The sequence below is a fragment of the Flavobacterium sp. GW823-FHT06G12 genome (assembly GCF_058794775.1).
The window spans coordinates 57,672-115,342 of sequence record NZ_JBXAHE010000007.1; the positions used below are offsets into that span (position 1 = coordinate 57,672).

Here is a 57,671-nt window from a genome sequence, read left to right on the forward strand (position 1 = left end):
GGACGAAGCGACGATGATGAAAGACATTAAAATGATGAAACAGCTGAATATTAATTCAGTTCGCTGCAGTCATTATCCGAACAATATTTTATGGGTAAAACTATGTAATAAATACGGTTTGTTTTTGGTGGATGAAGCTAATATCGAAAGTCATGGAATGGGAGTAGAGGGACAGCCTCTAATTTGGATGAATCCAAAAACGAATCCAGGTTATCTTCCAGAATGGAGAGAAGCGCATCTAGACAGAATTTACAGCCTTGTTGAAAGAGATAAAAATATGCCGTCTGTAATTATCTGGTCATTAGGAAATGAAAGCGCCAATGGACCTGTTTTTCACGAAGCATACAAATGGATCAAAAAAAGAGATAATTCTCGTTTGGTTCAGTTTGAACAAGCAAAAGAAAACGAAAATACTGATATCGTTTGTCCGATGTACCCAACAATTGAATACATGAAGGAATATGCGGCACGTAAAGAAGTTACACGCCCTTATATCATGTGTGAGTATTCGCATGCAATGGGAAATAGCAGCGGAAATTTTCAGGAGTATTGGGATATCATTCGCGGAAGCAAAAACATGCAAGGCGGATTTATTTGGGATTGGGTAGATCAGGGATTTTATGGAATTGATGAAGCAGGCCGTAAATACTGGACTTACGGTGGCGATATGGGAAGCCAGAATTACTTAAATGATGAAAACTTCTGTCACAACGGGTTGGTTTATGCTGATAGAACACCGCATCCTGGAGCTTTTGAAGTAAAAAAAGTATATCAGAATATCTTGTTTAAAGCTGTAGATATAAAGAACGGAATTATTGAAATCAATAATGATTTTGGGTTTACCAATCTGAACAAATACAATTTTAGATATGAAGTTTTAGAAAACGGAAAAGTAATTAAAGAAGGAATTTTGAATGTTGCTTTAGATCCGAAATCAAAAAAGCAATTTAAAATTGATTTACCAAAATTAGAGTCAAAAGAAGGAACAGAATATTTATTGAATGTTTTTGCTAGTACGAAAACTGGCTCAGAAATATTGCCTCAAAACTTTGAAATCGCAAAAGAACAATTTGTAATTGAAGACGGGAAGTATTTCGCAAAATCTGAAAATGGAAGTGCTGCAAAAGTACAAGATGAAAAAGATCAGTTTGTTTTGACTTCTGATAATGTAACCGTTAAAATCAGCAAATCGACTGGATTGATTTCGTATTACAGTTTAAAAGGCGAAGAATATTTCAAACAATATCCCGAACCTAATTTTTGGAGAGCTCCAACTGATAATGATATTGGAAACAAAATGCAGATTAGAACAAATGTGTGGAGAACTGCTGGAAAAAACACTTCGTTAGAAAGTATTCAGCAAAGTGAAGAAAATGGCAAAAAATATATCATTGCAAAATTAAAATTGAACGATGTTGCTTCCGATTATACGATCAAATATGCATTAGGAAATGATGGTGCTTTAGAAATTCAGGCTTCTTATAAAAAAGGAAATAATCCGGTTCCAGAATTACCGCGTTTCGGAATGATTTTCAGTTTAAAAAACAAACTAGAAAATCTGGATTATTACGGAAGAGGACCTTTAGAAAATTATCCTGACAGAAAAACATCGTCTCTAAAAGGAATTTATACTAGTAAAGTTGCAGACCAATATGTGCCTTATACACGCCCACAAGAAAATGGATACAAGACCGATATACGCTGGTTTAAATTATCAAGCAATTCAGGAAATGGCTTGGAAATAAAAGGTCTGCAACCTTTAGGAATAAGTACTTTAAATAATTATCCGAGTGATTTTGACGGAGGAATTTCTAAAAAGAATGTTCATTCCAGCGATATTACTCCTAGAAATGAAGTTGTAGTTTGTGTCGATTTAACTCAACGTGGATTAGGAGGTGACAACAGTTGGGGCGCACCGCCACACGAACAATATACTTTAACCCAAAGCGAATACAGCTACGGATTTGTCATTAAACCACTTTAAATAATTTTAGTTTTCAGTTTCAGTTTTCGGTCACAGTTAGGACTGAAAACTGAGACTGCGACTGAAGACTAATCAAATAAAAAAATGAGTAACACTACAAGTGGAAGATTAATTTCTTTAGATGCACTGCGCGGATTTGTGATGTTTTGGATCATGAGTGGCGAACATATTATTCATGCTCTGGCCAAAGTAGCTCCAATTCCTGTTTTTGTCTGGATGTCATCGCAACTGCATCATGCAGAATGGAATGGTATTACCTTCTATGATATGATTTTTCCTGTGTTTCTATTTGTTGCCGGCGTTTCGATGCCTTATTCTTTCGAAAAGAAAATGCAACTGGCTGGTGTTAAATCTCCAAATGATTTGCCTCCAACCGAAAAGCGAAAAATATATTTATCGATGTTGAAAAGAACCTTCATTTTATTGGTTTTAGGATTTGTAGTAAACGGATTATTACGATTTGATGGTTTTGACCAAACGCGTTTTGCAAGTGTTTTAGGAAGAATTGGACTGGCTTGGTTTTTTGCCGGAATCATCTTTTTAAATTTTGACTTTAAAAAACAATTAATCTGGTTCTTCGGAATCTTAATCGGCTATTATGCCGCAATGAAATGGATTCCAGTCCCAGATTTTGGAGCTGGAGTTTTAACCAAAGAAGGTTCATTAGAAGGCTACATTGATCGTCTGTTTTTACCAGGAAGATTGCACAGTACAGTTTACGATCCTGAAGGAATATTTTCAACTCTTCCCGCTATCGCAACTGCTTTATTAGGCGTTTTTATAGGAACATTTTTAAAAGCAAAATGCCCATTCTCTATAAATGTAAAATTGCTTTTAATGACCTTAACGGCAGTAGTTTTAATTAGTATAGGTTTGATTTGGGATATCAGTTTTCCAATCAACAAACATTTATGGACCAGTTCTTTTGTCTGTTTTGTTGGCGGATTTAGTATTTTGTTTTTTGTCTTTTTTTATGTGATAATCGATTTGTTTGGTTTTCATAAATGGGCATTTCCATTAATCTTAATTGGTTCCAATTCTATTTTAATTTATATCGCCGCAGAAGGTTTAGTCGATTTTAAACATACAGCAGATTATCTTTTTGGCGGACTTATACAATATACCTCGCTTAATTGGCAGCCTTTTTTTGTCGCATTATCCGTCACCATTGTGCAGCTTATTTTACTGTACTTTTTATATAAAAAGAAATGGTTTCTCAAGATTTGATAGCAATCAAATTTTAAAATACATTTTACTATCTAACCACACAATAACCACACAATTATGAATGTATTACAAACCGCAGATTACATTGTTTTCTTTATCTACTTTGTCATAGTTATTGCCTATGGAATGTATATTTACAGAAGCAAAAAAACTGCTGCAACGAGTTCTAACGAATATTTTTTAGCCGAAGGATCACTTACTTGGTGGGCAATTGGGGCTTCTTTAATTGCTTCTAATATTTCAGCAGAACATTTTATTGGTATGAGCGGTTCAGGTTTCGCCATCGGACTTGCTATTGCTTCTTATGAATGGATGTCGGCTGCTACATTAATTATTGTAGCAATGTTTATCTTACCCATTTATTTGAAGAATAAAATATTTACCATGCCTCAGTTTTTAGCCAAAAGATATAGCGGAACAGTGAGTACAATTATGGCTATTATTTGGTTGTTAATCTATGTCTTTGTTAACCTTACTTCAATAATTTATTTAGGTGCTTTAGCTATTTCTTCTATTGCTCCAATTAGCTTTCAGTTTTGTGTCATCGGTTTGAGTTTATTCTCGGTAATCGTAACATTGGGCGGTATGAAAGTAATTGGATACACAGATATGTTTCAGGTTATCGTTTTAATTCTCGGCGGATTAGTAACAACTTATTTGGCCTTAACATTGCTTTCAGATCAGTTTGGTTTTGGAAAAGATATTCTAAAAGCACTTTCGATTATTGCTGATGAAGCTCCAGGACATTTGCACATGATTCTAGAAGAATCAAATCCGCATTATAATGAATTGCCAGGAATGTCAGTTCTAGTTGGCGGAATGTTAATCAATAATCTGGCATATTGGGGATGTAACCAATATATTGTTCAAAGAGCTTTAGGAGCCGATTTAAAAACTGCGCGCAAAGGAATCTTATTTGCCGCTTTTCTAAAACTTTTAGTTCCAATTATTGCTGTTTTACCAGGAATCGCCATGTTTGTAATGCACGAAAACGGAATGTTTCAACAAGAAATGGTAGATGCAGCTGGAGTTTTAAAACCAGATCACGCATATCCAACATTAATGAATTTACTTCCGGCAGGATTAAAAGGAGTAGCCTTAGCCGCTTTAACTGCTGCCATTGTAGCTTCTTTGGCAGGAAAAGCCAATAGTATTTCGACTATTTTTTCTTTAGATATTTATAAAAAATATTTCAACTCGCAGGCATCAGAAAAGAAATTAGTTCGTACAGGAAGATGGTGCGTTGTTGTATGTATGATTATAGCAGCTTTTGTTGCTCCTGCATTAAAATCATTAGATCAAGCGTATCAATTTATTCAAGAATACGTTGGATTCTTTTCGCCAGGAGTGTTAGCGATTTTCTTGTTGGGAATGTTCTGGAAAAAAACAACTCCAGCAGCAGGACTTGCAGGAGCATTATTAACCGTACCTTTTGCTGCAGTTTTGAAATTTTTACCCATGTGGACAGATGGCGTTTTTCCAGATTATCCTTTCTTAGACAGAATGACTATTGTTTTCTTCATAATTGTTTTAATAATGGTGGGAATAAGTGTGGTAAACCCCGTTTCTGAAGAAGAAGTAGAAAATCACGCTATAGAAGTTGATAATGCTATGTTTAAAGTATCGTCAGAGTTTATAATTGGGTCTTTTATTATCTGTGGAATATTGGTGGCTTTGTATACTGTCTTCTGGTAATTTATGTTTTGCCACGAAGACACAAAGGCTCAAAATTTTATTGCCACAGATTATTAAGATTAAAAAGGATTTTTTTTCACGCAGATTCTGCGAAATCTGCTTAAATCTTTCTAAATCTGCGTGAAAAAAATTAGAAATACTATCGCGAATAAAAATTTAAATAATAACTAATGAAAAGAAATTTTGTAATTGTACTTTTTATTTTTTGTGTTTCCTTAACCGTTTCAGCACAGAAAGTATTTGAAATTAAAAAATACGGCGCTGTTGGAGATGGAAAAACGTTGAATACAAAAGCAATCCAAAAAGCAATTGATGCTGCTAATAAAAACAAGGGCGGAAAGGTTGTTTTTTCTAAAGGAACTTTCTTGTCTGGAAGTATTGTTTTGAAAAATGATGTCGAATTGTTTTTTGAAGATGGAGCGATTTTGCTAGGAAGCACCAATCCAGACGATTATCCAAAATATGAAGGAATTAGAGCTTTTATTATTGCTAATCAATCCAAAAATATTGCGGTAAATGGAAAGGGAATTATCGATGGACAAGGAAGAGAATTGGCTTTAGCAATAGACAGTCTGCATCATACAGGAGTTCGAATTGATCCGAAATACAATTACAGAAGAATGCGTCCTGAAGATGGGAGAGGAAAACTGATTTCGTTTGTAAAATGCGATTCGATTACCATGACGCAAATTACATTAAAAAATAGCCCAGGCTGGACAATGTGTTTTAGAGAATGTAAAAACATTGCAATTGATTTTATGAAAGTGGAAAGCCGAGCGTATTGGAACAATGACGGAATTGACCTTGACGGCTGCGAGAATGCCCGAATTACCAATTGTAATGTAAACGCTGCAGATGACGGTATTTGTTTAAAATCTGAAGTTCCGGGATTGCACAATAACAATATTTACATCGGAAATTGTACGATAAGATCTAGTGCAAATGCAGTGAAATTTGGGACAGGTTCTTACGGAAGTTTCAAAAATGTGACCATTGAAAACATTAAAGTTTTTGATACTTTCAGATCAGCAGTTGCGATTGAATCTGTTGATGGTGCTGAGATTGAAAATATCAAAGTTTCTGATATTACAGCCCTAAATACTGGAAACGCAATATTGATTCGTTTAGGTCACAGAAATGGAGATAAACCAGGTTATATTAAAAATGTATCGGTTAAAAATGTAAAAGTACAAGTTCCCTTTGGCCGTCCAGACATTGATTACGATATGCGCGGACCAGAAGTCGATTATTTCCATAATCCGTTTCCTTCTTCTATTGCAGGAATTCCAGGGCATTTGATAGAAAATGTGACTTTAGAAAATATCGAAATCATTTATCCAGGAAGAGCTTCAAAAGGAATGGCATATCATCCGTTAAGCAGGCTAAAAGATGTAAAAGAAAACATTAATGGATATCCTGAATTTACCATGTTTGGTGAATTGCCTTCTTGGGGATTTTATGTGCGTCACGTAAACGGAATCGAAATGAAGAATATAAAACTGATTTTAGATAAGGAAGATTTTCGTCCAGCCTTTGTTTTTGATGATGTAAAAAATCTGACAATGAAAGCTATTGATGTTCCTTCGGATAAAATCAATCAGATTGTTTTTAAAGATGTTTTATCAAGCAATCTGGACAGCGAATCTTTAAAACGAAAAATCGAACCAGAACAAAATAAATTTGAATTACCAGCACATTAGTGGTTTGCCACGAAGGCACAAAGGCACAAAGTTTTTTTGCCACAGATTATAAAATCTGCGTGAAATAAAAATTTAAAGAAAAAAACTTAGTGCCTTTGAGTCTTTGTGGCATTAAAAAAAATAAAAAACATGAAAAAGAAATCTATAATCGCGATCCTAATTTTCTGTATTTCCTTAACAATTTCTGCGCAGAAAATCTACGACGTTAAAAAATACGGAGCAAAAGGAGACGGTAAAACCAACGACGCGGCAGCTATTCAAAAAGCAATTGATGCTTGTAGTAAAACAGGCGGAAGAGTTTTAATTCCAGCACCATTTACCTTTTTGGCGGGACCAATTGATGTAAAATCAAAAGTAGATTTGCATATCGAAGCCGGAGCAAAATTATTAGCAAGTCCAGATGAGAAACTGTACACCAAAAGTGCTTTTAGAACCAATCCAGGCGAAGGAACGATTTGGATCGGAGGAGAAAATATAGAAGATTTTACCATTAGCGGAAGCGGCAAAATAGACGGAAACGGAATTTCTTTTATGGGAGCAGAGGAAGATGATGCCTATGTTTTAAAACCGTTTAATGTATTAGATCCAAGACCGCACGTTTTAACAATTATTGGAGGAAAAAATATCAGAATCAAAGATGTTCATATCGGAAATTCAGCTTATTGGACTGTGCATTTAATTGGCTGTAATGATGTTGTAATCAGCGGAATTACTTTATTGAACAGCTTAAAAGTCCGTAACAGTGATGGAATTGATTTAGACCATTCTAAAAATGTTAGAATCAGTGATTGTTATATCGAAAGCGGTGATGATTGCATTTGTTTAAAAAACAGAAGAGAATTTGAAGAATTTGGTGCTTGCGAAAATATTACAGTAACCAATTGTACCATGACAAGCAGCAGTTGTGCTATTAAAATAGGTTCAGAAAATATGGATGCTATCAGACAAGTGGTTATTAATAATTGCATCATTAAAAATAGTAATCGCGCTTTAGGTATTCAAAATCGTGATGAAGGTACGGTAAGCGACGTTATTTTTTCTAATATTATTATCGAAAGTAAATTAAACACTGATACTTGGTGGGGAAAAGCAGAACCGATTTATGTAACAGCTTTTAGCAGAGCAAAAGGAAACCATAAAGACGCAAATTGGCGTTTTCCAAAAGGGTCGACAGAAGGTAAGGTGGGAGAAATTAAGAATATCTATTTCTCGAATATTCAGTGTACAGGAGAAAATGGTGTGTTTGTAAGCGGAGAATCAAAAGATAAAATCAAGAACATTGTTTTTGATAATGTTAGCGTTTACATGGATAAAACGACTTCTTTCCCTGGCGGATTATATGACAGACGTCCTGCAAATGTGGAAGGTTTTGTAAAAGGAAGCACTTCGGGTTTTTATTTTGATACTGCCGAAAGTATAAAAGTTCAGAATTGCACGGTTCAATGGGGAAAAAACAAACCAGATTATTATAAATATGCTGTAGAAAGTAAAAATGTTGATATTTTAAAAGTGGTTAATTTAGATGGAGAATCAGCTTTTCCAAATAAATATGAGGCCGTTAAAAAGTGACGTAATCTTGTAGAAAAATTATAAGTGTAAAATTCACAATAAATTTTTGTAAAGTGATACTTTTCAAACTTTCAGCATAGCGTTTAGAATGATTAATTAATATATTGCAAGTATATTCTCAATATAAAAACAGTACAATGAAAAGAAATGTAATTTCAACATTATTCATAAGTGGTTTACTATTTAGTAGTATTTATGGAAATGCCCAAAAAGCGACTTTAGAAGTTGATGCTTCAAAAACGATTACTAAAATTCAGCCAACAATGTTCGGTTTGTTTTTTGAAGACATCAATTTTGCCGCAGATGGTGGACTTTATGCCGAAATGATTAAAAACAGATCCTTTGAATTTGAAAAACCTTTAATGGGATGGGAGCAACCTAAATCGAACAGGTCTTCTATGAATAAGGAATCTGGAATGGCCGTACCTGTAAACATAGCTTCAAATAATACTAATTTTTGCAGAGTTGAGATTAATAATGATAAAGGCTACGCTTTAATAAACGAAGGTTTCAGAGGAATGGGAGTGAAGAAAGATGCTAAATACAATCTTTCTTTAAAAGCTGCGAATCATAATGGAGCAATAAAAAAAATTATTGTTCAATTAATAGATAAAGATCAAAAGGTAATTGGAGAAACGAGCATTGTTCCAAAATCAGATCAATGGACGAATTATACAGCACAGCTTATTGGTACTCAAACAGAAGCAAAAGCAAAATTAAAACTAACTTTTGAAGGAACGGGAATTATTGATTTAGACATGATTTCGCTTTTTCCTGAAGATACTTGGAAAGGCAGAAAAAACGGACTTAGAAAAGATCTTGTACAGCTTTTGTATGATGTAAAACCTGGATTTTTGCGTTTTCCAGGAGGTTGTATTGTAGAAGGTAGAACACTTTCAGATCGTTACCAATGGAAAAAATCGGTTGGGAATGTGGAAGAAAGAAAAACGATGATGAATCGTTGGAATGTCGAATTCAACCACAAGCAAACTCCAGATTATTTTCAAAGTTTTGGATTAGGGTTTTACGAGTACTTTCAGCTTTCAGAAGATATTGGTGCAGAACCGCTACCTATTTTAAGTTGCGGAATGGCTTGTCAATACAATACAGGAGAATTAGCTCAAATGGATGAATTAGATCCATACGTTCAAGATGCTTTAGATTTGATCGAATTTGCTAATGGTGCAGTTACTACAAATTGGGGAAAAATCCGTTCAGACATGGGACATCCAAAACCATTTAATTTAAAATATATCGGAGTTGGCAATGAACAATGGGGACCTGCTTACATTGAAAGATATAAAGTTTTTGAACAAGCCATAAAAGCAAAATATCCTAACATTATTATTGTGTCTGGAAGCGGACCTTCTCCAAAAGGCGAACATTTTGATTATGCAATGCAAGAACTTAAAAAACTTAACGCAGAACTGATAGACGAACATTATTACGAAAGTCCGAAATGGTTTAGAGAAAATGCAGGACGTTACGATAATTATGATAGAAAAGGGCCAAAAATATTTGCAGGAGAATATGCTGCACAAAGTGTTTCTGGAGCAAACCCAAATAATAGAAATAATTGGGAATGTGCTTTCTCTGAAGCTGCTTTTATGACAGGTTTAGAAAGAAATGCAGAAGTTGTTCAGTTAACTTCTTACGCACCTTTGATGGCGCATGAAGATGCTTGGCAATGGACACCAGATATGATTTGGTTTAATAATCTGCAATCTTACGGATCAGCCAATTATTATGTACAGCAATTGTTTTCGACCAATAAAGGAACAGATTTATTAAGCATTACAAAAGACGGAAAAGCGTTAATTGGTCAGAATGATTTGTACGCATCGGCGGTAAAAGACGCAAACAGCAAAGAAATTATTATAAAATTGGTCAATACTGCAGCATCAAGCCAAGAAGTGAATATTGATTTAAAAGGTGCAAAATTAAGTACGAAAGGAACAATAATAAGATTGGCAAGTGCAAGTACACAAGATGAAAATACTTTTGCAGAACCTAAAAAAATTACACCAAAAGAGAGTGAATACAAAGTGATAAAAGGAAAACAAGATTTAAATCTTCCTGCTTATTCGGTAACGGTTTTAAAATTGAAAATGAACTAATTAATTGTAAATTATCGATTGCAAATTATTAATAAAAATACCATGAGATATCACTTTTTAAAAAAGGGTTTTATATTTATTTCTGCCATTACTGGATTTTTTGGTTATTCACAGGATTTAAAATTACAATATAATCAGCCTGCTGTTGAGTGGACAGAAGCTTTGCCAATAGGAAATGGTACGCTTGGGGCAATGGTTTTTGGAAGGGTCGATTCTGAATTAATTCAACTCAATGAAGCTACTTTGTGGAGCGGCGGACCTGTACAGAAAAATATGAATCCAGATGCATTTAAAAACTTGGCATTAATTAGAGAAGCATTAAAAAATGAAGATTTTGAAAAGGCAAATGAATTGACTAAAAACATGCAGGGAGCTTATAGCGAAAGCTTTATGCCTTTAGGAGATCTGATTCTAAAACAGGATTTTGGCGGGAAGAAGACAGATTCTTATAACAGAAGTCTTGACATTCAAACAGGATTAGCTGTAACCAATTTTAAAGTTGACGGTGTATATTACAAAAGAGAAATCTTCGCATCAGCGCCTGCACAATGTATTGTGATAAAACTTTCTGCAGATCAGTTAAAAAAACTTTCTATTGCAATTGATGCTTCAAGTCTTTTAAAAAATCAGAAAGTAGTTCAAAATCAATCTTTGGTTTTAAAAGGTAAAGCACCTTCTCATTCAGATCCAAGTTATATTGATTATAATAAAGAGCCTGTTGTTTATGAAGACGCATCGGGATGTAGAGGAATGCGTTTTGAATTGATTATTAAACCAATTGTAAAAGATGGAGAAATAACTTCTGAAGGAAATAGATTAGTTATAAAAAATGCATCTGAAATACTGCTTTTTGTTTCGGCAGCGACAAGCTTTAATGGATTTGATAAATGTCCAGACAGTCAAGGAAAAGATGAACATCAATTTGCTGAAACTCCAATTAAAAAAGCTAGTGCTAAGAAATATGATGTTTTATTTAAAGAACATAAAGCCGATTTTCAAAAATTCTTTAACCGAATTTCATTGCAATTAAATGTAAACGAAACCAATAAATCTAATTTGCCAACCGATATACGATTAGAACAATATGCAAAAGGTGAAAAAGATGCTGGACTGGAAGCTTTATTTTTTCAATACGGCCGTTATTTATTAATTTCTTCTTCGCGTACACACAACGCACCAGCAAACTTACAAGGAATTTGGAATAATAAACTTCGTGCGCCTTGGAGCAGCAATTATACGACCAACATTAATCTACAGATGAATTATTGGCCAGTAGAATCAGGAAATCTGTCTGAAATGTTTTTTCCGTTAGACGAATTCATTAATAATGTTTCTATAACAGGAGCAGAAACAGCCAAAAGTTATTACCATGAAAATGGCTGGGTTTTGCATCATAACTCAGATATCTGGGCAATGACAAATCCGGTAGGCGATTTTGGAAAAGGAGATCCAATGTGGGCAAATTGGTATATGGGTGCCAATTGGTTGAGCAGACATTTGTGGGAACATTATCAATATACGGGCGATTTAACGTATCTTAAAAAAGTATATCCAATAATGAAAGGAGCTGCAGAGTTTAGTTTAGAATGGCTTCAAAAAGATAAAAATGGTTATTTGGTAACGATGCCTTCTACTTCTCCAGAAAATATATTTTATTATGATGGAAAAAAGAAAGGAACTGTAACAACAGCTTCTACAATGGACATTGGAATTATAAAAGATTTATTCGAAAATACAATTGAGGCTTCTAAAATTTTAAATACAGATGTTGATTTCAGAAAAACTGTAAGTAAAGCAGAAGAGCAATTATTGCCATTTCAAATAGGAAGCAAAGGACAACTGTTAGAATGGTATAAAGATTTTGAAGAAGAAGATCCACATCATAGGCATACTTCTCATTTGTATGCTTTGCATCCTGCTAATTTGATTTCTCCATTAAAAACCCCTGAGTTAGCAAACGCTGCAAAGAAAACGCTAGAACTTCGCGGAGACGACGGAACAGGCTGGAGCTTGGCTTGGAAAGTAAATATGTGGGCAAGACTTTTAGATGGAAATCATGCTTATCAATTATTCAAAAATCAGTTGCGATTAACAAAGGAAAATAACACAGAATATAATAGACACGGAGGTTGTTATCCGAATCTTTTTGATGCGCATCCGCCATTTCAAATTGATGGAAATTTTGCAGGAACAGCTGGTGTAATCGAAATGTTAATGCAGAGTCAGAATCAAGAAATTCATTTGCTTCCTGCTTTGCCAGATGCTTGGACAGATGGCGAAATTAAAGGTATTAAAGCAAAAGGAAATTTCTCTGTAGATATAAATTGGAAAGATGGGAAAATGAGTAAGACGAAAATTGTATCTAATAACGGAGGAACTTGCACTGTAAGAGCTGCAGAACCATTTGTGATAGATAAGCTGAATATTAAAAGCAAAAAATCAACTATTGGTTACACTGCCGTATTTGCTACTAAAAAAGGAATCTCTTACAGTATTACACCAGAAAAACAGTAATATTTTTATTTGGTTTGTTTAAAAAGCTGCTCTCTTTTGTGAGAGTGGCTTTTTGTTTTATAATTTTAAAAGGAAAATCTCCCAGTTTCTTAAAGGGGAAACGGGGAGATAATCAAAAATAAAAAAAAACACAATTTTTAGAACGAGTATCTCAAGCCAAGCTGACCTTGGAATCTTGAAGCTAATTGATCTACAGTATAAGGTGAAGTAGTCGGTTTTTGGAAAGTGTAAGTTGGATCGCCTGTAGCAACTCCGCCTAAGTTTCCTGATTTTGTTAAACCAAGACTTGCTGTTGAATTATAAGTGTTAGGAACAAAATAACTTCTTCCCCAATCTTTGTTGATAAGGTTTCCGATATTTGCCATGCTGAAAGAAATTTGGAAAGTTCCTACTTTAGTAACCTTAATTTCATCCATTAATTTTAAATCAGCTTGAATGTTCCAAGGAGTTGTATCTCCATTTCTTTGTGTAAATGTTCCTCTACGGCTTTTTAAATAATCATTTCCGTTGATGAAAGCTTCATAATCTGCAACTTGTTGCGCTGCTGTTGCAGATGGAACTCCTGCAGAATTTACTCCAATATATTTTGCTGCTTCTGCTGCATCTTTAAAGATATAAGCTAAACCTGCTGCTTGTCCTGTTCCAGCAATTGTTGAGTTAACAAATCCCCAAGAAAACGGATTTCCAGATTGTGCATTGAAATACACGTTAGCAGATAAAGTATTGTTTGGAGCAACTTTTACGCCGTAACCTACATTAGAAACGATTCTGTGCTTAATATTAAAGTTAGAAGTCGCTAACTGTGGATTATTTGGAGTTAAAGATTGGTTCATTTGGAAGTTACTTTCCATAGAGTTACGAATTCCGTTTGTGATATCACGTGAATCTCCGTAAGTATAAGCCACCATAAAGTTGAAACCGAAATCGTAAGTTTTAGAAATCATTTCAGTAATGCTGTAACGGTATCCTTTATTTGTGTTTGATAACAAATATGCATTTGAAAAAGCTGAGTTTATGTTTGCAGCATAAATTGGCATTTCGTGTTTTGTATCGTAAGAGAAATAAGTAGGATTATCTGTTTTATTTACTTGTTGAAACTCTAAGTCACGAATTACTTTTGTGTACATACCTTCAAGAGTAAATTTGTATCCGTCAATCGTTTTATCAAAAGCCAATGAGTTTCTTAAAACAGCAGGCATTTTAAATTTATTGTCAATTAAATCGGCTTGTACTTTTGGTGTAGCATCATGGTAACCGTTAAGTCCGCCAGTTGCTAAAGGATCTCCAGCAGCTGCAACCTGAGCAGCAGTTAAATTGTTTTTGTCATAACTTCCGTATCCAACACCATCATTGTAATAAGCATATCCTAACCATGCAAACGGAATTCTTCCTGTAAATACACCAGAACCACCTCTAATAACAAATGTTTTATCATCGTCTACATTATAAGTAAATCCAATTCTAGGAGAAACTAATGCTGAACTAAAGAAGTTGTTTTTAATTTGATTCAACGGAGTATAAGTATATGTGGTTCCGTAGTTTGGATCTTCAGGAGAGTTTTGTACTTGCTCGCTTAATTTTGGTTTGTTTGGCAAATCTGTATAATCAATACGAATACCTGGAACTACTTTTAATTTGTCTCCAACTCTAATTTCGTCTTGAACGTAAGCGCTATACATGTTTATTTTGAATTTAGCATACGGATTATTGAAGATTTCGTCTCTTGTAGAACCATCAAAAGGATAAGTTCCACGAACACGAGTAGGAAGTTTATTGAAGAAATCTGCAAGAGATTTGTATGAAACTCTTCCGTTAAGTGCATTTACGAAACCATAGTTGATATCGTAAAACTCATTGTGAGTACCAAATAAGAAAGTGTGATTTCCTGTTTTATAAGTAAGGTTGTCTGTAATCTCAGCAGTATTTTGCTTCATATTGAAAACAGTTGCTTCACGATCGTTTCCTAAGAAAATAGTTCCTCCATTATAACCAATTTCTGTTTGAGGAAACATGATATTATTAGATTTTGGATCACGATAATCTTTTATTGCCGAATAACTTGCAATAAATGAGTTAGACCATTGGCTATTGAAATGCGTCTTTAATTCTAAAACCGTACTGATAGCTTGGTTTTTCTGAGTAAAGTCCATACTTGCAAATCTAAAGTTTGCAGCATCGCGCTCTAAGTTTGTAGCCTGAGAAATTACAGTATTGTTTCTTAACGAAAGGGAGTTTTTCTCATTGATTTTCCAATCAATCTTATTGAAGAATTTTTGGCTTTTAGAGAAGTTATTGTAAGAACCGTAAGTTCCTGGATCAAACCCATAGTTTGATTTTACGAATTGTGAAATTTGCTCTGCAGTAGCATTATCTACTAATGAAGTTAATTTTCCGTTAGAATCTGTTGAACCAGCATTATAAAAAACAGGATCTGTTCTTTCTGCATATTCCATATTAGTAAAGAAGAACAATTTATCTTTAATAATTGGCAATCCTAATCTAAAACCTACTTGGTAATCTCCAAAAGAACTTGGCATTTTAGAACCGTCACCAGCATTGTTAGGACCAGTTATAGCAGCACTTCTTCCGTAACTGTAAATAGATCCGCTCACAGTATTTGTTCCGCTTCTTGTTACAGCATTTACACTTCCTCCTAAAAAGTTTCCTAATTTAATATCGTAAGGAGCAATATAAACCTGAATATCTTGAATTGCATCTAAACTGATAGAATTTGAACGTGTACTGCTTCCTGGCATTCCAGAAGTTCCAGATTGACCACCCAAAGAAGGGCTAAATCCGATGGCATCATTATTTATAGAACCGTCAATTGTAACGTTGTTGTATCTAAAGTTGGTACCGGCAAAAGAGTTGTTAGAACTTTGAGGAACAAGTTTTGTAACATCCTGAATTCCTCTATTAATTAAAGGAAGCGAGTTTACTTGTTTTTCATTAATGCTTGTACCATTGTTTTTAGAAGAAGGTTTAGAACTTGTAATAACCACTTCTTCTAATACATTGTTATCTGCTTTTCCAACTACTATTGTTGGTAAATCATTTTCGCCAAGAGCTAGATAAATATTTGCATTTGAGTAATCTTTGGTGTCGTTACCTTTTATTTCTAATTCGTAAGGGCCACCAGCATTTAAGTTTTCGAAGCTAAAACGACCAGATTTGTCTGTTGTCGCTCTGTAAACTGCATTTGTAGGTAAATGTGTTAAAGTAACTTCTGCACCTATAACTGCAGTAGTTCCATCATTGACTTTTGCAGACAACGATGAAGTTGTAATCTGTGCAAAAATACTTCCTGCGGTAAGGAGCATTAAAGCCGAAAAAAAGAGTTTTAGTTTTGTCATGTTATTTATTAGTTTTTATCCACGACAAATAAACTCTCTTTACTTTGATTCGATTTAAGGCTTATGTTAACGAAAAATCAAAAAACAATTCTTTGTTAATTTAAGATAACGAAGATGTTATTTAATAAAAAAACGGCTATCGCTTTAAAATCAAGCAGTTTCTCTCACATCCCATAAAACAAGGTATTAGAGATAGATTTAAACAAGATTAGAGATAGATTAGAGTATTATGTAAATGTTACGAAGAGCAGAAAAGCTATTTTTAAGACCAAGAAAAATCTTTGATTTTTATTTCAAATACTACGGAAATTGGAGAGAGAAAACAGTGCCTTTTTCAAGTTCAGAATCGACAGTTAAACCAATGTTATGGCGTTTTAGTATTTGCATCGTAATAAAGAGTCCTAATCCTTGTCCTTGAATGTGTCTGGTGCGATCGCTTCTGAAGAATAAATCGAAAATAGATTTGAGGTCTTTTTCTTCAATTCCAGAACCTTGATCTATTATTTTTAGAAGCAGTTTTCCTTGCTCTTCATAAGCTACAATATTAACCTGTAAAGGAAAAGAAAACTTAATTGCATTGTCTATAATATTATACAGAGCAATAAAAAGCATGTGTCGGTTGGCATTTACAAATAATAAATCTTCATTATTGGCAACGGCATCCAGATTAAGTACAACTTTTACTTCAGGATATTCGATATTTTTCTTTTCGAGTATATTCCATAAAATTTCATCTATTCTAACCATTTCCATCTGGTCAGGCTCTGAAAGTTCTAATCCAGACAGAATAAGCAATCCGTCTAATGTTGACTTTAAGTGAAAAGTATCTCTTCGAAGTGATTTTAAAACTTCTTCATATTGCTCATTGGTTCTCGGATGCTGTAAAGAAACGTCGATATCTCCAATAATAAAAGTAAGCGGAGTTTTTAATTCATGAGAAGCATTCTTAAGAAAGTTTTTCTGTATTGCAACACCATTTTCCAGTCTTTCTAAAAGATAATTAAAAGTTGTAATCAATTCTTTTATTTCGTCTTTTCCGCTTGCGGTTGGCATTTCAAGTCTAGAATGGAGATTTTCTGTTGTAATGGTATTTACTTTAGAAATAACATCGGCAAAAGGTCTGAAAGTTTGTTTTGCCAAAAATCTTCCTAAAAGATAATTAAGTGCAATTCCTGCCAGATAAAAAGTAAAGAAAACAATGGCAAGCATTTCTAACTGCCTAATTCCAACATCGTCTATTCCAGAAACAACAATAATAAAATCTCCTTGGTTGTCTTTGTAGTATAAACCGCTAAATTGTCTTTCGTCTATTGTAAAATGCAGAATTCGGTCTCGCGAAATAGCTTTTAATTCTCGATCATTTAATACAACAGGAACATCATCGCGCAAATACAATTTCTTTGTTTTTGCATTGTAAATTCGAATAGACTGATTCGCAATTTTATTAAATTGAGTTTCAATGTCTTTATAACTGACACTGTCCATTTTTCTAATTTCATCTTTCTCAAAATAGAAGAAAGCAGTAATTAAGGCGTTGTCTTCGAGTTTTTCATAATACAAATCTTTTCGATGGCTTTTAAAAAGCAAAAAAGATCCAATAAGGACAAGGCCTAAGATAAAGGCAAACAGCAGAGTCGAATTTCTGGCAAGTTTACTTTTAAGATTCATTAGATTTATCTTTAAGCATATATCCTGTACCTTTTATGGTATGTATAAGCGGAAAAGGAAAATTCTTGTCGATTTTATTTCTTAAATAATTAATATAAACATCAACAGTATTAATGCTCATATCAAGATCCATGTGCCAAACAGCTTCTGCAATGGCAATTCTAGACAAAGCAGTTTCTCTGTTTTTCATAAAAAAAATCAGAAGCTTTAATTCTCTCGAAGAAAGATTAAGTTCTTTACCATCTCTGCTGGCACTTTGTTCTTTCATATTAATTTTGATTCCGGCATACGACTGAAAATCTAAAACGCCAGTGCTAAATTCTGTGCGACGAAGTTGTGCATTGATTCGCGCTAGAAGTTCTTCAAACAAAAAGGGCTTTGCTAAATAATCATCGGCTCCGGCTTTCAATCCTCTAACTTTTTCTTGCGGAGTATCGAGCGCACTTAAAATAAGAATAGGAACGATTATTTTTCGATTTCTTAAAACTTCGCAGACTTCAAAACCAGAAATATCAGAAAGCATAATATCAAGAATGATAATATCATAAGTATTTTCCATTACTTCGTTAATGGCGTCAAAACCTTTGCTGACATTTTTTACCTGATACAATTGCTCTTCAAGTCCTCTTGTAATAAAAGAAGCAACTCTCGGATCGTCTTCGACTAATAAAACTTTGTTCATCGTTTTTGAAGTAAATTAGGTAATATAATACTGGTTAGGCGTTTTCTTTTCAATCGTCTTTTGATCGTTTAATTCTAAAAGTGTATTTTCAATCATAAGAGACATTGCATCTAAAGCTAGATCATTTGGCTGAACGCCAAATGGTTCTTCTAATTCGTCGGCAATAGCTTCTAAGGCTACAAAAGTATAAGCAATAAAAACAATTGCAAAAGGCGTGATCCATCCTAATGTTTCTACAAATCCAAACGGAAGTATAAAACAATAGATATAAACAGTTCTATGTAATAATACGCTGTAAGTGTATGGAATAGGAGTACTGGCAATTCTTTCGCATCCGCCAACAATATCCGAAAGTTTATTTAAGTTTTCCTCGAATGCCAATTGTGCCATTCCGTCAATTTTGCCCTCTTCTTTTGCTTTTTTTACCCATAAACCTAATTCTCTTAAAATAATAATTGGCTTAAAATGAACATCTTTCAATTGTTCTTTGAAGTCTGAAGGAAGCAAACGATTAAAATCTTCTGTAGAATTGGTATTTCGTAATTGATGTTTTAAAGCATAAACAAATGCAATTAAAAGATTAATAAACTTCTGGCTTTCTAATTTGTTTTCTTTTGTATTTAAAAGTGTAATGCTTTGTCTGGCAAGCGATCTGGTATCGTTTAAAAGAGCGCCCCAAAGTTTTCTTCCTTCCCAAAAACGATCATAACTTACATTATTTCTAAAACCAAGAAATATGGCAAGCGCAATTCCGAACAAAGTAAAAATTGCTGGATTAATGTGAAGATTATATTCGAGAAGAAAAGATTTATAATAAACAATAAGGAAGGAAAACAAAAAGAGTAGAAACAATCGTGGAAGCAATTGGGGTAAAACAGAACCCTTCCATTCAAAGAGCATTTTAAACCAGTTGTCTTTTTTCTTAATAATCATTATGCAGAATAAAATTGATGCATTAAAAGTAATTAAAAGTATTTATTTCCTTAGTATTTTTCAAAAGATAAATAGTCATAATTTCTTTTTTGAGATATTAAACATTCCGTAGGAATGTCTGATTGGTAGATTTTTTTTTAATTGTAAACAAAGATACGTTCCGTAGGAACGTTTGATTGGTTTTTGAAAAAATTATTTCGTAAAAACAGGTGTCCCTACAGGGCACTATGCAAATGCGTTATCTTTTTTTTCTACCGATCAGATATTCCTAACGGAATATTTTTTAATGCAATATCGTTTCGTCCAATTTTTCTAATCAGATATTTCTAGCGGAATATTTTTTAATGAAATATGGTTTCGTCCAATTTTTCTAATCAGATATTCCTAACGGAATATTTTTTAATACAATATCGTTTCTGCCAATTTGATGAGCTCATTCTGTGTTTTCATATCAGAGTCGTTTGCAAAGAGAATAATTCCCGAATTAGATTCTGGAGAAAAGACAACATAAGAGCTAAAACCTAAACTTCCTCCAGTATGCGAAATTCTTACTGGACCATTTTCTGGTTTGGTTATTTTCCAGTTTAGGCCAATTGCACCATTCTTAAGATCTCCAAAAGTTGGCTGATGTGTTAATTTTGCATCTGCATTTTTTTCATTCAAATGATATTTAATGTATTGCAGCATATCTGATGTTGAAGAAGCTATTGATGCCGCAACCTGCATATCTTCCCAATCTATAAAAGGCATTTTTCTTCCTTTTGCATCATATCCAAATGCCATTGAAGCAGGAAGTTTAACATTACCTAATAAAACGGTATTTTTCATTTTAAGCGGAGTTGTAAATTCTTTCTTTATAAGTGTGCCAAACTTTTCTCCATAAACTGTTTCCATAATATGACCTAATAATTGCGCTGCTGTGTTGCAATGTCTAGAAATTGCTCCAGGAACTGTATCTAATTTCACATCATGCAAATCGGTATAAAATTGTTGTCTGCTATATTTTCGATGCACAGCGTCTAATATATAAGCAATAGAATCGGGGTTGGCTTTTGCAAAAATCTCTTTGCTGTCTGGCATCCAGTTTGGAAGGGCAGAAGTTAGGTTAGCAAGATTTAGTAGCGTGATTGGCGTTCCTTTATATTGAAGATTTGGATAATCTCCTTTCAAATATTTTCTAATATCATCTGTAAGATTTACTTTTTTGTTGAGAATAGCTCTTGCTAGTAATGTCGAAGAGAATGTTTTACTGTTTGAAGCCAGTTCGTAAAGTGTATTTGAAGTAGGAAGAACTTGTTTTTCTTTTTGAGTAGAACCGTAGTTGTAGAAATATTCTTTTCCATCTTTTATAATTCCGATGGAAAGACCAACTCTCGAACTTTCTGACATAAACGGAAGAGCAGATTTGTTGACCAGAGAGTCCAATTTGGTTTTAAGCAGATTGTCGGCAGGAATTGTGCCTTTTTGAGAATAAGCCATTATATTACATAGTATTAGGCTTAATGTGATTAGAAAATTTTTCATTTTAAAAAAGCTGTTTTTATGTTAGTGGTAATTCAATTTTCTGGATTAAAGCTTCGGCGGAACCAAATTGTCTAAATCGGAAAGTTTATAAAACTTAAGATCATTCAATTTCATGTATTTGCAGATGAATTCTAAAGTTTCAATTTTAACCTGATAATTTTCAGTGATTTCTTTTACAGGTTTATGGCCGCAAAGAAGTAGAATTTTATTGTTTCTTTTGGCATAATCTAATAATTCTAATACATAAGGAATGCTGAAATGAATGTGGCTATTGTCAATATCAAAAGCAAAAACAATTTTAGAATTATTAAAATAGCTGTCTTGTTTTTCTGGAGCTTCACCACCAAATGCTCTTCCTCTAATAATTTTAAATAAAGGAGATAATGCTTGATCTAATGAATCTGACCTTTCTCCGTAAGGATAAGCAAAAGATGTAACGTTGAATCCCTTTTTCTTCATAGAAACAATCATCGGATCTATTTCTTGTTTTAAATATTCTTTGACGCTATATTTTTTGGTAAACTTAACAGCATTGTAATGATGATAGCCGTGTCCAGCGATCTCATGACCATATTTTTGCATCTCTAACAGTGTTTTTATTTCGGGAGCTCCAATAGAATCAATTCTACAGACGTTAAAAGTGGCTTTCCAAGAATATTTTCTTAAAACTTGATCTGCTTCAGACCATTCGTCGACATAAGCATCATCAAAAGATAAAATTACTCCAGCTTTATATGCTGGTTTAGATTCGGTTTGAGTTTTTTTGCCTTCGCAAGAAAGTAAGGTTAAGAATAGTAAAAATAATACAGATTTTGTCAAAAATATCCTCATAGATTTTGGCTCGTTAATGAATTAAAATTAGAACATAATTCAATTCAAATATAGAGAATCTTCTTAATAATTGGTTCTCTGGCTACTTAAAAAAGATTTGTGTAAAGTTATAAGTGATAGATAATTATTGTAAATTTATACGACACAAGATATTTATTTTCATTGCTAAAATTATTCTATAATAGAAATATGAAAGTACAATCCATTTCTAACCGATTTCTTGTTTTTTTTAAAGAAAAAAAAGGAATCTCTTTTATACGCGAAAATGATAAAATTATTAGGCAAGCAATCTTTACCATTTTCTTTCTCGGAATCGGAATATGGTTTATCAAACATGAAAATTCAGAATTAAAAGAAGTCAAAAATGTTATTGCAGATGCAAGCATTTTTTGGGTATTATGCGGTGTTATTCTGGCCACTATTTATATCACATTGCAAGCTTTAATGTATTACGCCTCTTTTCTGGCCGTACAAAGCAAAATTACATTTAAAGATGCCGTTGTTCTCTTTCTAAAACGAAACTTTGTTAGTGTTTTCCTGCCTGCTGGCGGAATTTCTTCTTTAGCTTTTTTCACTAAACCAATCGAAAAGAAAGGTGTAAAAGCAACTCAAATTCATTTTGCATCAATTGTTTATGGTTTTGTCGGTATACTTTCTGTTATTATAGTTGCTATTCCTGCTTTAATTTATTCTTTTTTTCAAGGCACGACAGGTTCTGGTGAATGGTATGCGTTTGCGGCAGTTGCTGGATTAAGCATTATGCTGTATTATGTTTATGTTTCGGTTATAAAAAAAGGATTTATTTATACTATTATTATTCGATTTTTTCCTTCTGCCGAGGTCTTTATGGAGGATTTAAGAAACAACAGAATCATAAAAAATAAGTTTCTGCTTGTAGTTGTTTATTCCACTATTATTGAGTTTGTCGGAATTGGGCATTTATATGTCGCCATGATCGCTTTAGGATTTGCGCCATCTTTAACCGCAGCGATAATGGGGTACATTATTTCGGTTATATTTTTGATTGTTTCGCCTTTTCTTCGTGGACTTGGAGCTATCGAAATATCAATGAGTTTTATATTGATACAATTTGGTTTTCAGAATGTTAATGCAATAGCAATTACCTTTCTCTATCGTTTCTTCGAATTCTGGATTCCGTTACTGGCTGGAGCAGCATTGTTTTTATTCAGTGCCAATAAATTATTAATGCGCATTATTCCTTCTTTTCTAATTTTTATTTTAGGATTAATCAATATCATATCTGTTTTAACGCCAGCTATTTCTGAGCGTTTAGATGTTTTAGAAGATATAATTCCTATTTCTGCAATCAAAGTTTCTAACTATTTTGTAATAACTGCAGGCTTATTTATGCTAATTAATGCGGCTTTTATGCTCAAAGGATTGCGAACTGCGTGGTGGTTTTCAGTCTTTCTTACGGGCATTTCTGTAATAGGAAATATTACTAAAGCCATTGATTATGAAGAAGCTGTAATTGCACTTATTGTTCTGGTTAGTTTAATTGTGACAAGAAAAGAATATTATATAAAGAGCAATTCGCATTTGCAGAGTTTAGGTTTAAAAACGGTTTTAATAAGTATTTCAGCTGTTTTAGTTTATGGTATTTTAGGCTTTTACTTCTTAGACAAAAAACATTTTAATATTGATTTTAACTGGCTTCAATCGATACGATATACATTGCAAAACTATTTCTTGATCGGAAGTTCAGATTTAGTGCCTTTGGACCGCTTTGCAAGACGTTTTCTTCTGTCGATAAATATCTGTGGATTTCTCTCTCTAGGATTTCTGCTTTACGCTTTAATACGTCCGTATACAATTAAAAAACAAGCTGTAGAAGCAGATTTTTCTGCAGCAAATGCTATTCTGCAGCAATATGGTTCGTCATCATTGGATTATTTTAAAACCTACGATGACAAGACCATTTTTATTGCCAAAAATCAGAAAGCTTTTTTAGCATATCGTGTTGCCGATAATTTTGCTGTTGTATTAGAAAATCCAGTTGCAGAATCGAATGCCGAAATGAAAGAATGCATAATAGAATTTGATGATTATTGTTATGAAAACGGTTTAAGAAGCATCTACTATCGCGTGTCCGAAGAAAACTTAGATGTGTTTGCTTCACTGCAAAAAAAGAGTTTGTTTATTGGTCAAGAAGGAGTTGTAGACTTATCACTATTTACACTCGAGGGCGGCGCTAAAAAATCGTTGCGAAATGCAATAAGCAAAGTCAAAGAAAAAGGCTTTAAAACTACTATTTACTCGCCGCCAATAAAGGATGGAGTGCTTCAAAAAATAAAAGCTGTTAGCGATGAATGGTTAGACAGTACAGGAAGAAGCGAAATTATATTTTCTCAAGGGAGATTTGATTGGGAAGAACTTAAAAAGCAGACGATTATTACGGTTGATAATGCCGAAGAAAAAGTTGTTGCTTTCTTAAATGTAATTCCCGATTATGCTGAAAAGGAAGGGACTTACGATTTAATTCGTAAGACGAACGATGCGCCAAACGGTATAATGGATTTTATTCTTATTGAGCTTTTTACCTATTTAAAATCGCAAAATTGTGAATCTGTAAATCTCGGACTGGCCGCTATGAGCGGAATTGAGGAAGCGAATACTTTTCCTGAAAAATCAATGAAGTTTGCTTACGAAAGAATCAAATTCTTTTCGCATTATAAAGGTTTGCGAGATTTTAAGGAAAAATTTTCTCCCATTTGGCACAACAAATACTTAGTGTATTCTCATGATTACGATTTGCTTCAAGCTCCAATTGTTCTTAATAAAGTTGTAAAACCATAATTTTTTTAAAATATGAAAACAGCACAATTAAATTGGACAAAAATAATGGCAATACTTTGTATCATTACCTGTATTTCCGATTTTATTGCCGTGTTTGTATTAGGAAGCCGATACGCTGGATATGATCAGTTAAAAGATACAATGAGTTCGCTAGGGACCAGTATTAGTCCTGTTTCTAATATAATTTCGATTTGGTGGATTTGCATTGGAATTATATTTATTGGTTTTGGAATTTTTTTTGGAAAAGTATTTAATGACAATTCTAATGCTATAAAATTAGGTTCTGTTTTAATTATCCTCTACGGTTGGGGAGAAGGTATTGGCTCTGGTTTATTTAAAGCTGATAGAGTCGAGGGCAGAATGACCGATTCTTTTATGATGCATAGTTTGGCCGGTGGCATTGGTGTTATTGCAGCATTACTGCTTCCTTTTATTTTGCGTAAAGCTATTGTAACACAAAGAAAATATCTGTTTCATATTTTTTCATGGGTTGTTTTTGTTTTTGGACTCGTTACAACGATACTCTTTACATTTCGTTTTTCTTCAGATCAAAATAATTTCATTTCTCTTTACAAAGGATTGTGGCAAAGACTCTTTCTGCTAAATCTCTATGTATATTTTATCGCACTTTCGATAATAATGTACGGTAAAGAAAACCAGTTTTAATTTAACGTTAAAAAGAATCAAGATGAATAAAATTGCAATAATTTTTCTTTTTGTTTTTGGTCAAAGTGTCTTTGCAGCAAGCTTGGATACTATAAATGTAGGTTCATTTGGAAAAGTAACGATATATAAACCCAAAGCAACACCAAATGCAGTTGTACTGTTTATTTCTGGTGACGGAGGCTGGAATAGCGGAGTAGTAGATATGGCCAAAAATATTGTAGATCAAGGAGCTTTGGTGGCTGGTATTGATATTCAGCATTATTTTAAAAACATTAAAAAAGAAAAATCAAAATGTTATTATCCAGCAGGCGATTTTGAAGAATTGAGTTTGATTTTGCAAAAGAAATTAAAGCTAAAACAATATTTTAAACCCATATTAGTAGGATATTCTTCTGGCGCTACACTCGTTTATGGAATGCTGGCTCAAGCTCCTGCCAATACTTTTAGTGGAGCTATTGCTTTAGGATTTTGTCCTGATATTGAAACAGACAGAACTTTATGCGATGGTTCTGGACTAACTTCTCATGTTTTAAAAGAAGGAAAGGCCTTTTATCTCGAAAAAACAGAAAAACTTACAGCTCCTTTTATTGTTTTGCAAGGAACAACAGATCAGGTTTGTAATTATGCAGATACTAAAAAATACATGGACGGACTTAAACAAGGAAAATTAATTACACTTCAAAAAGTTGGACACGGATTTTCGGTTACAAAAAATTGGCTTCCTCAGTTTATAGATGCTTATAAAGAAATTCTGAATACACCCAATTATGCGAGACAAAAATCAGAGCAGAATTCGTTATTGAAAGAACAGCATTTGGAACCGCTGCCTTTTGAAATGCCTTTAACATTGATTCCGACAAAAAGTAAAGATGAAAATCTTCCGATTGCTTTTGTCATTTCTGGTGATGGCGGCTGGACAAGTTTTGATCAATCTGTTGGAGAAGCGTTAGCAGAAAGAGGAATTGCAGTTGTAGGACTTGATGCTCAGAAGTATTTTTGGAATGCTAAAACGCCATCAGAAACTTCAATTGCTATATCAAAAGCAGTAGAACATTATTTGCTGCAATGGAATAAAAAATCGGTTATTCTTGTAGGTTATTCTTTTGGAGCATCTGTTATTCCGTTTGTTACGGCTAATTTTCCAGAAAACTTAAAAGAAAGTTTAAAAGGGGTTTACTCGTTATCGCCAGATGTAAAAGCTGATTTTGAAATTCATATTGCTGATATGTTAAGTATGGAAAGTTCAAATGACAATTATGATGTGATTTCGGAAATCAAGAAGATAAAAGCTTATAATCCGGTTTGTTTTTTCGGAAGTGAAGAAGATCAAGAAACCAGAAAACGTTTTGCAGAATCGAATATTAAAACCATAGAGATTCCTGGCTCACATCACTTCAACGATGATTATGCAAAAATAGCAGAAAGTATTCTGAAAGAAATGAAGTAAGAAATGAAAGCAATACATATTAAAAGAGTTTACGATTCTAAAGAGAATGATGGAACTTATCGTATTCTAATAGATCGTTTATGGCCGAGAGGAATAAAAAAAGTTGATCTTAAAATGGATGAATGGGATAAAGAAATTGCACCTTCACCAAAATTGCGAACCTGGTTTGATCACAAAAAAGAACATTTTACCGATTTTTCTAAATTATATACAGAAGAATTAAAAACGAAAAATGAAGATGTTGAACGATTAAGAACAATTGCAGAAAAACAATCCATCACGTTATTGTATGGCGCAAAAGATGCCGAAATAAATCATGCGGTTGTTTTGAGAGAATTTCTTCTAAAGAAACAATAAGAGCATAATAGATTTATTGGCGAATAGTTACCCATTTCTGAAATCTTCCGTGATGACTGATTGAAATATCCTGAAGTGAGTTTAAAGTTTTTAAATACGGAATTCCATTTTCATCTTTTACAATTTCTTGGTTCTGAACTTCAATTACATTATTGAAATTTTTCTGATTATCTACAGCAATAGTATGAATGTTCTCTAAAGATAAAATCGTTTTTGTGTGATAAATTCTTTTATCACAAATCACTCTTCCTGATGCATTTTTTGAAGTCAAAGAGTTTAATGAACAATAAAGTTTTTTCGGGCTGAATTCACGTATTTTGGTATGGCGATTATAGATTTTGTACGCAGCCTCTTTCATACTCCATAAAAGCCAAACCATGATTTCTGGTTCAGCATAATTTTTTATGAGCAATTGTTCATCAGCCGTAAAAAGCTTTTCTATAAAGCCTTTCCGTTGCCAATTGCTTTCTATACATGACTGCGCGAGATCTATAATATCGTTGCCAATCATTTTTCGGCAAGTTTAGTTTCGATAATTTCTAAAGCTGTTTTTACATCTAGCATTCTTTCCATATCAGTATTGTCAATTACAATATTGAAGTTTTCTTCAAGATCAAGAACAATATCAACCAAGTTTGCCGAATTTATATTTAAATCTTTTATAAAATCAGTCTCTTCTGTTAAGTTGTCATAGGCGTCCATGTTGGTCACAAAAGGCTTTATAATTACTTTTAATCTTGCGGTAAGTTCTTGTCTGTCCATTTTAATTTTCGAATTTTTTAAATAATATGCACGCGTTTACATCGCCAAAACCAAAACTGGCTTTTGCAATTATTTTTGGGTTAGTTATTTTTGTTTCTAAGAGCACTTTTGACGAATCAATAAGTGCAGTAATTTCAGGATGTAGATCTATGCAGTTTTTATTTCCAAACAAAAAACCTTCATAAAGCTGTAATACTGTGGCAACACTTTCAATGCTTCCAGATGCGCTTAAACAATGTCCAGTTAGACTTTTGAGTGAATTAATGTACGGAAAATTAGAACCATTTCTCTCTAACGCTTTTGTCCAGTTTTCGATTTCTAAACTGTCTTTTGTTGTTGCTGTTAAATGCCCGTTTATAGCATCAATTTCATTCGGAGTTATTCCTGCGTTTTCGATAGCAGTTTTAATGCATCTTTGAACGGCTGTACTGTTTGGTGCCGTCATCGTTCCGCCGTCGCGCTGTCCGCCAGAATTGACATTTCCACCCAAAATTTCAGCATAAATGATTGCGTTTCGTTTTAAAGCAGTTTCCAAATCTTCAATAATAAAAGCACCAGCACCGCTTCCTGGAACAAATCCAGCGGCCGAAGCACTCATAGGCCTTGAACCTTCTTCTGGATTGTCATTAAACTTGGAAGAACAAACACGAATGGCGTCAAATCCAGCCCAAATATAAGGTCCGCTATCAGAAGTACTTCCTGCTAAGATTCGTTTTGCCTGTCCAGATTGAATTCGGTCGTAAGCCATTAAAATAGCTTCGGTTCCAGTTGTACAAGCCGAAGAATTCGTAGTAACCTGATTTCCCAATCCGATTTTACCGCCTAGATACGCGCTAATGCCGCTGTTCATTGTTTGTGCCACAACTGTACTTCCTAATCTACGAACTTGCAGTTCATCAATTTTATAAATGCTTTCGCGAAATTTATCAATTCCAGAAGTTCCAGATCCGAAGATAGCTCCGCTGTCCCAATCTGGATTTTCGTTTATTGGCAAACCTGCGTTATTCCAAGCTTCCATTCCTGCAATAACACCATATAAAATTCCGGTGCTATTAAATCCGCGAAGTTCTAGTTCTGTAAAATACTGGGCTTTTAATTCCTCAGATATTTGAGGCTGACCCGCAATCTGACAAGAAAATTGCAATTCTTCTAACTGAGAATCATGACGAATACCCGAAATGCCGTTTTGCAGTGCACGACTAAATGCAGGAATGCCAACACCATTTGGCGCGGCAACTCCAAGTCCTGTTATAACAACTCGCTTTTTCATAATTTCTTGGTTATCATTCCTGCCAAAATGCCTCTGCAGACTTCTTGTCCAGCTTCATTTTTCATTACCGCATTGCATTTTAATTTTCCAAAGCGAAAGAACAATTTCTCAGATGTCACCGTTACTTTTTCATTTGGATAAACAGGTTTCAAAAATTCCATATCGGCAGAAGTAAAAGCAATTACGGTGTTTTCTCCCAATTCATTTCCTAATAGAAATATTCCTAAGCAAACCATTCCAATCTGCGCCATTGTTTCAGTTAGAATAACGCCTGGAGTAACAGGATTATCTTTAAAATGGCCTTTGTAAAAATCAAGATTTTCTTTGTAGGTATAAGTTCCTATAACACCGTTTTCATCTGCGTGAAGCAATTCATCTACAAACAAAAAAGGTTCGCTGTACGGTAGCTGTTTTATAATATCATTTAATTCCATAAGTTTTCAAATTACCATTGCAATAAAACTCTTTGTGCCGAAAATCCTGGTCCAAAACTCAGCATTAAACCTTTTTCTCCTTTTTTCGGATTTCGATTCATAATGTTTTCTAAAACATACAAAACCGTAGCGCTCGACATATTACCGTATTGTTTGAGAATTTCTTTAGTGTCGTCAATATTTTTCTCTAATCCTCCAAAAAGAGATTCAACAGTTGTCACGATTTTTTTTCCCCCGGGATGAAAAATCATGTGATCAATATCTTTAATTTCAAGATTATTGTGCTTTAGAAAAGGATGAATGATGTCCCCAAAATGAGAAGCAATGGTGTCTGGAACTTCAATATCGAGAACCATTTGCAGTCCGCCGTTGGTTAGTTTGAAACCCATCATGTGTTCAGCATCATAAAAATGATACATCTGTTCGTCTAGAATTTCAGGACCAGCATCTTCTTCTTTTGAAGACAATAAACAGCAAGCAGCACCATCTCCAAAAATCGCAGCGCTGACAATATTCGGCATGGAGAAATCATCTAACTGAAAAGTTGCCGTTGGCGATTCTACAGCAATTACCGCAGCACGTTTTCCAGGATTCGATTTTAGAAAATTCTTGGCATAAATAATTCCCGAAATCCCTGCGGCACAACCCATTTCGGTTACAGGAAGACGAACAATATCTTGTCTGAGTTTCATTTTATTAATCAGATAAGCATCAAGCGAGGGAATCATAATTCCGGTACAGCTTACGGTAATAATGTAATCTAAACTCTGCGGATCCCAACCAGTTTTTTCTAATGCTTTTTCGAGAACTTGATGTCCAAGAACAATCATTTCACGACTATAAATATCATTTTTTTCTTCGAATGAAGTAGCGGTAAAAACTTCTGAAGGTTCCATGATAGAATAACGTTTGTCTACAGAAGCGCCTTCAAAGATCTTTTTGACTTTTTTAATAAAACGTTCTTCTTGACCTTCAAGCCATACATCTACAAGCGGAAGTATTTCTTCAGTCGTTCGTGAATATTGCGGAAGCTGCTTAACAGCTGTGATTATCTTTACACTCATATTTTAGTAATTATCCACTGGTAGCGAAACGCCCATTTCCAGTTTATGGAATAGTTTTTTAGATTTAGTTTTTCGGAGAAATGCTCCAATTCCTTTTTTTTGAATCCTTTTAAAATGGAAATCAAACCATCATTACGAGACATTCTATTGAGATTGAAAATAACGCTTACCAATTCAAATAATCGATAAGCGAGTTTGCTTCGATGAAGGTCATTTACAACAATTCCAATCGAAGCATTTTTATTTAGAACATTCATAACTTCATCAATCTGCGCTGTTGTAAAATGATGCAACGTCAACGTACACAAAACAATATCATATTTCAGTTCATTAAAATCTTCGCTAAAAATATCCATACAGAGATAGTCAATATTTGTAAAATCTTGTGAAAGTTTCTTGGCATAATCAATTGTAAAAGCATTGGCGTCGATACCAATTAATTTAAAATTTAGATTTTGCTTTTTTCCGTATTTAGCAAGCATTCGCAACATATCTCCATTTCCGCAACCAATATCAGCAATGATTATTGTTTTTGAAGTATCACTATTTTTTAAAAGTTCTTTTATGCCATGTAGCGTCAGTTTATTTCCTCCAAGCAATTGGTTGATAGAAGCAATTTGATCTAATGCGCCAATCAATTCTTCGCTTTCAAGCGAAAAATCATCCATTATCTCTATTTCTTCTGTTCTATATTTAGTGTTTACAGTCATTTATTCAATTGTTATTGGTCGGCCGTGCGTTTGTTTTATAATGAATGAAAGTAATGTAGGAATCGATGCTGCAATGGTCGTCATGATATGAGTTAAGTTTTTATGCGTCAATGCATTTGATAATAGTCTGCCAAAAAATAATCGCTTGCTAAAATGCTTTTTCCATTCTTTGATATACTTTTTTTCAAATTCATTTCTGGTTTCAATCTTTCCATAATAAAAATCAAGAACTAGTTCAGCAGCTATTTTAGCGCTATGGATCGCCATTGCCATTCCGTTGCCGCACATGGGATGAATTAATCCAGCGGTATCTCCAATCATTAAAATGTGATTTTCTACAGGTTCTTTTTTATCGAATGAAATCTGACTGATTGTTAAAGGTTTATCGAATAGGGAAGTACTGTTTTCAAAAATAGCTTTCAATTTTTTATTTTTATAAAGCACCGATTTTTGGTATTCTTCAATGTTTTTGTATTTTTTAAAAGTTTCAAAATCGGCTAAATAGCAAATGTTGATAACGTCGTTTTCGACCTTAGAAACGCCGCAATAACCACCTTGAAAATTATACAAACCAACGAGGCTTTCATCAAATTTCCCTTTGTAATGCGCTTTTATGGCAAGCCAAGGTGATTTTTTAGAAATAAAGTCTCTTGACAAAACTTGATCAATATTTGATCTTTTGCCATAAGCGCCCAAAATTATTTTTGCTGAAAAAATTTCTTCAGAAGTTGTTACGGTGAAAATGTCATTTTCAAAAGAAATAGTAGTGACGTTTTCTGTAATAATAGTACAGCCATTATCGACGGCTTTTTTAAATAAGAAATGATCCAATTCATAACGGCTGACTCCGAAACCTCCAAGCGGAAGTTTTGTTTTTGCTGTTTTACCGTTTTGTGCAACAAATTCAAAATTTGAAATGCTGGTTGGATAGAGTTCTCTAACATCTATGTCCAACCAAAATAAATAAGGAAGAATTTCATTTGAGATATATTCTCCACAAACTTTATGCTTTGGATACGTATTTTTTTCGATAAGAGTTACCCTCAAACCTTTTTTAGATAAGTGCAGAGCGCTTGCCAGACCAGCAAGACCGCCTCCAATAATAAGTACATCGGGATTTGTTCTCATATAACCAATTTAATCATAAAAACTCAAATGTTCTTACTTAATTCTATAAGAAATTAACAAAATTTCAATGTTGTTTATTCTGTGTTTTCTCACATAAAAAATGGTAATTTATTTTGTTTTTTTTTCTTAAGACTTAAGATTTCAAATAAGGCAAGGAAACTTCATTTTTTCAATTCGTAATAAAAATAATATTAATTTTTTTGCGCTATCTTTTTCTCTTCTTGATTTTTTTTCTTGAATTTGTTTTATTTATAATTACTATTTAAAATATTGTTATTTAAGTATTTAATTTATTTTTTATAAAGTTTTAGTTTAGGTGATATTTACGATTTATTCTACGATTTTAAAAAATATGTAAATAAAATACTATTACTTTATTATTAATTACTATTTTTACACAGTCTAAATAAGAATAGTTATTCTGGTTTTTGAGAAAAGATCAGTCAAAAAATAAATGAAAAATAAAAGCACTTACGGTCATTTCAATACAATTATTACGAGTTTCATTTTACTATTTGTTAATATGCTTTTGGGGCAAAATAATAATAGTATAAACGGTTTGGTTTTTCATTCTAAAAATCCATTATCGCATGCTACAGTAATTTTAGAACCTTCTTTTAAAAATACCGTAACTGACAGTAAAGGACATTTTTCATTTTCAGGATTATCAAATGGAACGTATACAATTCGAATAAGCATTATGGGCTATAAAGATTACATTGAGAAAATTACTTTAAATGGCGCTGCTCATTCCATTCAAATCGAAATGGAACAAGGAGTCGATTTGAAAGAGGTCAATGTAACGAGCCGCATTAAAGAAAGCAGTAATCCTGAAAACTTGGTAAATGCACGATATAGCGCTATGCCAGTTACTGTAATCGATCGTAAAACAATTGAACTTATGGGGAGTAGAAGGCTCGATGAAGTTTTAAAAGAACAAACAGGAATTGCTATTGTAAACAATATTAGCGGTGGGGCTAGATCTGTTGGCGTGCAAATGCAGGGTTTTGGAAGTGAATATATTATGGTGTTAATCGATGGTCAGCCAATGGTGGGGAGAAACAATGGCAACTTTGACCTTTCGAGAATTAGCGTTTCCAACATCGAACGTATAGAAATTATAAAAGGGGCTTCTTCGAGTTTGTACGGAAGTGAGGCTTTAGGCGGCACTATAAATATTATTACCAGACATGGGGTTGTAGATCCGCAAATACAGGCTTCAGTAAGTTATGGATCACTGAATATTGTTGATGCTACATTGGAAGGAGAAACGCCTTTTCTTGAAAATAAAGGTACTGTAAATCTTGCAGCAAATTATTACAGAACAGATGGTTACAATACCAATTCTAAATACATACAAGGAACAACTTCGCCACCTTACGATAATTATAGCTTACAAGGAAGATCGCGTTATCAGGTAAACCAAAAGAGTTTTCTCGGCTTGAGCGGACGATATGGGCTTCGTCGTTCTTTTATGGAAAAGGATTTTGGCTTAGGCCATATTTCTGGAGATAATCAAGATGAGCAGGATTTAAATCTTTCAGTTTCATTTGATCATCGCTTTAATAGCGCATTTAGAAGTATTACAAGATACTACCTTACGTATTATACTGCTGATATGAGTGTAGCTTGGCAGGAAAATAATAGTTCGGTTAGCCAAGATGTTTTTAAACAGACGCTTCATCGTTTAGAACAGCAGTTTTCTTATAGCAGTAATAATACATACCAGCTTGTTGGGGGTTTTGGAGGAAGTGTTGAAAACATGAATGATGTTGCGCTCAATGGTGTAAACTCTCTAGAAACTATGTTTTCTTATGTTCAGGGAGAATGGACTCCTTTCGAGAAACTAAAGGCAGTTGGCGGATTACGCTATGATCATACTAATAATTTTGGAGGAAGATTAAATCCGAGTTTTGGATTGCAGTATTTTATTAGTCCAAAATTAACCTTTAAAACAGGGGTTGGAACTGGATTTAAAGCACCAGATTTTAAAACCAATTATTTAGTGTTTTACAATTCAAACAGCAATTATTTAGTAATTGGAAATGCTGTTCTAGCACCAACTTTAGAACAACTTCAAAAAGATGGACAAATCAGCGAAATTAGACAATATGTTCTTGATCAGACCGCTGGAAATTTACAAGCCGAGAAAAGTACTTCTTATAATGCAGGATTGATTTTCGAACCTTCAAAGAAACTCAAAGTAGAGGGAGGTGGTTTTTATCATAGAATAACCAATCAGATTAATAGTATTCAAGTTGCTACAGGCTCAAATAACAGAATAATTTATACCTACCAAAATCTTCCAGAAGCTGTCAATAAAGGTTTTGAGCTTTCGCTAAAATTAACCCCAATAAAAAATCTAGAAATAAGTGCTGGTTATCAATACTTAATTGCTAAAGATCTTAGCATAAAAGATAGTATTAGAGCAGGAAAATGGCCTTACAGTCAGAATATTCACGATCCAGCAACTGGAAATTCGTATAAGCCGCGACCATCAGATTATTGGGGAATTGAAAACCGTTCCCGTCATATGGCGAATTCTTCTATTTTCTATCGCAATAATCCATGGAAACTTAATGCAAACTTGAGAGTGAATTTTAGAGGAAAGTATCCATTTGGAGATCGTAACGGAAATCAATTTATTGACAAATATGACATTTTCGTGAAAGATTACTGGCTGATCAATGCAAGTATTGATAAGCAATTATTGAATGATCATCTCAATGTCAGATTTACGGCAGATAATATTTTCGATTATACAGATCCTCTAATGCCAGGACAGCCAGGAAGAATACTTCTTTTGGGTGTTAGCTATCGTTTCTTTAAAAACCAATAAACTCAAATATTTCTAATGACAACAATTAAAACATTTAACAAAAGTAAAATACTGCTTTTCGCGATAGCTGCGATAAGTTTGGCTTCCTGCAGCAGCAATGAGGAAGACACAAACTCTTCGCTTATTGATAATAAAAGCACTGTTATTACTGATCTTGCGGGCGACACTGGAGCTTCTATGGGAGATGGAAGTAATGGAAAAGAGCAGAGAAGTTTTCATACGTTTTTGTTTCGCTTCAGCGATAAAAAACAAATATGGCTGCATACCAAAGCAGATTCTTTGCAATATATGAAAACAAAAGACTGGGACATTGCTTTTACAGGACCTTACAATAGCGAAGTTTTTGTAAATAATGCAAAATACCAATATAATCCTGGTTTTGAAGGGCCAGCAGAAAATACTTCTGTTGTATTGCTTAATGAAGATTATAAAAATGTCACACAAGCACCTTCAGATACAGATTTTAATATTAGCGAGATAACCAAAATAGGATGGGCTTCTTCAGAAAGTTCTGCTGGATGGTTTTATTACAGCTTAAGCAGCCACATTATGCAGGCAATTCCGAATCGTACATATGCGATACGTTTACCTGACGGAAAATATGCCAAACTGCAACTTGTAAATGCCTATAAAGGAAATCCTCCAGCGGTTACAGATTTGAATTGGCCTGCTCCTTATTTCACTTTCAGATATTTTATCCAGACAGACGGAAGTAAAAATTTAAATACCAAATAAATAGATAATCTCATGAAACGAATAAAAACATTAATAGAGAAAGTATCGCCAATATTGATGATGGTTTTTCTTATTGCTGCCACAACTACAGCATGTTCATCTGATGATAAACCAGCAGAAGGAAGCGGAAATGAAGAAAACCCAGGAACAGAAATTCCAGATCAAACACTTTTTAATAAAGTCATTCATGTAAAAAATTATCAAGGAAGCACTTCTGATGATAATCCGACGGCGCCTTCTGCAACACTTTACTATAGTCTTGAAGAGAATAAATCGGTTGACGGTTCTTATAAAAAAACAAGAAAATGGGATTTAGCTTTTGGCGGATTATATGCCAGCTTTTTGTCTGGAAATAACGGTTTAGACAATAAAAATAATGGTTATCAGGCAGGTGGAGTTGGAGGAATTACAATTGTAGCTAAACCTTTTGATGAAGTGGTTGATGTTCCTGCTGACAGTCAATTTAAAACAGGAATTGATCTTATAGGTACAGATGATGCTGGTTCTTTTGGTAACGGAACTGGATGGTATTTGTATGATTTTGATGGAGTTGTTGTGTCTGATGGAACTAATCCTCAAAAAGCCCACGTAGCATACGCACTTGGTGAACCTCTTAAAATTATAAACGGAACAACTATTCCAGCAAGAACTATTATTCTAAAAACAGCAAACGGAAATTATGCCAAAATTAAAATGATTTCGGTTTACAAAGATGTTTATACACCATCTGAATGGTTTAAAGATACTCCGCACATGTATTACACTTTTGATTATGTAATGGTTCCAAAAGGAAGTACAAAATTTGAAATTAAATAACCAATCCAAATACAAATAATGAATACTAAAATCACAAAATTAAAAACACCTTTGTTTTTTGTTGCTTTTACGCTTTTTAGTCTTTTAACTTCTTGCGATAATGAAGAAGAAAGATGGACAGATGTAAAAGAAGATCCAGTTACAGAAATTGTTACCGACCTAGATGCACGAAGAATTATATCTTTTAAGGTTGTAAATCCGGGCGAAAGTCAAGCGATATATAGCGCTGTAAATAATTTAGAGAAAACAATTACAGTTTATCTGCCTTCTTATTATGAATATGAATATTTAGAAACTTCGATTTCACTTCCTGAAAAAACAACTATTACTCCCGCAGCTACCGAGTTAGTGCCTGTATTCGCGAAAACACCATTTACGTATACCACTAAAGCAGCTGATGGAACAACAGCTGTTTATACTGTAAAAATTGTGATCCAACAGCCAAAATTGGTTTTAAGAGAATTATCAAGTGAGACTTCAACTTATACTATACCCGTTTCAAGCTCTATGTTTTTAAAAGGTGAAAACTTTGTCCCTTCTTACGAAGTAACAAAAGTTTATGCTGTAGATGCACAAGGAAATAAGAAATGGCAATTTCAGCAGTATAATGAAGGTTTAGACATCTTTAGCTTTTCAGCAGCTTATGTTTTTGGAGGAACTTCTAGTGAAGTAATAACATTAGAACCCGATACTGACTATTGGATACAGATGGAAAGCTATAATCTTACCGCTACAATGAAATATCCTATTAGAATTACAAAATAAACTTGCAAATAAAAAATGTCTGTCTTTTCTGCCGAGGTAATAAAAGAAGCCAAATTAATCTATTAAATATATCATTATGAAAAAAATAATCTTATCATTTTTAGCATTGGCTACTATTTCAATTACATCTTGTAGCTCAGAAGACCAAACTGCCGATTCACAAGGACTTGCAAAAGCACAAGAAGAACAAGTTTCTAATCAAACAGCCAAAGCAGCTGCATTAGAATTATGTTCTGCAACTTCAACATCAGTAACTGTAAATAGATGGCAAGCACCATCATCTGTAGATACTAACTGGACTCCAGTAGCTGCTGTTATTGGCGGTGTAAACGTTCAGTGGGAAGGTATTTACGGAGCTTCACTTCGTCCTGTTGGAAATACAGCTCAATGGTACGTTGGTACAGTTGATTTAAATTCTGTTTGTGGAGAATGGGATTTATGGAAAGAAAGTGTTGAAGTTAAAAATGCAACTGGAAATGTTGGTACAGCTCCAGCATCAGATCCTTATAATATAGTTGGATACAATGGTTCAATATCTGGATCAAATTACGGATTAGGATATTACTCTTATAATATTACAACTCATGTTATGACTCCTGCTAAAGCTATTGTAATCTGGAAAGCAGCTGGAACAAATTCACATTCTGTTACAGTTCCTCATACAAGTGCTACAGAAGTTTATTTGGTAAAAGTAACTGCGGTTACTCCAGGAACTTCAAGCAGCGTAATCAGTTATAACTGGTCTAAAGTATTATAAATCAATAACAATGTAAAAAGAAACATGGGATTACGACATAATTAAAAAGTGCTGCAGTAAAGCTTGACCGGCGATCTCTGCAAAATACTAATATCATATCATTACCCCATGACTATCAAACGGCTTTTTGAATTACCGTAAGCATTGAAAATACAGACATTTTAAAAAAATAAATGCCTTTATCAATAAGGCAAAAATAATAAAATAAAATCATTTAAAAATTAGATAATCAATACAATCATGAATAAAAAAAACAATACCAATGTATTTTTAATCGGATTACTTTTTTTATCAGTGCTATTCTTTTCTTGTGATACTGAATATATTGATAAAGTAAATTCAATTCCTGGCGATGTTGTAAAAGTTCCAGGATATACTCACATTGAGTCTTTTACGGTAAAAGATGCAGATAATAATGATGTAAGTGCCGCTATTACAGAGGAAAATATAATAGTAACATGGAGTGTAAATACCTCTTTTCCAGAAACCATAAAACCTGAAATTATTCTTGGTACAGAAGCTGTAATTTCTCCAGCATCTGGTACAGAAGTTCCTTTTAAAGACGGAACCGTTTACACGGTAACTTCAAAAGCGGGAACAACAAAAAAATATACTCTTAAAATAGATTTCAGACAAACAGAACCAAGAACTTGGACTGTAGCCTATCCAGAAACTTTTAGAAAAGGTTTTTTGCAAAAGATTGTTAATATAGGAAACTCAGGAATCACATCATCGATAAATGATTTGTGGCTAAGTGTCGAAAACTCTAGAGTTTATTTGGTATCTGCAGAAGATGAGAAAACAGAATATACCGCAGAAATCGTTCATTTAGGTGGTTCGTTAGGAACAACCACATCAGGTACATCGTTTACGGAATATGGAGTATATTATTTTCTTAAAGAAGACATGCCTGTAGGAACTTATGATTTACGTGTCAAAAACGGAATTTATACGCTTCAAAATGGAAGTGTCGAAAATAGATTTCAAGTTAGTGTTATTGAACCAGATTCTTTTAAAGCAGAGTTAATTGGTTCTGGAACAGAAAGGAAAATTGGAGATACATTTGAAATTAGAGGAGGTCAACTAAATACAATTACCAAAATAGAAATGTATAACAGTACAGCTCCAACGGCAATTTATCCGTTAGAATTTGTAAGTGGCACTATTTACAGAGCGATATTAAAAGTTCCAGAAGGAACACCTGCAGGAACTTATAATCGAGTAAGATTCTATAGAGATGCAGCCAGTACGCTTACTGCATATACCTTGAAAATTAAATAATTCGGATATTTTTTTTTTAGAATGCGCAGACTGTAATGGTGTGCGCATTTTTTTATGTTTAGAAAAGTTTATTAATTATATATATTTGCCAACTTTCAATTAAAGATTTCTAAAATCTGGAACTTTTTATATTTCAAATTCAGCATTAAATAAATGACAATACAAGATTTAGTAGGCACTTATTCTATTTCGGGAAGCAATCAGGACGAAAGTAATGAGATAACTTACAAAGGTGTTTTGACTCTCACTTTAGATCAAAACAATCGCATAAAAGCTAATTGGCTTATCAATTCGCATAAACAAAAAGGAACGGGTTTCTTTAAAGACAATATTTTGGTCATTAATTTTAGTTATAAAGGCGATGATCATAAAACTTATAAAGGAGTTGCGGTTTATAGATGCATTACCAAAGATATTTTAGACGGATTTTGGTCGGAGAAACATGGAAATCCATTGTATTTAGGAAGTGAACATTGTTTGAGAATGGAAACTACGGAAAGATTAAATTAGAATAGAAACAGCGCAAAACTTAAAATGTTTACGCTGTTTTTTTGCCACAGATTAAAAGGATTTTCACTGATTAAATCTGCATAATCTGCGTGAAAAAAATATTTGCAGAAACTATCTCAATTGTCTGCGGAATTAAGTTAAGCTGGATTAACAGCAGTTTTATATTTTCTGTTATAAAGAATAATAAAACCAACCCATATTACTAATAAAACTACGATTAAAGTAAGTTCGGTTTCATGCAAGCCATTACGGAAGAAATTATTTAGCGAATGCACTCCCGCAACTGCCAATAGCGACACTGTAGAAGTATATACTTTTCCTATTCCCCAAGTTCCGAAGAAAATGATTCCGAAGAAAATCATGTTGCTTGGAGTTGTTTCAAAGTTTAAATGCCATGCGAACCAAAGAACAGCAATAATTAAGATTGAAGTAAATTTAGGAAGCGATTTCAATTGTTCTTGCAAAAATCCACGCCATCCGATTTCTTCTAAAAGTCCGTAAACTAAAACCGTAAACATTAATAAAATTGGAAATTTACCGATTGTGAAATAATAAACACCTGCAATTAAAACAGCTGGAAGAATCCAATAAACGGCAAACGGAATAATTGCATTTTTATAAATTCCTTTTAACGACATTGGATTGTTAAGAGAGAATATTTTTATTGCTGCCAAAGCACCCAAAGCAGGACCAACACCACGAAGCAAAATTACTAAATACGGATTTTCTATTCCTGACAATAAATTGGTTTTAACAGCTGCATATCTGCAGATTACAGCAATTACATAATAAACTATAATAGCGCCAAAGTTGATTTTATTTTTCATCGTTTTAAATTTGTTTGGTTTAGTGAAGCAAACTTAGCGAGCAAAAATGAAAATAAAATTGACTTTGGGTAAGAAATCATTTTTCCATAACTCTTTTTCGAATTCGGCTTAAACTTTCTGCTGTTAATCCCAAATAAGAAGCAATGATTTTGAGTGGTGTTCTTTGAAAAATTTCTGGACGGCCTTCTATAAGTTTTAAATAACGTTCTTGTGGCGAAAGCGTCAGTAGATTAATTTGTTCTTGCTGTTTACGTACATAAAGTATTTCAGAAATAGCTTTTCCAATTCGTAAACCTGTTTCAGATCTTTGATATAGTTCGTTCAAATCTTGATGCGGAATAGACCAAAGCGTCAAATCTTCCAAAGCTTCAGTTTTAATAACAGATGGCTGCTGATTTAGAAAAGACATATAATCACTTATAAAACTTTTTTCATACAATAAATTAATGCAGATGTCTCTTTTGCCATCCCAAACAAATAATCCCGCAGATCCTTTAATGATGATATTAAGATATTTTTCGACACCATGATAATCTTTTATGATTTCAGATTTGTCAAATTCACGAATTTTAATCTTCTCCGAAAACCCTGTCCAGATGTTCATATCGGCAGTAAAATAATTTTCGAAAATTCTCTTTACATCTTCAGGAGACGGACTTTGTGGCATTTTATTAAATTATGAGTTTGGAATGCCAATATAAGTTTTATCTTTCAAAATAAAAACAATCCTATTAACCAAAATCTATTTTAAACAAGGCAATTGCAAAACATTTGCATTCAGTGGCTGTTCTATTTTTCTTTCTAGTTTTTCAGGATTTACAGTGATATAAATTTCCATTGATCCCGTTCCAACTTTCAGTCCAAGAATATGACCGCCGTAAGCATCAAATTTTTCATCGGTTGCAACGCCGTGCATGTGGATCGAAGGTTTGTCTCCGCTCCAGGCAATAGATCCCGTTATGCTTCCCATTTCTACTTTATTGAAAGTTTTGGGATGAAATTTCTTTTGGTTAAAATCGTAAAATCCAAAAGTGGCATCTTGCGCAAAACCAATTCCAGTAAAATTTGCTGACGGAATATTTTGCTCTTTGGCTAATTTTTCAATTAGTTCCAAAACATTATCGCCTTCGCGAAGAACCATCAGATAACCTTGAGGAGTTTTGGTATAACGGCATTTTTCGGCATCTTTTTGTTGGGCATTAACAAAAGTAAGAGACATTAAAAGCATGAATGCCATACCAATTTTAAAGGGTTGAATTTTCATAAGTATTTAGATTAAAGAATTGGGTTGTAATTCATTATCATATTTTTCAGGATCAGAAGCTGCGTATTCGTTTTCAGGTTCTGGAATAACGTGAATTTTAGAATCGCTTATCGAAATTACAGCAGAACAAACATAGATTCCGACTTTTCCTTCGTTGTATTTAAAATCCAATAAAGTCAGTTTTACAATGTCATTTATAGAAAGTTCATAGTAATTTCCGTAACGGATAATTTTAAAGGAAATCTGTTTTTCTTCGCTAATTTCAAATTGATTGGTCTGAATGTTTTCAAAAATAAAATTATTCTTGACATCTTTTTCATTAAATCCCCAAGCTCTAAACTGCACGAAACCATTCATAAAATCAATCGAAATATAATATCCAGTTCCTTCTTTATCACATTCGATAACAAAACCCGTTTTTCCCATTCCTTCAACAGACAATGTTCCTTCCCAAACAAAATCGTTTGATGGTTTTTCGAAGCCATAAATTTCATAACCGCTTCGGCAGCCAAATCGCCATTTGTTTTCATTTTCCAAAACAAATTCGGCTGTCGGATTTCCTAGAATAGGCAAGGGGTGAGGCAAATCTTTTTGAAGAATCGTTTTCTGATACAGTTTTTCCCAATAGTAATAACTTTTCAGCAAAAGTCTTCCGCTTTTATCGACATCCAATTCTTTTGGTGGCGGAATTACGCGGTGTGTATTGACGTTTCCGTCTGCAAAATAGAAATTGTAAACCAAGAAATGTTTTCCATCTTTAACCACTCTGGCAGCATAGTTTCCTTGTGGCATCAGTACATTATTGTGAAATGCAGAATATTCTCCTCTAAATTCTGGCGAAGACCAATAACGAATTTTAATATCTTCTCTGATAGATCCTAAAAGATAATGCGTTCCTTTAATTTCAAAAACGCACGGACATTCCACATCATCATAAACATACGGAATGTGAAGCGGTTTTTGCAGCACATAACCTTCTTTTTCTCTTTTTGCTACACCAATACAGCCTCTGCGGTATGTTGGTCCAGAGGCGCTTCGGGCGCAGATTAACAAATAATCTTCGCCTTTGTATTGGTATTTAAAAGGATCACGAAAACTAATCCATTGTCGCGGATTGTTATTCTTGCCTTCGTAATGTGGAGCTTCACTTTTAAACGGAAGTCCGTATAAATTTTCCTTTTTCCAAGTGAGTAAATCGGTAGAAATTGCTCTTCCTACTTTTTGTTCAATTCCCTTGTCTTGGCGTTTGAGTCCTGTATAATACATTTCATAACCTTCGCCATCCGATTTTTTACTGATATGCATTGTCCATAACATATCATCGTCCCATTCTCCTGGATCGCCCACAAATAGAGCGTTTTTTACTCGTTTCCACGAAAGACCGTCTTTTGAAATGGCATGAGCGATATAATCATGATTTGGAATGATTAAATGAAATAAATGATGAATTCCTTTTTCATCTATAAATACATCAACATCTCCAATTTCCCAATTGCTAAATCCTGAACCTGAATACATTTTATTGCTTATTTTTAAACTGTTAGTATGCTTTTTTGCCACGAATGGCACGAATTTTTACGAATTCTAATTTGAAGAACTTTGTCAAAGTTTAAAATTTTGACAAAGTTGTAGTTGTGATATGTCTTAGATTTTTGCCTAATTAAAAATTCGTGAAAATTTGTGCAATTAGTGGCTTATTTTTTATGCTCAACGAATGAATTATTTTATGACTTTATAATGTTTTAAACCTTCCAAAATTCCTTCTGAAGCTGAATTTTTAGCGACATAAATGCTTTTTGTTGTTTCATAATCGGCAAGTTCTGCGCTTCGGTTTCCAACAATAATTCCTTTTACAGAACCTCTAAACATATCGACATCATTTCCGGAATCTCCTGCCGCAATTACATTACTTAACGGTATTGACCATTTTCTGCACAAGAACTTAATCGCATTTCCTTTTGAAGCTCTTTTGGGAATAAAATCTAAAAACTGCCCATGACTCGGAATAATGTTGACTTTGTACCAGCCCGTTCCCAAAGCAGTAATCAGTTCATCATGATTGTAGTGTTCTTTATCATAATAATATGAGATTTTATAAGGGTTTTGAGCTTCTTCTTCCTGAATTTTTATCCATTTAATGTCTTTCAATCTATTGACAATATCTTCTCGTTTCCATCTTCCTGCAAGAAATTTTGCCCAACCTTTATCCAAAATATAGTCCTTTCCATTGGTGTAATAAATTTCGGTTCCGACAGAACAAATAATAAAGTCGGGTAGCGGAAACTCTTCTTCATCAATTACTTTTTTAACAAGCGCTAAATTTCGTCCAGAAGCCATTGCAAAAGCCATTTTTTCGGTTCGGTTGGTCAAATGCGCTTTTAATTCTTTCAAACCCGGATTTGCTAGTTTTGGTTCAATTAAAGTTCCGTCAATATCAGAAACCAATAAGTGATCTATTTTTCGTTTTAATCGGCTGATATTGATATTTGGATAGTGCTGTTTTTTGATTCCGGTTGAAGAAACTGATAGATTTTCATTGATTAAATCTACATAATGGTTAACATGGCTTATCCAACTGTAATATTTTTGAATATTAGTTGCACCATTATTGGAGTAATATTTCCATCGATTTTCATCGGTTAAAATATTTCGGAGTGCTTTTTTGATCTGGCTTTCTTCTTGCGGATTTACCAATTCTCCGTTCTGGCAAACAGGAATTATTTCTGAAGGTCCGCCGTTTTTTGTCACGACAACTGGAAGTCCCGAACTAGCCGATTCGATAACGGTCAATCCGAAGTTTTCATGCAAAGCTAAATTCACAAAAACGCCTCTTTTTTCTGCAGCATAACGATAGATAATCGAAACTTCATTTTCAACATCATGTTTCTTCGGAATTGCCATTTTTCCGTACAAATCGTATTTATCCATCAAAAGAAGCAAATCGGTTAAAACGTTTTTTTCAGATTCTGGCATTTTAGCAATGTCTTTTCGAATACCGGCAAAAATGACCAAATTAGCCATACTTTGCAGTTCTTTGTCTTTTCCGTAAACTTCAATTAAGGTATTCAAGTTTTTATGGCGATCAGGTCGTGAAAGTGCCAGAATAATTGGCTTGTGCGGATTGGTAAGAAATTTAGAAATACTTTCGGCAACCCAATATTTTCGTTGCGCTTCTTCCATATGTTTATCCGAATCGTTTTCTTGATAATAATAAGGAACAAATTTTCTGGTGTCAATTCCGGGAGAGATCGCGTGGTATTTTCCTAATTCAAAATTTTTATATGCTTTGTAGGTCTCAATTTCCTGTTCGGTAGAAGTGACAATAAATTCTGCGAGTTCTAAGGTTCTTTCTTCAGCAGCAATTCGGGCTTTAAACTTGAACTTTTTCTCCAATTCTTCCTCAGTTTCTCCGCTTTCGATTAATTTCCTCTTTTTGTAGAATCCTAGAGAATGTCCAGTATGAGCGAAAGGTATATTCAAAACTGACGATAATTCGGCTGCGGCGTAACCTGCGTCAGCATAATGAGAGTGAATCCAATCTGGGAAAATATTGTGTTGTTTGATGTGTTGCATCGCGCCGTTCACAAAAGTATCTAGACCTTCCCAAAGCTGTTCTTTTGCTTTATATTTTTTTCCCAGAAACGGAATTCGCCTTATATCCAGTTTGTCATTTATAATTTCTACAGGTACTGAGTATTCTGGCGAAAGGGCGGGATCATCTATTAATCTTGTAAAAATATGAACGTGTTCGACATCTTCATGCTGCGATAAAAACTCTGCTAATTCGTATATGTATTTGGTCTGACCTCCGTTGTCAGCATCTCGACCGATTTCGAGACCAGAACCTTTCAAAAGTCCGTGGATATTGATAAGTGAAATTCGTAGTTTTTTCATCATTCTTCCTTATTTTATTGGATTTGCAATTTACTGCGCTCCTCTTGATTAGGACGAAATAATTCCATTTTAAATTTACATATTTCCCATGTTTGGAAGAAAAATAGAATGTTATAACTATAAAAAAAGCCTGATGTTTAGAATCAGGCTTTTCATATTTTTAATTTTTATTAATTAAATTTTCTATATCAAATATTGAAATTTTAGGATTTCCGCCAGCTGAACCAGCGACTAAAGCTCCTGTTGCGCAGGCAAAATTTAAAGCTGCTTGCGGTTCTTTTCCGTTTAAAAGGGAGGTGATCAAAGCGCCCAAGAAAGAATCTCCAGCACCAACCGTGTCTTCAACTTTTATTGTATAACCTTCATTTTCATAAAGATGTTTATCCCATAAAAGCAAGGCTCCATCTTTTCCTCTTGTAACACAAATTGCTGTGGCATTGGTTAAAGAACAGATGAAATTCATATTTTCTTCTAAAGTATTGTAAGGAGAATCTAAAGCGGCGCTGATTTCCATTAGCTCTTCATCATTAAATTTGATAAAATTAGCCGATTGCATTAAGTGTTGCAGAATTTCGTAATCATAATGCGGTTTTCGAAGATTAACATCAAAAACTTTATAAGTGTGCGTGTTGAGTAATTCGTCTAAAGCTTCTCTAGAAACTTCATCTCTGCAAACCAAACTTCCGTAGATTAAAACATCTGAGTTTATGACTAATTCTCTTGCTTCTTCGTTTAAAATAATCTTGTCCCAAGCAGAAGGATAAATAATTTCATAAGTCGCAGATTTACTTTCGTCTAATGTTACATTTACCAATCCTGTAGGGAAATCGTCAGATTTTAGAATAGTTTTGGTTTCAAGGCCTAATTTGTTGACTTCATCTATAATTGCTTCTCCATCTTCATCATTTCCTACACAGCTAATCATATTAGAATCAACACCCAGTGCTTTCATGCGAAGTGCCACATTTAAAGGCGCTCCGCCAATTTTTTTTTCATTACCAAAAATATCCCAAAGTACTTCTCCGAAAGCTACAGCTTTTAGTTTTTTGTTGTTGCTCATTTTGTTTTTCTCTTATTTTAAAACATTAAATCAAGTGATTAGAGTTTCACACGATTTCATAAAAATAAAAAAGAATAACGGTTTCTGCAACCCAAATCTAAAAATCATAACAATCTGTTCATTTTAAAAAGTCTAAATTTTTAATTTATATTTGTTGAATAGGTAGTCTTTTTTTTATGAAAATAGAACTTATAAGAAGGTAAAAAGGGTTAAAACGTTATTTTCTTATAATTTTATAAAAGTTACTTCTAAATGAATTTAAAGCGGATCAAAATTGTACTATAACGGTTTGCTAATAAAATTTTACTTTCAAAAACTATTTAAAATTTAAATGAAATTATTTTACAAAGTTGAAGACAAGGAGCTTCTCAAAGTTAGAAATGAAATTTTTAAAGAAGTCGGAATTCCTTCTTCATTAAAAAATGGTTTTGAGCTTTCTCCATTTAAAACTTCATGGCACGGGCAATATGATCGAAACAGCCGCGGCTATATTTATGATTTTAGCAGATTATCTTCAGAAAATTATTTAGAACAACTTTCTGTCAGTATAATTAATGGCGAAAAGTGGATTCAAATTCATTTGAATATTTATGAGCTTAGTCCTGCTTTAAATTCATTATCACTTTTAAAAGATTTTGATGGTTTAGAATTTGGAACTCCAGACAAGATTTCAACTAAAATGAGATTAAGAAGTGACGAATACAAAGGTCCTCCATTATTCTATATGCTTTTTTTACCAGAACATAAACTTGGGAAATTTTATTCTAAAAGTGATTATAAAAGCGAAGTCGCTAAACTTTCGAAATTGATTCAATCTGATATGCAAAACATAAATGTCTTTGTAGAAAAATGGCATAAAATGTTTGTTCCAAAGAAAACTGATTGGGAAGGTAATCTTCTATAATCATAGCTCTTTTTAAGACGCGAGAAATCTCATTGTTTGTTTTTAATTATTTTTTAAGAAAGTTTTAATCTTTTCCTAAGAAGTCAGTTCTCATTTATATATTTGTAACCAGTCTAAATAAGGATAAATTATAAATTTTATATGAAAACAATTTTTAAAACACTTAAAAACAGTGTTTTGTGTCAAGTGTTTACAGCCTTTTTGATTCTTTTTTCATGTTCAGAAACGGCTTTTTCTCAATCTACTGTTGGTTCAATTTCGGGTAAGGCTCTTCTTAAAGACGGAAATTCTTTACAAGGAGCAACAGTTAAAATTTCAGAATTAAATAAAACTACAACGACCGATTCTGATGGTACGTATCAATTAAAAAATATTCCTTTCGGAACTTATTTCGTAGAAATAAAATTGAATGGTTACGAATCTTCTCCAGCTTCTGTTATTGTTGATCAGAATAACACAGAAGTTACTCTTGATTTTGAAATGGCTTATACTTCGCAAAAATTAGAAGAGGTAATTGTAAGTTCTGGAGGAAACCGATTTGCAAGAAAGGAAAGTGAAGAAGTTTCTAAAATGAAACTGAAAAACATGGAAAATCCTCAGGTTTATACAATTGTAAGCAAGGAGCTAATGAAAGAGCAGGTAATTACAGATTATAATAGTGCTTTTAAAAACGTTCCTGGAGCTGGTATTTCTGAAGTGAGAAACCAAGGAAGAACAACTAACATTTCTAGAGGTTTTGCAACGCCTCAGTTAGTTAGAAATGGGGTTGGAAGTTTTACTTATAATACAATTGATCCATCCAATTTAGAGCGTATTGAAGTCATAAAAGGACCATCTGCAACTTTGTTTGGAAGTACGATTTCTTCTTTTGGCGGATTGTTCAATAGAGTTACAAAAAAGCCTTTTAATTTCTTTAAAGGAGAAGTGTCGTATTCGGCTGGAGATTGGGATTTGAATCGTTTGACGGCTGATATTAACACGCCTCTTAACGAAGATAAAACGGCTCTTTTTAGAATTAATACTGCTTTACATAGCGAAAGAAGCTTTCAAGACGCAGGATTTAATAAAAGTTTTTTCATCGCACCGAGTTTCTCTTATGAAGTGAATGATAGATTGACTTTATTAATCGATGCTGAATTTAGTGTTTCTAAAGGAACATCTCCAACAAGATTAACGCCTTATACAAAAGCGGATGCAACTGCTCATAGCATCGAAGAATTAGGAATTCCGTACAATCTTTCTTTTGCTAATAATACTGTAAATTATACGGGTCAGCAATATAATATTTTTGCTCAATTGAAATATAAAATTTCAGACGAATGGACTTCACAAACTATTGTTTCGCGAACAAGATCTTCATCTGAAGGATATGTTGTGGCTTTGACTATGTTAAGCAATGAAACATTGAGACAACAAGTTACCAATCAAGATTATCCTTATTACGGTACAGATATTCAGCAAAACTTTAACGGAGATTTTAAAATCGGAAAATTGCGTAATAGAGTTGTGGCAGGTTTAGATTTTTACAGTCTTCGTGCAACACGTAATGATGCAACGGTAAACATGCCAGCACTTAATTTTAGAAAACCAGGAGATGCGTATAACAATTTTACAATCAATAAAATAGAACCTTTATTTGCAAATGCGACGTACACTAATATGGTTTCAAATGATGAAAGAACTTATAGTGCTTATGTTTCTGATGTTTTGAATGTTACTGATAGATTGTTGGTAATGGGAGGTGTTAGAGCTGATCGTTATATCAATAAAGGAGTATATTACCCTAGCCGTGATTCTATTGCTGGAAATTACAATCAGACGGCATTTTCTCCTAGATTGGGAGCTGTTTACCAAGTGGTTAAAGATAAGGTTTCTATTTTCGGAAACTACATGAACGGATTTAATAATGTGGGAGGATCTGATTTTAATGGAAATACTTTTAAACCAAATCAGGCAAATCAATTAGAAGGTGGAGTTAAATTTGACTTTAATAAAATTAGCGCAACTTTTAGTTATTACGACATCAAAGTTACAAACGTAACTCGTGACGATCCAGATCACGTAAACTTTCAGATTCAAGACGGAACACAATTGAGTAAAGGTTTTGAAGCAGAATTAATCGCTAATCCTATTAAAGGTTTAAATATTGTTGCCGGTTATACTTATAATGATAGTGAATATACAAAAGCCAACCCAAGCATTAATGGCTTAAGACCTACAACTGCTGGTTCGCCTACAACTGCAAATCTTTGGGCAAGTTATAGATTAACCGAAGGAGCGGCTTCTGGTCTTGGATTTGGATTTGGTGGAATTTATGGAAGCGAGTATTATCAAACGAATACAACGACTTTCAAATTCAGTATTCCGTCTTATACCGTTTTGGATGCTTCTGTATTTTATGACAGACCAAAATTTAGATTAGGATTAAAAGTCGACAATCTTACGAATGAGAAATACTGGTCATATCGTTTAGCAGCTCAAAACCCAACAAGAGTTACAGGAAATATTACGTTTAAATTCTAAGAATACAATTCGTCATTTAAAATGATATTTCTACATTTGGATTTTATTGCAAATTATGACCAAAGGTTTTAAAAATACTATCAGACAAATACATTTGTGGCTCGGTTTAGCATCGGGCCTCATTGTTTTTATAGTGAGCATAACTGGATTTCTTTATGTTTTTGAAGAAGAGATACGTGATTTTGCCAACAAAGAATATCTGCACGTTCCCGTTCAGGAAAAGCCATTTATAGGTTTAAAAACTATAATTGAAAACTATGAAAAACTGGAACCAAAGCAGAAAATCACAGCTTTAAAAATAAATAAGGAAGAACCAAATGCTGCTGTTGAAATTTCGACAAAAAAGAAAAAGACTTATTATTTCAATCCATACGATGGAACTTTAATCAATCAGCAAGGAGCAGATTGGTTGAATACTGTACTAGAAATACATCGTACTTTGTTGTTAGGAGAAGTTGGTGAATTTATTCAAGGTTGGGCAGTGGTAATTTTTATCATTATGCTCATATCGGGATTAATTTTATGGTTTCCAAACCAAAGACGCTTGCTTAAGCAATCTTTAAAAATAAAGTGGAGCGGTTCATTCAAAAGAGTCAATTTTGATTTGCACCAAGTTTTAGGATTTTATGCTTCGATATTTCTGCTTTTAATTGCCTTTTCTGGAACGTATTTCAAATATGATACGGTTAAAAAAGGAGTTAGTTTAGTAACGGGAACCAAACTTAGAAAAGGAGATGAAGTGGTTTCTAACGCTAAAATTGATTCGACTACAATTCCTGTTCGATATAATAACATTTACGAAAGTGCAAATGCGAAATATCCAGGCGCAACTTCGGTTTCGTTTTCAATTAGAAAAACAGGAGAACTGCGATTAAGAATGACGTATCCAAATGATTGGGCAAGAAATCAAAATACGCTTTTCTTTGATGGAAAAACAGGGCAGTTGTCGCGAACCAAATTATATAAAGACAATAACACTGCTGATATTTATGAAGCAAGTAATCATGACTTGCATACAGGAGTTTTCTTTGGGCTTACAGGAAAAATAATCTGGAGTTTGGTCAGTTTAATTGGCGCTTCTTTGCCTATAACTGGATTTATAATTTGGTGGAAGAAAGGGAAGAAGTCTAAGAAGAAAAAGGTTAAAGCATAATATTATTTCAAATAAAAAAAGCGCAAAATGTATCTGATTTTGCGCTTTTCTATTTTTAGATAAATCTATCTTGTTCCGTAGGAACATTTCGTTGGTAGAAACAATGTTGTTGTCATTAGTTTTACGTTCCGTAGGAACGTTTGGTTTTTATCATTTTTTATGTTGGCGTATATCAAACGTTCCTACGGAACGTACATGTGGTTATTATTCTGGTTTCTACCAACCAAACATTCCTACGGAATGATAACTTTGCCTCGTTAAGGTACCGAATTAATTAACCATGCGCTTCAACTGAAACATCATTCCATTTTTCCCAGCTTTCTAACCTTTGATCGTAACTTTGTTTTACAAACGGAAATGCCACTTTTCCAAGTAACAAACGTAAAGGTGGATTTTCGTTTTCTACTAATTTTACCACTATTGGAGCAGTCGCTTCAACTTTACCAAAAATGTTTTCTCTTTCTGCTAAAGCTTTTTTGATTTCGTCATAATATGGCAAACTTTCGCTGGTAATTCCAGTATGCCAGATGTTAGACTCATACCCGTTAGGTTCCAATAAAGTAACGTTGATTCCGAATTGTTTTACCTCAGATGCCAATGTTTCACTTAAACCTTCAATAGCAAATTTAGAAGCGCTGTAAAGTCCCATTCCCGTTGGTAAAGTCGCCAATCCTAAAATAGAAGAAACTTGGATAATATGACCGCTTTTTTGTTCTCTCATAATTGGAATAACAGCTTGTGTTAACCATAATGTCCCGAAGAAATTGGTTTCAAATTGTTCTCTAGCTTCTTGTTCGTTTGCTTCTTCAACCGCGCCTGTAAGTGCATATCCCGCATTGTTGATCAAAACATCAATGGTTCCAAAATGCTGTTTTGCTTTCTGAACTACATCTAGAGATTCTAAACGATTGTTTACATCCAATTTTAAAGGTAAAATTGCGTTTCCGTATTTTTCTTTTAAATCGTTTAATGTTTCTAGATTTCTAGCTGTTGCTGCTACATTGTATCCTTTTGCTAAAAAAGCTTCTGTCCAAGCTCTTCCAAATCCTTTTGAAGCTCCTGTAATTAAAATTGTTTTTGACATGGTATTTGTTTTTTATAATTAATTAAAAATTTATTTATGACCAATCGGTCATTTTTATGATAAAAAAAATTATATCAATTTTTCAGATATAATTTTTTTAAGCGTTTTCTCTATTGTTTTCATGTTGTCGTTATTGCCAGACACTCGAGACATTAAGTGTCCTCCTTCAAGCATAGCAAAAAGTGTAATGGCAAATTCTGATGCATTCCAATCAGAATCAAATTCTTTATCGGCAATTCCTTTTTCTATAATCGAAGTTAAAAGCACTTGTCCGCGTTTGATGGCAGCGTTTACTTTTTCTTTCACAATTGGGTTTGTGTCGTCTGCTTCGGTTCCAAAGTTTAGTAAAGGACATCCGCCAATTACGGGTGGATTGATTGGGTTGCTAAAAAAATCGATATAAGCAAAAAGCTGATCTTTGGCACTTTGTCCTTGTCTAAGTGCATTTTCAAGTTTAGAACTTAATATTTTCATATTATGATCTACAGCTGCGCAGGCCAAAACATCTTTGTTTTCAAAATGTACATACATACTTCCTTTAGACAATTTCGTAGCCTCCATAATATCGCTCATAGAAGTAGCTGCAATTCCTTTTGTATTAAAAATAGGAGCGGCTTTTTCTATAATAAATTGTCTGGTTTCTTCACCTTTTGTCATGGTAGATTGTATTTAACGACGCAAATATATGACCGATTGGTCATAAAAACAAACAAATAATGCTTTTTTTATGTATTTGATTGTTTTTTAAAGAGATAAAACAGCTTCAAACATTTGGAAACGGTAATGTTTAAAGCTGTTTTGTCTCAATTGAGTTTATTGTAAAAAACTAATTCGCACGATTTCTTTCCTCTTCATTTCCAAAGTTTCGTTCTTTAGATTTCACATTTTGGTTCCCGAATTTATAACTCAAAGCAATTCTAAAAGCTCTTGAATCGCCATAATTTTTCATTGTGTTTTTAATTCCGTTTGAATAATAAGAAATTAAAGGTTTTTGGGCATTCAATACATCTTCTCCAGTTAAAGTGATTGAAAGGTTCTTTTTTAAGGCTAGAAATTTCACAGAAACATCCAAAATATTCAAAGTAGAGATATTAAAAACTTGATAGCGTCCTGGCAATTGCAAACCATAATTTAAACCTAGAAAAAGAGTTTTAGATTGATTTATTGTAAAATCATTATTGCTATAAATATAACCGTTGTAGCCATCTACAGAAGCAATTAAATTGGTTCTAGATTTTACATTTTGATAGTTTAAATTAAATCCCATAAAGCTGTTCCACCAAGAATATTTATTGAAATTGTAGTATGTTGAAAGACCGATTTGGTAAGTGTCAGCATAGTTGATTGGTGTACTTTTGGTAATATTCGTTTCAGGATCTATAATGGCTAATTCTTGCCCGAAATTTGAAACCTGAGAAAAATAAACCGTATTAACCCATTTTTGATTTCTAATATAAGAAAACTCAAAATTATCTATAATAGAAGGTTTTAAGAACGGATTTCCTTGAGAATAGTAAAACGGACTGGTTCTAATGACAAACGGATTCAAGTAGTCAAAATCTGGTCGGCGGATTCTTCGGCTGTAATTTAAAGAATACGAATTGTTATCGTTTGCATTGTAAGTCACGTAAGCCGTTGGAAACAATTTAATATAGTTGTTTTTATTAGTTTGGTTTAGATTTTCAGAATAGCCTTCTGTTTGTGTAGCTTCAGTTCTTAAGCCAATTTGTGTTTCCCATTTTTCGCTTAATTTTTTATTTGCAGAAAAATATATTGCTTCATTGTATTCTTTGTATGTGAATATATTAGAATAATTGGTGTCCAGAATCGGAGTTCCAGTTTCGTTATCAAAAACGGTCAGATTGTTTTTGGTGTTGGTATAAAATCCTTTTCCTCCAAAACTAATATTTGCCCAAGAATAAGGAAACGAAAAGTCAATTTTTGCTGAATAATTTTTCAATCGGTTTAAGTTAGAATTGATTGCAGCAAAATAAGTTTCGGGAATATTTTCGTTTTGGTTGTCTATTTCATTTCCTGAAAATGTACGAGAATCGTCTTTTTGATAATTGAAATAATCCAAATCAACCGTAATATTTTTGCCTTCATTATTTAAGTTAAAAACGTTATTCCAATTTATAGAATTCATTTTCGGTTTGTTTTCCGCATTCACATCAGACAAAATATAAGAATTGATTTCTCCAGCAGTATTGTAACGAGTCGTCAACGGATTATTTGCTGCATTTCTGTCATTAAAACTTCCTAGATATTTTACTCCAGAAGTCCAATTTTCGGTCAGCTTATAATCGGCACCAAAACCAATGCTCAATAAATGGGTTCTTGATTTGGTTGTAATATCTTGTTTCCAAACTTCATTTGGATAATAAATTCTATTATCTGAAGTAGTGCGAAATTGATCTGTTCCTTTATTAATTGAAGCCTGAAGCGACAATTTATTGTAGTTGTAGATAAATAATCCGTTTATGTTTCCGCTTGCGTAACTTCTTTGTACATAAGTAGAGCCAAGATTTGCTGTCCAAGAATTTGCTTTAGCAGTTTTTAGTTTAATATTGATTAAACCGCTGTTTCCTTCCGCTTCATATTTTGCTGGAGGTGTTGTAATTACTTCGATACTTTTTATGTTATCAGCAGGAATGGATCTAAGAAATGCAACGAGATCTTCCTGTGTCATTTTATTCAAACGATCATCAATCATAACCAAAACTTCTCCTTTTCCAACAATAGAAATCGTTTCATTCTGAACTCTAACTGTTGGTGTCGATTTTAAAGCGTCTAAAGCTGTTCCGCCAGTTGCAACAACAGAATTTTCGACATTAAAAACCAATCGATCTACTTTTTGTTCTACCAGTTTTTTTCTTGATTTTATAGTTACGCCGTCTAATTGCACTAATTCTTTCACTTCAATTATTCCTAAATCAAGATCTTGATTTACGATTATTTCTTTGTTGTTGAATTCGGTTCCAAATTGTTCTATAATTAATCTATAGTTCCCTTTTTCAGGATTTAAAATAAAATTACCTAAACTATCAGTTGAAGCTTGTAGATATAAAGTTTTGTCTCCTTTTAATAAAGATGCCGTTGCAAATTCCAGCGGTGTTTTATTCTGATTGATGATTTTTCCTTTTACTGAAAATTGTTGTGCGAATACGTTAATTTGAAATAGAAATAAAATTGATACTAAAAAGATTCTGTTCATGGTTTTGAATTTAATTACAAGACAAAACTGTTAGAATTAAAACCTAAAAACCACTTTTATCGACAAACCCCTTCGATTAATCTGCAAACCCGTTAAAATGCTTTTTACTGAATGTATATCTTTGTTTTAAAATCAAACCGAATGTACAAAGGCACTATTACCAAAAAACTCGAATGCTTAATTCATATTATTTATTGGCTTTTAATTTCGTATTTCACTTTCGTGAAAAATCCGATTGGAGCACGATTTTCTGTACCTGATCTATTTCTTTGCACTTATTTTATTGTTTTCATTATTACGTTTTATTTTCATTATTTGATCGTAATGAAAAAGGTTTTCAAAGTTTTCAATTGGAAAAGACTTTTCGCGGGAGTTTTCGTTTCATATCTCATTTTTACTTTTCTAAGATTTGTTTTAGAGCAAATCATAACCAAACTTTTGTTTGATAGAGTAAATTATACCAATATAAATTTTCTAAATTATATGCTAGACAATTTGCATTACAGCAGTATGTCAATCATCTTGAGTTCGTTTCTTTGGTTTGTGATTTATTCGATTCGTCTTTTAGAATATAACAAGCTCATTTTGGAAGAAAATAAGAACACTGAAATCAAATTCTTGAAAGCACAAATTAATCCGCACTTTGTATTTAATACTTTAAATAATATCTACTCAATGGTTTATTTTCAATCGGATAAATCATTAATGGCAATTGATAAATTAAGTAAAATTATGCGTTTTACCACTTACGAATCGCAGAAAGAAAAGATTAAATTAGCAGATGAAGTTGAGTATATAAAAGCATATATTGAGCTCGAAGAATTGAGGCATCAAGAGAATCTTTTGGTTGATTTTAATGTCGAAATCAAAAATGAGTTAGAAGAAATTCCGCCGTATATTTTATCGCCTTTGGTCGAAAATGCTTTAAAACATGGAACGGTTTCTAACTCTGAATCGATAAAAATAGAATTGAAAGTTTCGGAAAATCATTTGAATTTTAAAGTGAAAAATAGAATTGGAACACAGAAAAAAGATAGTTTGGGCGGAATTGGTTTAGATAATTTGCAAAAGCGTTTACAGATTCATTATCCCGAAAAGCACCAAATTAAAATCACCAAAGAAGAAAACCATTTTACAGCCGAACTTGAAATAGATTTAAAATGAATAAAAAAATAAACTGCATTATTCTAGACGACGAACCGTTTGCTGTAAAATTAATTGCTGATTATGCTTCTAAAATTTCAAGATTAAATGTTTTATACGCCGACAGCGATGTTTTTAAAGCAATTGAAATTCTAAACGCTGAATCTGTTGATTTGATTTTTATTGATATCCAGATGCCGCAATTGACTGGAATTGAATTGATGCAGATGTTCAATCAGAAGTATAATTTCATTATTACATCAGCTTATCCGCAATATGCCCTGGAAGCTTTTCAGTTTCATGTGATCGATTATTTGTTAAAACCCATTACTTTTAACCGTTTTTATCAAAGTGTAGAAAAGTTCATTCGTTGGCAGGAAACTTTTCAAACTCCTGAAAAAGCAGGAGATGATTATCTATTTGTAAAAGCTGACCGAAAGCATTATAAAA

General features: G+C 33.4%; 45 protein-coding genes (2 of these 45 cut by a window edge). 23 read left to right on the plus strand and 22 right to left on the minus strand.

From position 1 onward, the window contains the following. The 7 genes from lacZ to AC1Q5Z_RS22560 all read left to right on the plus strand — a co-directional run. On the plus strand, window positions 1-1,984 hold the 3' portion of the coding sequence (gene lacZ / locus AC1Q5Z_RS22530; RefSeq protein WP_492446928.1) for a beta-galactosidase, LacZ type. 1,154 nt of this gene lie to the left of the window's left edge; 1,984 of the gene's 3,138 nt are visible here — the last part of the coding sequence; its start codon lies beyond the left edge, outside the window; its stop codon occupies window positions 1,982-1,984. Window positions 1,985-2,068: 84 nt separating this feature from the next. Next, complete coding sequence (locus AC1Q5Z_RS22535; protein WP_492446930.1) at window positions 2,069-3,211, plus strand: acyltransferase family protein; 1,143 nt, start codon at window positions 2,069-2,071, stop codon at window positions 3,209-3,211. Window positions 3,212-3,268: 57 nt separating this feature from the next. Then, window positions 3,269-4,906 carry a sodium/sugar symporter gene (locus AC1Q5Z_RS22540; protein ID WP_492446932.1) on the plus strand — a complete coding sequence of 546 codons (1,638 nt, stop codon included), beginning with the start codon at window positions 3,269-3,271 and terminating at the stop codon, window positions 4,904-4,906. Window positions 4,907-5,076: 170 nt separating this feature from the next. Continuing rightward, window positions 5,077-6,606, plus strand: a complete 1,530-nt coding sequence (locus tag AC1Q5Z_RS22545; RefSeq protein ID WP_492446934.1) for a glycoside hydrolase family 28 protein — start codon at window positions 5,077-5,079, stop codon at window positions 6,604-6,606. A 129-nt stretch (window positions 6,607-6,735) separates the two neighbouring features. Next, complete coding sequence (locus AC1Q5Z_RS22550) at window positions 6,736-8,175, plus strand: glycoside hydrolase family 28 protein (protein ID WP_492446936.1); 1,440 nt, start codon at window positions 6,736-6,738, stop codon at window positions 8,173-8,175. Between the two features lie 137 nt (window positions 8,176-8,312). Continuing rightward, the gene (locus tag AC1Q5Z_RS22555) at window positions 8,313-10,292 is read left to right on the plus strand and encodes an alpha-L-arabinofuranosidase family protein (protein WP_492446938.1); all 1,980 of its coding nucleotides are present in this window, start codon (window positions 8,313-8,315) and stop codon (window positions 10,290-10,292) included. Between the two features lie 42 nt (window positions 10,293-10,334). Continuing rightward, on the plus strand, window positions 10,335-12,806 hold the full coding sequence (locus tag AC1Q5Z_RS22560; RefSeq protein ID WP_492446940.1) for a glycoside hydrolase family 95 protein: 2,472 nt from the start codon (window positions 10,335-10,337) through the stop codon (window positions 12,804-12,806). Between the two features lie 137 nt (window positions 12,807-12,943). Here AC1Q5Z_RS22560 and AC1Q5Z_RS22565 read toward each other — a convergent pair whose 3' ends face one another. The 6 genes from AC1Q5Z_RS22565 to AC1Q5Z_RS22590 all read right to left on the minus strand — a co-directional run bounded on the left by AC1Q5Z_RS22565 (window position 12,944) and on the right by AC1Q5Z_RS22590 (window position 21,797). Next, window positions 12,944-16,159 carry a TonB-dependent receptor gene (locus tag AC1Q5Z_RS22565; RefSeq protein WP_286971724.1) on the minus strand — a complete coding sequence of 1,072 codons (3,216 nt, stop codon included), beginning with the start codon at window positions 16,157-16,159 and terminating at the stop codon, window positions 12,944-12,946. A 300-nt stretch (window positions 16,160-16,459) separates the two neighbouring features. Then, window positions 16,460-17,827, minus strand: a complete 1,368-nt coding sequence (locus AC1Q5Z_RS22570; RefSeq protein WP_492446942.1) for a HAMP domain-containing sensor histidine kinase — start codon at window positions 17,825-17,827, stop codon at window positions 16,460-16,462. After that, complete coding sequence (locus tag AC1Q5Z_RS22575; protein WP_198858027.1) at window positions 17,817-18,509, minus strand: response regulator transcription factor; 693 nt, start codon at window positions 18,507-18,509, stop codon at window positions 17,817-17,819. Before AC1Q5Z_RS22575 ends, AC1Q5Z_RS22570 begins: the two co-directional genes overlap by 11 nt. A 15-nt stretch (window positions 18,510-18,524) precedes the next feature. Next, window positions 18,525-19,442, minus strand: a complete 918-nt coding sequence (locus tag AC1Q5Z_RS22580; RefSeq protein ID WP_198858028.1) for a bestrophin family protein — start codon at window positions 19,440-19,442, stop codon at window positions 18,525-18,527. Window positions 19,443-19,841: 399 nt separating this feature from the next. Next, on the minus strand, window positions 19,842-20,966 hold the full coding sequence (locus AC1Q5Z_RS22585) for a serine hydrolase domain-containing protein (protein ID WP_343586565.1): 1,125 nt from the start codon (window positions 20,964-20,966) through the stop codon (window positions 19,842-19,844). Window positions 20,967-21,011: 45 nt separating this feature from the next. Beyond that, entirely contained in the window at window positions 21,012-21,797 is a 786-nt protein-coding gene (locus AC1Q5Z_RS22590; protein WP_198858030.1) for a polysaccharide deacetylase family protein, read from the minus strand. 189 nt (window positions 21,798-21,986) lie between these two features. Between AC1Q5Z_RS22590 and mprF the strand changes: the two genes are divergently transcribed. From mprF to AC1Q5Z_RS22610, 4 genes are read left to right on the plus strand one after another with little or no spacing between them, the layout of a single operon-like run. Continuing rightward, complete coding sequence (mprF, locus tag AC1Q5Z_RS22595; protein WP_492446945.1) at window positions 21,987-24,614, plus strand: bifunctional lysylphosphatidylglycerol flippase/synthetase MprF; 2,628 nt, start codon at window positions 21,987-21,989, stop codon at window positions 24,612-24,614. A 12-nt stretch (window positions 24,615-24,626) separates the two neighbouring features. Next, entirely contained in the window at window positions 24,627-25,280 is a 654-nt protein-coding gene (locus tag AC1Q5Z_RS22600) for a DUF998 domain-containing protein (protein WP_343586558.1), read from the plus strand. A gap of 22 nt (window positions 25,281-25,302) precedes the next feature. Further along, window positions 25,303-26,727: an AcvB/VirJ family lysyl-phosphatidylglycerol hydrolase gene (locus tag AC1Q5Z_RS22605; protein WP_492446947.1), complete on the plus strand. Its 1,425-nt coding sequence runs from the start codon at window positions 25,303-25,305 to the stop codon at window positions 26,725-26,727. Between the two features lie 3 nt (window positions 26,728-26,730). After that, complete coding sequence (locus AC1Q5Z_RS22610) at window positions 26,731-27,084, plus strand: DUF488 domain-containing protein (protein WP_343586554.1); 354 nt, start codon at window positions 26,731-26,733, stop codon at window positions 27,082-27,084. 13 nt (window positions 27,085-27,097) lie between these two features. On the opposite strand, the gene AC1Q5Z_RS22615 is transcribed toward AC1Q5Z_RS22610, so the two are convergent. The 7 genes from AC1Q5Z_RS22615 to AC1Q5Z_RS22645 are packed head-to-tail and all read right to left on the minus strand — an operon-like array spanning window position 27,098 to window position 32,452. After that, window positions 27,098-27,595: a 4'-phosphopantetheinyl transferase superfamily protein gene (locus AC1Q5Z_RS22615; protein WP_492446949.1), complete on the minus strand. Its 498-nt coding sequence runs from the start codon at window positions 27,593-27,595 to the stop codon at window positions 27,098-27,100. Further along, complete coding sequence (locus AC1Q5Z_RS22620; protein WP_343586550.1) at window positions 27,592-27,846, minus strand: acyl carrier protein; 255 nt, start codon at window positions 27,844-27,846, stop codon at window positions 27,592-27,594. Before AC1Q5Z_RS22620 ends, AC1Q5Z_RS22615 begins: the two co-directional genes overlap by 4 nt. A gap of 1 nt (window position 27,847) precedes the next feature. Next, a complete protein-coding gene (locus AC1Q5Z_RS22625; protein ID WP_492446951.1) occupies window positions 27,848-29,116 on the minus strand; it encodes a beta-ketoacyl-[acyl-carrier-protein] synthase family protein in 1,269 nt (422 codons plus the stop codon). After that, on the minus strand, window positions 29,113-29,550 hold the full coding sequence (locus tag AC1Q5Z_RS22630) for a 3-hydroxyacyl-ACP dehydratase FabZ family protein (RefSeq protein ID WP_492446953.1): 438 nt from the start codon (window positions 29,548-29,550) through the stop codon (window positions 29,113-29,115). The genes AC1Q5Z_RS22625 and AC1Q5Z_RS22630 overlap by 4 nt, the downstream gene beginning before the upstream one ends. An 11-nt stretch (window positions 29,551-29,561) precedes the next feature. Beyond that, the gene (locus AC1Q5Z_RS22635) at window positions 29,562-30,614 is read right to left on the minus strand and encodes a type III polyketide synthase (protein ID WP_492446955.1); all 1,053 of its coding nucleotides are present in this window, start codon (window positions 30,612-30,614) and stop codon (window positions 29,562-29,564) included. Continuing rightward, the gene (locus tag AC1Q5Z_RS22640) at window positions 30,611-31,324 is read right to left on the minus strand and encodes a methyltransferase domain-containing protein (protein ID WP_492446957.1); all 714 of its coding nucleotides are present in this window, start codon (window positions 31,322-31,324) and stop codon (window positions 30,611-30,613) included. The genes AC1Q5Z_RS22635 and AC1Q5Z_RS22640 overlap by 4 nt, the downstream gene beginning before the upstream one ends. Then, window positions 31,325-32,452: an NAD(P)/FAD-dependent oxidoreductase gene (locus AC1Q5Z_RS22645; RefSeq protein WP_492446959.1), complete on the minus strand. Its 1,128-nt coding sequence runs from the start codon at window positions 32,450-32,452 to the stop codon at window positions 31,325-31,327. Between the two features lie 454 nt (window positions 32,453-32,906). On the opposite strand from AC1Q5Z_RS22645, the gene AC1Q5Z_RS22650 reads away from it, so the two are divergent. The 7 genes from AC1Q5Z_RS22650 (at window position 32,907) to AC1Q5Z_RS22680 (ending at window position 40,155) form a co-directional block, all read left to right on the plus strand. After that, entirely contained in the window at window positions 32,907-35,291 is a 2,385-nt protein-coding gene (locus AC1Q5Z_RS22650; RefSeq protein ID WP_492446960.1) for a TonB-dependent receptor, read from the plus strand. Window positions 35,292-35,306: 15 nt separating this feature from the next. Continuing rightward, window positions 35,307-36,026, plus strand: coding sequence for an HmuY family protein (locus AC1Q5Z_RS22655; RefSeq protein ID WP_492446962.1), 720 nt, complete (start codon window positions 35,307-35,309; stop codon window positions 36,024-36,026). A gap of 12 nt (window positions 36,027-36,038) precedes the next feature. Beyond that, a complete protein-coding gene (locus tag AC1Q5Z_RS22660; RefSeq protein ID WP_343586532.1) occupies window positions 36,039-36,842 on the plus strand; it encodes an HmuY family protein in 804 nt (267 codons plus the stop codon). An 18-nt stretch (window positions 36,843-36,860) separates the two neighbouring features. Next, the gene (locus tag AC1Q5Z_RS22665) at window positions 36,861-37,607 is read left to right on the plus strand and encodes an SGBP N-terminal domain-containing protein (RefSeq protein ID WP_343586529.1); all 747 of its coding nucleotides are present in this window, start codon (window positions 36,861-36,863) and stop codon (window positions 37,605-37,607) included. A gap of 76 nt (window positions 37,608-37,683) precedes the next feature. Continuing rightward, window positions 37,684-38,364: a hypothetical protein gene (locus AC1Q5Z_RS22670; RefSeq protein WP_492446964.1), complete on the plus strand. Its 681-nt coding sequence runs from the start codon at window positions 37,684-37,686 to the stop codon at window positions 38,362-38,364. Between the two features lie 240 nt (window positions 38,365-38,604). Then, a complete protein-coding gene (locus AC1Q5Z_RS22675; RefSeq protein WP_492446966.1) occupies window positions 38,605-39,645 on the plus strand; it encodes an SGBP N-terminal domain-containing protein in 1,041 nt (346 codons plus the stop codon). 153 nt (window positions 39,646-39,798) lie between these two features. Next, complete coding sequence (locus AC1Q5Z_RS22680) at window positions 39,799-40,155, plus strand: hypothetical protein (protein ID WP_343586523.1); 357 nt, start codon at window positions 39,799-39,801, stop codon at window positions 40,153-40,155. Between the two features lie 137 nt (window positions 40,156-40,292). On the opposite strand, the gene AC1Q5Z_RS22685 is transcribed toward AC1Q5Z_RS22680, so the two are convergent. The 6 genes from AC1Q5Z_RS22685 to AC1Q5Z_RS22710 all read right to left on the minus strand — a co-directional run bounded on the left by AC1Q5Z_RS22685 (window position 40,293) and on the right by AC1Q5Z_RS22710 (window position 47,200). Next, window positions 40,293-40,982 (minus strand): CPBP family intramembrane glutamic endopeptidase, encoded by a 690-nt coding sequence (locus tag AC1Q5Z_RS22685; protein WP_492446968.1) that lies wholly within the window; start codon window positions 40,980-40,982, stop codon window positions 40,293-40,295. 76 nt (window positions 40,983-41,058) lie between these two features. Then, window positions 41,059-41,649: a Crp/Fnr family transcriptional regulator gene (locus AC1Q5Z_RS22690; RefSeq protein WP_492446970.1), complete on the minus strand. Its 591-nt coding sequence runs from the start codon at window positions 41,647-41,649 to the stop codon at window positions 41,059-41,061. Window positions 41,650-41,724: 75 nt separating this feature from the next. After that, complete coding sequence (locus tag AC1Q5Z_RS22695) at window positions 41,725-42,246, minus strand: PPC domain-containing DNA-binding protein (protein WP_492446972.1); 522 nt, start codon at window positions 42,244-42,246, stop codon at window positions 41,725-41,727. Between the two features lie 6 nt (window positions 42,247-42,252). Continuing rightward, on the minus strand, window positions 42,253-43,764 hold the full coding sequence (locus AC1Q5Z_RS22700) for a glycoside hydrolase family protein (RefSeq protein WP_343586510.1): 1,512 nt from the start codon (window positions 43,762-43,764) through the stop codon (window positions 42,253-42,255). A 201-nt stretch (window positions 43,765-43,965) separates the two neighbouring features. Continuing rightward, on the minus strand, window positions 43,966-46,143 hold the full coding sequence (locus AC1Q5Z_RS22705) for an HAD-IIB family hydrolase (protein WP_198858052.1): 2,178 nt from the start codon (window positions 46,141-46,143) through the stop codon (window positions 43,966-43,968). Window positions 46,144-46,300: 157 nt separating this feature from the next. Next, window positions 46,301-47,200, minus strand: coding sequence for a carbohydrate kinase family protein (locus AC1Q5Z_RS22710; protein WP_492446975.1), 900 nt, complete (start codon window positions 47,198-47,200; stop codon window positions 46,301-46,303). A gap of 331 nt (window positions 47,201-47,531) precedes the next feature. On the opposite strand from AC1Q5Z_RS22710, the gene AC1Q5Z_RS22715 reads away from it, so the two are divergent. The 3 genes from AC1Q5Z_RS22715 to AC1Q5Z_RS22725 all read left to right on the plus strand — a co-directional run bounded on the left by AC1Q5Z_RS22715 (window position 47,532) and on the right by AC1Q5Z_RS22725 (window position 51,780). Beyond that, window positions 47,532-48,104: a hypothetical protein gene (locus AC1Q5Z_RS22715; RefSeq protein WP_492446977.1), complete on the plus strand. Its 573-nt coding sequence runs from the start codon at window positions 47,532-47,534 to the stop codon at window positions 48,102-48,104. Window positions 48,105-48,245: 141 nt separating this feature from the next. Continuing rightward, window positions 48,246-50,627, plus strand: coding sequence for a TonB-dependent siderophore receptor (locus AC1Q5Z_RS22720; protein ID WP_492446979.1), 2,382 nt, complete (start codon window positions 48,246-48,248; stop codon window positions 50,625-50,627). Window positions 50,628-50,682: 55 nt separating this feature from the next. Beyond that, on the plus strand, window positions 50,683-51,780 hold the full coding sequence (locus AC1Q5Z_RS22725) for a PepSY-associated TM helix domain-containing protein (RefSeq protein WP_343586498.1): 1,098 nt from the start codon (window positions 50,683-50,685) through the stop codon (window positions 51,778-51,780). A gap of 274 nt (window positions 51,781-52,054) precedes the next feature. On the opposite strand, the gene AC1Q5Z_RS22730 is transcribed toward AC1Q5Z_RS22725, so the two are convergent. From AC1Q5Z_RS22730 to AC1Q5Z_RS22740, 3 genes are all read right to left on the minus strand, one after another. After that, complete coding sequence (locus AC1Q5Z_RS22730; protein WP_343586496.1) at window positions 52,055-52,864, minus strand: SDR family NAD(P)-dependent oxidoreductase; 810 nt, start codon at window positions 52,862-52,864, stop codon at window positions 52,055-52,057. A 69-nt stretch (window positions 52,865-52,933) separates the two neighbouring features. Beyond that, entirely contained in the window at window positions 52,934-53,521 is a 588-nt protein-coding gene (locus AC1Q5Z_RS22735) for a TetR/AcrR family transcriptional regulator (protein ID WP_343586494.1), read from the minus strand. Between the two features lie 169 nt (window positions 53,522-53,690). Continuing rightward, window positions 53,691-56,078, minus strand: coding sequence for a TonB-dependent receptor domain-containing protein (locus AC1Q5Z_RS22740; protein WP_492446981.1), 2,388 nt, complete (start codon window positions 56,076-56,078; stop codon window positions 53,691-53,693). A 141-nt stretch (window positions 56,079-56,219) separates the two neighbouring features. On the opposite strand from AC1Q5Z_RS22740, the gene AC1Q5Z_RS22745 reads away from it, so the two are divergent. Next, window positions 56,220-57,242, plus strand: a complete 1,023-nt coding sequence (locus AC1Q5Z_RS22745) for a sensor histidine kinase (RefSeq protein ID WP_492446983.1) — start codon at window positions 56,220-56,222, stop codon at window positions 57,240-57,242. After that, window positions 57,239-57,671 carry the 5' portion of a LytR/AlgR family response regulator transcription factor gene (locus AC1Q5Z_RS22750; RefSeq protein ID WP_492446985.1) on the plus strand. Its footprint extends 263 nt past the window's final position, so 433 of the gene's 696 nt are visible here — the first part of the coding sequence; it begins with the start codon at window positions 57,239-57,241; the stop codon falls past the right edge of the window. Before AC1Q5Z_RS22745 ends, AC1Q5Z_RS22750 begins: the two co-directional genes overlap by 4 nt.

Bases quoted from the DNA above. Each gene is read 5' to 3' on its own strand.
- AC1Q5Z_RS22625 (WP_492446951.1), bottom strand. From the start codon at position 29,116: ATGAAAAAGCGAGTTGTTATAACAGGACTTGGAGTTGCCGCGCCAAAT.
- AC1Q5Z_RS22540 (WP_492446932.1), top strand. From the start codon at position 3,269: ATGAATGTATTACAAACCGCAGATTACATTGTTTTCTTTATCTACTTT.
- AC1Q5Z_RS22590 (WP_198858030.1), bottom strand. From the start codon at position 21,797: ATGAGGATATTTTTGACAAAATCTGTATTATTTTTACTATTCTTAACC.
- AC1Q5Z_RS22720 (WP_492446979.1), top strand. From the start codon at position 48,246: ATGAAAACAATTTTTAAAACACTTAAAAACAGTGTTTTGTGTCAAGTG.
- AC1Q5Z_RS22565 (WP_286971724.1), bottom strand. From the start codon at position 16,159: ATGACAAAACTAAAACTCTTTTTTTCGGCTTTAATGCTCCTTACCGCA.
- AC1Q5Z_RS22745 (WP_492446983.1), top strand. From the start codon at position 56,220: ATGTACAAAGGCACTATTACCAAAAAACTCGAATGCTTAATTCATATT.
- AC1Q5Z_RS22620 (WP_343586550.1), bottom strand. From the start codon at position 27,846: ATGGACAGACAAGAACTTACCGCAAGATTAAAAGTAATTATAAAGCCT.
- AC1Q5Z_RS22685 (WP_492446968.1), bottom strand. From the start codon at position 40,982: ATGAAAAATAAAATCAACTTTGGCGCTATTATAGTTTATTATGTAATT.
- AC1Q5Z_RS22570 (WP_492446942.1), bottom strand. From the start codon at position 17,827: ATGAATCTTAAAAGTAAACTTGCCAGAAATTCGACTCTGCTGTTTGCC.
- AC1Q5Z_RS22575 (WP_198858027.1), bottom strand. From the start codon at position 18,509: ATGAACAAAGTTTTATTAGTCGAAGACGATCCGAGAGTTGCTTCTTTT.
- AC1Q5Z_RS22655 (WP_492446962.1), top strand. From the start codon at position 35,307: ATGACAACAATTAAAACATTTAACAAAAGTAAAATACTGCTTTTCGCG.
- AC1Q5Z_RS22560 (WP_492446940.1), top strand. From the start codon at position 10,335: ATGAGATATCACTTTTTAAAAAAGGGTTTTATATTTATTTCTGCCATT.
- AC1Q5Z_RS22700 (WP_343586510.1), bottom strand. From the start codon at position 43,764: ATGTATTCAGGTTCAGGATTTAGCAATTGGGAAATTGGAGATGTTGAT.
- AC1Q5Z_RS22675 (WP_492446966.1), top strand. From the start codon at position 38,605: ATGAATAAAAAAAACAATACCAATGTATTTTTAATCGGATTACTTTTT.
- mprF (WP_492446945.1), top strand. From the start codon at position 21,987: ATGAAAGTACAATCCATTTCTAACCGATTTCTTGTTTTTTTTAAAGAA.
- AC1Q5Z_RS22585 (WP_343586565.1), bottom strand. From the start codon at position 20,966: ATGAAAAATTTTCTAATCACATTAAGCCTAATACTATGTAATATAATG.
- AC1Q5Z_RS22680 (WP_343586523.1), top strand. From the start codon at position 39,799: ATGACAATACAAGATTTAGTAGGCACTTATTCTATTTCGGGAAGCAAT.
- AC1Q5Z_RS22545 (WP_492446934.1), top strand. From the start codon at position 5,077: ATGAAAAGAAATTTTGTAATTGTACTTTTTATTTTTTGTGTTTCCTTA.
- AC1Q5Z_RS22715 (WP_492446977.1), top strand. From the start codon at position 47,532: ATGAAATTATTTTACAAAGTTGAAGACAAGGAGCTTCTCAAAGTTAGA.
- AC1Q5Z_RS22555 (WP_492446938.1), top strand. From the start codon at position 8,313: ATGAAAAGAAATGTAATTTCAACATTATTCATAAGTGGTTTACTATTT.
- AC1Q5Z_RS22670 (WP_492446964.1), top strand. From the start codon at position 37,684: ATGAAAAAAATAATCTTATCATTTTTAGCATTGGCTACTATTTCAATT.
- AC1Q5Z_RS22665 (WP_343586529.1), top strand. From the start codon at position 36,861: ATGAATACTAAAATCACAAAATTAAAAACACCTTTGTTTTTTGTTGCT.
- AC1Q5Z_RS22640 (WP_492446957.1), bottom strand. From the start codon at position 31,324: ATGACTGTAAACACTAAATATAGAACAGAAGAAATAGAGATAATGGAT.
- AC1Q5Z_RS22535 (WP_492446930.1), top strand. From the start codon at position 2,069: ATGAGTAACACTACAAGTGGAAGATTAATTTCTTTAGATGCACTGCGC.
- AC1Q5Z_RS22695 (WP_492446972.1), bottom strand. From the start codon at position 42,246: ATGAAAATTCAACCCTTTAAAATTGGTATGGCATTCATGCTTTTAATG.
- AC1Q5Z_RS22615 (WP_492446949.1), bottom strand. From the start codon at position 27,595: ATGATTGGCAACGATATTATAGATCTCGCGCAGTCATGTATAGAAAGC.
- AC1Q5Z_RS22645 (WP_492446959.1), bottom strand. From the start codon at position 32,452: ATGAGAACAAATCCCGATGTACTTATTATTGGAGGCGGTCTTGCTGGT.
- AC1Q5Z_RS22690 (WP_492446970.1), bottom strand. From the start codon at position 41,649: ATGCCACAAAGTCCGTCTCCTGAAGATGTAAAGAGAATTTTCGAAAAT.
- AC1Q5Z_RS22550 (WP_492446936.1), top strand. From the start codon at position 6,736: ATGAAAAAGAAATCTATAATCGCGATCCTAATTTTCTGTATTTCCTTA.
- AC1Q5Z_RS22710 (WP_492446975.1), bottom strand. From the start codon at position 47,200: ATGAGCAACAACAAAAAACTAAAAGCTGTAGCTTTCGGAGAAGTACTT.
- AC1Q5Z_RS22730 (WP_343586496.1), bottom strand. From the start codon at position 52,864: ATGTCAAAAACAATTTTAATTACAGGAGCTTCAAAAGGATTTGGAAGA.
- AC1Q5Z_RS22605 (WP_492446947.1), top strand. From the start codon at position 25,303: ATGAATAAAATTGCAATAATTTTTCTTTTTGTTTTTGGTCAAAGTGTC.
- AC1Q5Z_RS22660 (WP_343586532.1), top strand. From the start codon at position 36,039: ATGAAACGAATAAAAACATTAATAGAGAAAGTATCGCCAATATTGATG.
- AC1Q5Z_RS22725 (WP_343586498.1), top strand. From the start codon at position 50,683: ATGACCAAAGGTTTTAAAAATACTATCAGACAAATACATTTGTGGCTC.
- AC1Q5Z_RS22650 (WP_492446960.1), top strand. From the start codon at position 32,907: ATGAAAAATAAAAGCACTTACGGTCATTTCAATACAATTATTACGAGT.
- AC1Q5Z_RS22635 (WP_492446955.1), bottom strand. From the start codon at position 30,614: ATGAGTGTAAAGATAATCACAGCTGTTAAGCAGCTTCCGCAATATTCA.
- AC1Q5Z_RS22735 (WP_343586494.1), bottom strand. From the start codon at position 53,521: ATGACAAAAGGTGAAGAAACCAGACAATTTATTATAGAAAAAGCCGCT.
- AC1Q5Z_RS22610 (WP_343586554.1), top strand. From the start codon at position 26,731: ATGAAAGCAATACATATTAAAAGAGTTTACGATTCTAAAGAGAATGAT.
- AC1Q5Z_RS22600 (WP_343586558.1), top strand. From the start codon at position 24,627: ATGAAAACAGCACAATTAAATTGGACAAAAATAATGGCAATACTTTGT.
- AC1Q5Z_RS22630 (WP_492446953.1), bottom strand. From the start codon at position 29,550: ATGGAATTAAATGATATTATAAAACAGCTACCGTACAGCGAACCTTTT.
- AC1Q5Z_RS22740 (WP_492446981.1), bottom strand. From the start codon at position 56,078: ATGAACAGAATCTTTTTAGTATCAATTTTATTTCTATTTCAAATTAAC.
- AC1Q5Z_RS22580 (WP_198858028.1), bottom strand. From the start codon at position 19,442: ATGATTATTAAGAAAAAAGACAACTGGTTTAAAATGCTCTTTGAATGG.
- AC1Q5Z_RS22705 (WP_198858052.1), bottom strand. From the start codon at position 46,143: ATGATGAAAAAACTACGAATTTCACTTATCAATATCCACGGACTTTTG.